Raw genomic sequence first — 56,388 nt, forward strand, 5'->3', positions numbered from 1 at the left:
CAGGGATCTAGAAATAGTACAACTTGACCTGTTTGAAATTGGCAAGGGGGGTGTTTTTCAAAATTCAAAAACACCCCCCTAAATTGTAAAACTAGACCAATTATGAAGAAAATCTTAATTTAGTCGGATGACAGTAATTTTCAATTGATATTTCTCCTTTAAATGTGCTAGGCTCTTCATAAAAAGACCAACGAAAATTCAAAACATTACCATCAGGATCAAAAGACTCAGAAGCATCCAACGTAATGATATCGCCAGCCTTAACTGTTGTGTACAATACACTCTTACTTTTATCTCCATTTAAAATTGCTATTGGATGATGATTAGCGTCAGAATAATTTGAAGTTATGCTCCATTGCATCCTCGCTGCAAAATCATTGTTGTAACCTTGACTCCATTTCGTAATCGCTTTATTCCCATCATCAGAATTACCAAACATGAAATAAGGATCATACCTGGACTCCGCATCTTCCTGAATTTTATAAACCTCTGACATACTTCTGATTCCCTCCAACTTCTTTAAACCAAATCGTCCTCCCCAACCTCCTTGATCTATTTGTTCAGGATCATTCAAACCATTAGGGTAAACATGCATAAATGATGGACTGTCCCCTTCAGGAGCGTATTTTGTATCAGGATACATTTCACCCAATGGCCCGATTTGAATTTGTCTACGATAGTAATCAGTATTTTTTGGAGGTAACCAGCCATAAACCTGAGTGGCCCTGATGTAAAATAACTCTGGAAAATTTTTTGCAATCCAAGCACCAGCATCATCTTGCCCAAGTATATCAAAAAGCCGAAGTCTACCTAAAAATTCATTTAACTCATCTTCTGATCTTGTTGCTTTAACTTTCCAGATAGCTTGAGCAACAGTATTCATCCCTCCCCATCCCATTACCCAAACTGGGCGTGGATCATCTTTATCGACAGCTTGGATTATCAATTCTGAACCAGGACTATCCCTGCCTTCCCCTACATCATTCATTCCGTAACCAGTCTGACCCACAACAGATATTGATTTTAAGTACTCATGCGTAGGATAACCTTCTGCATGAACAGATAAATTTGGATAAACTTCCCCGTAAGCATCCACAATTCTATTGAGCATATCAGTGCTACTCTGATTTTTTTTCCAACAGCCCGTGGAAACAATTAAACCCTCAATGTCAAATTCATTCGCTATCACTAATTGCCTAACGAGTGATTGTTCATCATCAGGATCAGCACCAAGATCGGTGGTATTGATTACTCTAGGCTTCAAATAATCAACCTTTCCTTCATCGGTAGTCTTACTAAACCCAAACTGAATTAGGGCAAAAAAAGTAATTAAATAATTTTTTAAATTATAATTCATCCAGATTTCTTTATAGTCATATCAAGGGTAGTTTTTTTAACTACCCTTGAATCAATTATTAAATTACCTTCTCAACAACCTCTGAACCTCTAAATAGGCAGGTTTAGGTTGTAATTGCTCATCCAACAAGAATGGGAAATGTTTTCTTCCCGGAGTATCCAACCAAGAAGCATCGTCACCAATACCCCAAAATGTAACACCCGTGATGACATCGCTATAATCTAATAAAACCCGGAATATTTCAGGATAGGCAATTCGCTGCCTCATGTTAAATTGCTCCGTGTAGATTGTAGACCCTGGCTCATTTGCTGATAAATAAACAGATAAATCCAACTCAGTAATCTGAATTTCCACTCCTAATCCTCTAAAAAGCTCTAAGGTTGTCCGAAGGTCTTCAACCGATGTACCCACATTCCAATGTCCCTGCAAACCAACCCCATGGATAGGGATATTATTATCCTTCAAGCGCTTCACTAAATCAAATATTTTATTGCGCTTCCAGCTAAAGATCGAATTGTAATCATTGTAAAACAATTTCGCATCTGGATCAGCTCTATGGGCATATACGAAAGCTGAATCAATGTAAGCAGGTCCCATGATTTTGTACCAAGGAGAATCTTCCCGATAGATAATCTGACCATTGGGATCCCAGTCAAACATTGCTTCATTCACAACATCCCAAGAATCAATCATTCCTTTGTAACGAGTCATTACTGTGGTAATATGCTCTTCCAGCTGCTTCATAGCTACCTCCGGTGTATGAAGTTCTCCGTTTTCATCATAAAAAAACCAATCCGGTGTCTGAGAATGCCAAGTCAAGGTATGCCCTCTGAGTTTCATGTTATTTTCTTTAGCAAACTCAACAATTCGGTCTGCCTGAGTCCAGGTATAGGTTCCTTTCACTCGTTGTATAGCATCCGGCTTCATGACATTTTCAGCTGTCAGGCTATTAAAGTGTTCTGCAAGTGTTCTTCCATGCGGTGTACGTACATCCGTATGCGCAGGTGTAATGGCCGCCCCAATAAAGAAATGGTCCTTAAACAGTTCTTTTAAAGGAATAGGTTGATTAGGATTATCATTCAGCTCAGGATTGACATCATCAGGAGATGAACAACTGATGATTAGCAGCATAAAAGCTACTAACATAGAAAAGTGATGTGCGTAATTTTTCATTTGTGGTCAAAGTTTAATGGTACTCTTTATTAATTTTTCACTCTTTTGAGATTTACCTGACTTGTCTTTCCAGGCTAGTTTTTTGTAAATCTCCAATAATCAAAATACAGGATGTTACTCGCTGCCTTGCCTTTGAATACAAAATATAAATCATGTACTCCGCTCACATCTGCAACATCCCCGCTCACGATCGTCCATCGATCGTCCCCTCCTGTCAATGGAACAGACACCTCTGTTAACAGTTGACCATCTTTGCTTCCTACTCTAACTTCCATACTTACGCCACCATTATGTGTCGTTCCTACCCTTGCATAAAACTTGCTCGGGCCTTGATCTCTAAAATCAACTCCTGCTACTTTAATATAAGACTCGTTCGTGGTCGCTACTACAAAATTCCCAACCACCGAGTTACTTCCTGCTTTCACTCCCTCAGACCAAGCAATGGTCTCGGCTTCATTTTTCACATAGGGATTGATTGAACCAAGACTCTTAGTAATTCCTGCCGTCATTTTCATGGGTTTAATTGTCCCATCAGCATTGAATTCTACTTCCTCTACTGCCACAGATCTCGTAAACCCACTACCACCGGGAAGTGCCCCATTATGATAAAAAAGATAGGTCTTACCCTTGTAATCGATAATTCCGGGGTGATTGGTAAAGCTTCTTCCCTCAGCAGGCATTAATACTCCTTGATATGTCCATGGCCCTAGCGGACTTGGACCGGTTGAATAGCCGATATGTTCAGGTAGCTCCCCACCCGCAAACAGCAGGTAATACACATCATTTCGCTTATACATCCAAGGGCCTTCTTCGTAGGTAGTGGGCCTTTTAGGATCTTCCGCCTTTCGTTTTCCGAAAGCCTCAATCGTATTGGGAAATTGTCCGATTTCTCCACTGAGGGAAATCATATCCTCGTTGAGTTTGGCATAGTGACAAACCGGATTACCCCAATAAATGTATGCCTGACCATCATCATCAATGAATACCGCGGGATCAATATCAGCCATACTATTACTGATCAATGGCTTACCTAATGGGTCGATAAATGGCCCATAAGGACTATCTGAGACCGCTACACCAATTCCATTTCTATTATTCAAATCTGTAACTGGCACATACAAGTAAAACTTCCCATTCCGCTCTATGGCATGTGGGGCCCAAGCATTGATTTTCCCCCAACTGAAATCCTTGTAGGACAACACCGACCCATGATCAGTCCAATTGACCATATCCTCGGTCGTGTAAAGTCTCCAATCATTCATGGTAAACCAAGTAGAACCTGGTTCATCGTGCGAGGTATAGAGATATACCTTGCCATTGTACACTAAGGGAGCCGGGTCGGCAGTGTAGGACGTTTGGATAATCGGGTTTTGCGCCCAGGCACTCCTTATTAGGAAGAAAATCAGCCCTATCGCTACACTTGCTATATATTTTTGATATACCATCTTTGATTTACTTTTGATTCGTTAGTACAAAGCCACCATTTGGCTGAATGGTGACCGTATATTCTCCATTCGCTCCGATCTTCACAGACTGAACTGTCGATTGCTTTTTGCTATCATCGTTGTACAACAAAAGGTCTTTCCCTTCCAACATCGGGAGCTTAAGCTTAACCGTTTTTGCTTGTTTTTCTGCATTTACACCTGCGATGTACCAATGTGCCCCTTCCCTTCTGCCTATCACACTGTACTTTCCAGGATATCCAGCTAGGTAGCGTGTTTCATCCCAAGTAGTGGGCAACTTTCTTAAAAAATCTAAGACAAATGGTTCTACTTCCTCCAAATTGTTGGGGGTCAAGCCAAACATTTGAACAGGGTTTTGAAAGAGAACTCCTGTTGCTAATTGGAAAATATCAGTCGTTAAGCGCTCTTGTCCTCGACGGTTGCCTTTGTTTAGAAACTTATTGAGCAATACTCCTCCATACTCCATCCCTGCCACTGAATTTCTTATAAACGGATGAAGAGTGGCATAGAAAGCCTCTTTCTCTCTGGTATCCTGAACGAAAATCAACATCTCCGAAGCAATTACCGCTTCGCTTCCAACAAAATTGGGATACATGCGCTCCCAACCTCTTGGTAAAGTAGCTCCATGGAAAATGATCATCAAACCATGTTCATTGGCCTCCACCAAGATATCTTCATAAAGGCGCATGGTCTCTTGCTTATCCCCACCAAAAAAATCCACTTTTAAGCCTTTCACACCTGCTTCTTTTAGCCACTTCATCTCTTTTTTGCGAGCTATTGAAGTATTCATTTTATGCAGGGGAGTTTGAAAAGCATCGTTTACAGTTCCATTTGAATTATACCACAGAAATACATCAACGCCTTTGCTATTGGCATAGCGAATTAACTCCTCCATTCGATCATAGCCGATTCTTTCATCCCACCAAGCATCAATCAAGATATATTCAAAATCCATTGCGGCTGCCAAGTCGATGTAGGCAACTTGGTCTTCATAATTCATGCTATTGTCCTGCCATACAATCCAACTCCATGTTCCTTTTCCAAACTTATAATTTTGACTTGGTTCATAAAGTGGTTCGACAAGATCGTAAGGAATGGTAGTCTCTACAATCGGTTGAAGAGTTTCTCCAATGGTCAACGTTCTCCATGCAGTATACCCAGGAAGTCCAATTTGAGCACCAGTACTTCCGAAACCGTCATTTTGTTCCTGCTGAGGATAAGCCACCGTATATATTCCATCCTTGATGGGGCTGAGATGAGCACCTACATAATTGCTGCCAACACCTGTTTCAGAAAGTAGCACCCATGCATCTGAATCTATTTTAAACAAGCCTGGAAAAACATATCCATAGCTGGCAATTGTTTTTTCTAAAGGTTCATCCACTACATAACCGCTTTCATAACTTGGAGCTGTACGCGCAAAGCCTGTCATCGGTCTCATCATATTGGATAAAAATGCCGTGGTCTGTTCAGGAAATTTGAATCCAGAAATCTCTTTCAACACTACTGCGGCCCTTATCTCTCCCCATTTAGGCAGCTCATATCGAAAACCAATATCATTATCGCTAACTTGAAAATGAACTGAAGCTTCCTGATCCTTACTGTTTTTGAAGGTGTACAGGAGTGTATTTGCATGGTATTGGTTATGGGATTGTTTGATTCTTCCTTGTGTGTAAGACTTCCTTACTTCCGAAGTACTTGACTTTACGAATGTCAATTGCTCCTGAAATGCTTCTGCGTTAGTTTCCAAACCCAGTGGAGAATTTTCAAGCACTTTCTTTTGATTGAGAGCAACATTATACATCAGTTGACCATTTTCTATGAAAACTTGAAGCTTTAACTGACCATTGGGGCTAGCTACTTCTTGGATTTCTTGGGCATGCAAAAAAGAAGAAAGCAAAAAGAACAGCGCCAAAAAGCCTCCCCTCATACTTTTAGTGAAGGATTTTGCATTGACGTAATCGTTTGAATACCAAATAAAATATTTATCTAATTGCATTGACTCCCTCCTTTGTTTGAATTATCGGTTGGATAGTTCCATCCTCGTTGTAGTACATATAGTCAATACAAATTGATCTTCTATAACTTCCTCCGGTAGGTAAAGCTCCATTATGATAGAAAAAATAATCCTTCATTTCATAATTGGTAGATGTAACGGATGCTGTATCGTGACTTGTGTAAAGATAAACAGTCCCATTATGTACAATGGGTGCAGGATCAGCAGTAAAAAAATCCCGGATGATAGGATTCTGCGAAAAACCTGAATGAAAGTAAAGGCTAAACGTAAGTATTAAAAGAATTTTAAATTTAGTTTTCATGTGGTTTAGGTTTGAGGTTTGGAGGAAAACTTTCCCAAAGTTCAGAACTTTGGGAAAGTATAGCGTTCATTCATCTTTCGTTTGTCTAGTTGTCGAAAATCGAATAAAAGCCTATTTAAATTTCACTTGGTAGGTTTTAATTACACCTCTATAATCACAGGTCACCACAGCTACTCCATTTTTATCTTTAGCTTGCTCAATTGAGATTTTCACCCCAGAATTATCAGCTTTTGCGGTTACTTTTGGACTTCCTTGAGCATCTGCCGCTATGTCAGCATTCACTTCATACAGACCATACCCGACAATTCCATTTTCATTGGTAGATCTTACAGGAGTTTCTAGAACTTCAACCGATTGACCATTGACAGCAATGCTAATCTTAGGAGAAGTAGGTCTATTCAGTTTTTTACCTTTCGCACTGAAACCCAATCCGAGCAATTCAAACAACCCTTCATCAGAACCCGCCTCAGCAACCAAGAAGATCGCGTGCTTTTTATCCAATTGATCTAGGAATTGTGCAACATCGATTGTAAACTGAGTAGGTTTTTGCTCAGAGTTGGCTGGCACCTCGATTACACCAATTTTGGTTCCTTTCCAAGTATCATTGGCATACGGACCATCCAGCCACACATTGACTTTGAACGCTTTATCTGTCTGAGGAGTCAAGAATAGATTGAAGGCTGTCTGATTTCCTTCTTTGGAGCCTTCGAATGCTTTCAAACCCAACTTATCTTCATTCAAACCACCAAAACCAAAATATTTATAGCCTATGATGTGTCCATTTTTCACAGGGGATATGGACATGTGGTTATCCCAAATATCCCAAGAGTCTTGCTGAATACTGATATCAGACAAATACGCTGCATATCCTGCCGAATAGTAGCGATAAGGATCTAAGCCAAAGACATGAAAACCTTCTGAGGTTACTTCGGCTCCCGTGTATTCTCTCCCTTCCTTGTCTTTTGCTGTCCATTGTTGGTTTGGCGCATATGGGTCAAAAGCACGGATTTTAGCCCCTCCACCTTCAGCCACTGGTGTATTATCTACTTCAATTGTGATAGGTGCTACTACAGGTTGGCGAGCAAACCCAAAGCCTCTAGGTGGCTTGTGATAAAACACATACCATTGTCCATTGATCTCTTCAATACTTCCATGCGTATTGTGTCCTCCATTGGTCAGGATAATTGCAGAACCATCTTCATTCAAAACAGGGCCTCTGGAATCCACCAATACTCCTCCACTTTTCCATGGGCCAAGCGGAGAATCTCCTACTGCATATCGCAAAGTTGAGTTGGTACTGCTTACGCCATATTCAGGACCTGAGTAGCCACTAAATACAGTGATGTATTTGTTCCCTACTTTTCTGATGGAAGAAGCTTCAAAGAAATTGAAAGCTCCTAAATCCTCTTCATCATAAATTGCTGGATAGGCCGTACCCTCAGGATCTCTTAATGCTCCATAACGACTACTTGCAGGTAAAAAGTAAGGAATTACTTCCGTGCCTGGTCTCAAAGAATACATGGTGTTTTGATCCAACTCCGCCGCTAGAGACCTTTGAAAGCCCCAAAAGCCATAGGCTCTAAAGCCAATCTCAAAATCTGGATCATTCGGATCCGTGATATAATCGATATAAACCGCCGGATCAAAACCTAAAATACTCCCTGGAACTGTTCTTCTTCCATCTTCGGTCATATTGATCGGCGTAAATGGCCCGTCAGGTCTTGAACCCTTTGCTACCATGGCTTCTCTACCAGGTCCTCTACTGTGAGGATATAAGTAGTACTTTTTTGTCCCATCTTTACGCTTGACTTCTACCAAATCCGGAGCATACATCACATCCCACTGATCATCTATTTCATAGGTAAATATGGCTCCTTCATCTCTCCATTGGGTCAAATCCTCCACGGGAGCAGACCACATCCGGATATCAGGCCCACAATAGCTTGTAAACCTTACATCGTGTGAACCAATGATATAAGCTCGATACTTTCCAGGATTATCTGGGTCTTCAAATACTCTCGGTTCTCCATCCGGCACATGCTCCCATAAGGGTAAATAAGGATTCCCTGGTATCGTGTGCACATATTTACCATCAACCACTAAAGGGGTTTGACTTGGCGCCTGCTGACCACAGGAAATCAGAATCCATAATGCATTTAAGAATGCGATTGGAAAGCTCTTTATTTTTATCGATAAGCTGGTCATTTTCATGTTTAGTTAATAGGTTGAGTTTGGATTGGCTTTCAAATTCAAAAGACAGTGGCTTATTTAGTGGGATTCACTTAAGGAAACCCTGAGTTAGTTATGGCTTAATATCGTTGCTAGTTGTCGCATAGAGACCGATCATATTTCCCGTGAATCCTCCCGCCACATTGGTAGAAAGAATATCACCTGACACCACCCCACCGAGAGTTGTAAACTCTATCCCGTTCAGTGAGTAACCGAATTCAAAATCATCGCCCGTAGCCTTTACTTGAAGGGAAATCGGTTTGGACAAATCAACTTTGGTGCTTGCCAAAACTTGGGACTTTACTCTTCTATTTCTACCGTTTCCTTCTGCTTCTGTCCTTTCCAAAAGCAAGACAAAGTCATTTCCAATTTTGGTCACGCCAAATACATAATGAAAGGCCTCACTTTGCACGCATGTAATTCCTGCTAGGTCTTTATTGGAACTTGGCTTATAATCCAGTTCAGTCGTAAACGAAAAATTCTTGTGTTGCTGTCTGTAAAAGAGTGTAGAAGTAGGCTTCATTTCTTTCATATTGACGGCGAAAGGAGCGATTTCAGCCCCATTTTTAGTCATTTTCAAAAAATCTTCTCTAGGGCCTCGCAAGCCAATCCAACGGAAATCCAACTTGTTCCCGTCAAATTTCTCTGTGTAAGTGAAATTACCATTCGGAAAAAACCCATCCTGACCTGTTTTATTTTCAGTCACCCCCGCAGGCATTTTTAATTTTGGCTGGATTGGCACCAATCCATTTTCAAATACCGGCCACTCTCCCGACCAATCTACTGGAAGAATAAACGTTTCTCTTCCGGTATTAACTCTGTTTTTTTCATTGGGACGAATACCTAAAAATACGCCATAATATTTGTCGTCAGGTCCTAAGACCAAGTCTGCATGCCCTGCCCAATCCACTCGATTATTTCTATTACCAAAATATCGTTGTGTTAAAATAGGGTTGGACGGAGCCGGAATATATGGACCCATAGGATGCTCACTTTTGAAAATCACCTCACTGTGATTACCACCCGTACCACCTTCAGCACACATCAGATAGTATGCATCATTCTTTTTGTAAATATGTGGTGCCTCAATCCAAATTGGATTCTTCGAAGGATCTACTCCACCATCAACAATGATTTTATCTGTGCCAGCAATGACTTGATCATTTTCCAAATCATATTCCCAGATTTTAATGACACGATGTCCACTGTATCGTTCTTTCCCTGGATCTGGAGCATCATTGTGGACGACATAGGCTTTTCCATTGTCATCAAAAAACATCCCCGGATCAATACCGTCGAATTTCAATTTGATCGGATCACTCCAGCCTTGAAATGGATCTTTGGTTTTGACTACAATGTTTCCAAAATCTCCTGCAAACTGTGTGGTGATCATGTAAAACGTATCATTGTAAGGATTATACTTGATGTCTGGTGCAAAAATTCCCAAAGCAATAGGTGCATCAGAAACTTTCAATTGAGATTTTCGGTCCAATACATGCCCAATCTGTGTCCAATTGACCAAATCTTTGGAATGAAAAATCGGAACCCCTGGAAACATCACAAAAGATGATACGACCATAAAATAATCATCTCCTTTTCGGGTGATTGCTGGATCAGGATAACAACCCTGCAAAATTGGATTGTAAAACTCATCTGGTCCAAGTGGGTTATCTATATACACTTGATCTTTACCCTCGTAGGTCGCATATTTAAATAGCGGATTTTTCGATGCATTTCTTTGAGCAAAACTCTGCCCAAAAGAGATGAATAAGCAGGTAATCAGTAACCAGCAAATACGGTAGTTCTTCATTCGTTTATAGGTTTGATACATTATAATTCGGTTAAAATTGACAGCATTTTTTCCCCATAGCGCGTCCCGAGTTCTCGGTATCCTTGGGTTGAAAAGTGTAAACTATCACTGAAAGCCTCACATCCTTTCGAGGAAATCACATGCGCTTGAGAGATATAGTCAGGCAAGGTTTGGATGATTGGATTCATACTGGCACATCTCCCCCCTTGATCTTCACCCACTACTTCACCTGCCAGTAATGGCACTGATTCAGGAGAAAGGTTTAGGTCCTTCAACATACGGTCATACACCTTTTTCACTTTCAATGGCCACTCTTTTTCACCTGTATTCGATTCCCCCTGATGCAATAGAATTCCTTTGATGACTCCTTGTTTTTGGGCTTCCTTGGCTAAGGAAATCAAAGCACCATACGGATCACCTTCATAGTGGCTCGTCGTATTTTTCAACCAATCAGGAGAAGAATTGAGATATTCCAGCCTAGCTTCTTCATCAAAGAGCTCTATCCTCGTCCCTCCAACAGCCACATTGATAACACCTACCTTGATGTCCTGTGGAAGATTCTTTACCAGCGTTCTTCCAAAGTAATCTAGGGGAGTGATACCGGTATTGCATCGGGCAATGGGGGCGGTAGCAGGGTACCAATTTCCACGCTTACGCCCTAAATCAGGACAATCCACAGCTGCCATCATCAAAAAACGTTCGGATGTCTCTTGATCTTGGGGCTCATAGGGAGAAAAACCCTCCATATTCGATTGTCCGAATGCTAAAAACACATAGAAATTGGGGTCAACCTCATCCTGTATGACTGTTCCTGACTCAGTCATATGTACCAGAAAAGGGGATTTGGTATCTGCGATCAAATAGTATCCCGTCACAGTAACTAAACCAAAAACAAATGCCCAAACCATTAAACTTTTTCCCATAACGATTTACTTCTGTGTTAACTGAATAATTTCACCTGCTTTGGTATTTATTTCATATTCGTAGACCTTTTTCAATTCAGGCAAGTTGGATTTGTTCATATCATCTACAAATGCCTTGATTTCAGGAACTGAATAAAAAGGATTTGAATTTTCTCCAGAAAATGATTGTAACCCTTTTCCTTTTAAAGGATGATACGATCTAATGATGCAAGTACCTCCCAAATTGGATTGGATACGGATAGCTTTTGCTTGAGAATTTTCCCAATCAATCGCTACTTCAAATCCCCCTCTAGCTCTTAGCCCGAAAACTTTTCCATTTTTCCAGGCATCAGGTAGGGCAGGTAAAATATGAATGGCACCATCATGGCTTTGCAGGAGCATTTCAGCGATCCCTGCGGTACATCCAAAATTCCCGTCAATCTGAAATGGCGGATGAGAATCAAACAAGTTTGGATAGGTCCCCCCTTTTTGTTTGCCATCTGGAAGTATTGCCGGACTTAACTGGTCCTTAAGTAATTTCAGTGAATGATTGCCATCTAGAAACCGAGCCCATAAATTGACTTTCCAGCCCATAGACCAACCAGTAGACACATCTCCCCGCGCTTGAAGAGACACTTTGGCTGCTTCAAATAATTCTGGTGTACGATAAGGAGAAATCTGATTGGATGGATACAGCCCATACAAGTGAGAAACATGCCTATGATCATCCTCTGGGTTGTCCCAATCAAAGAACCACTCTTGCAATTGCCCCCATTTTCCTATCTTCATCGGAGGGAGGGCTGCCATCCGCTCTTTCATTAGCTCCAGCTCAGGATCATTATCGTTGAGGATAGCGGCGGCTGCTAGAGTTTTTCGGAATAAATCCAGCAAAAGCTGATTATCCATGGTATTGCCCATGGCTACAGCAGCTCTATGATGCTGGTATGGAACATTTTCAGGGGATACCGAAGGGGAAACTACCCAATACCCTGTAACCGGATCCTCAATCATAAAGTCTACAAAAAATAAAGCTGCTGATTTTAAGGCAGGATAAACTTGTAATAAGAATGCCTCATTACCTGAAAACTCATATTTCTCCCACAGATGTTGTGCTAACCAAGCTCCTCCTAATGGCCACATACCTGCCTCTGCAAAATCAATTGGGCCGGTAACTCTCCATATATCTGTATTGTGATGCAAAACCCATCCTCTCGCCCCATACATATTTTTGGCTGTAGACTGACCTGACACCGACAACTCCTGCACCATCTGTATGAAGGGTTCATGTAGTTCAGACAAATTGGTGATTTCGGCTGGCCAATAATTCATTTCCGCATTGATATTGACCGTGTATTTACTATCCCAGGCCGGATGCAGTTGGTAATTCCATATTCCCTGCAAATTGGCTGGCTGCCCTCCCGGTCTGGAAGAGGCAATTAACAAATACCTGCCAAACTGAAAATACAATGCTGCCAAATGTGGATCTTCACCTGAAGCAAAGTTTTCAATCCGCTTATCTGTGGGAAGATCAGCCGCAGGAGTTACACCCAAATCCAAACTTACCCTATTGTATAAATTTTGGTAATCAGCAACATGATCTTGAAGAAGGATAGCATAATCCTTTGAAGTCGACTTGGCTAAAACCTCGTTAACTTTAAATGATGGATCGCCACTGATATCCTGATAATTAATAAAATTGGTTGCAATCGTGATGAAAATAAGCACCTCTTCTGCATCAATCACCTGGATATGATCATCTAAAACCTGAAGTTGGCCTGTCTTGGGAAGTAAGAACTTTGCTCGTCCTTCAAAAACCACCTCCCCTTTAATGCCTTCATGATCGGAGGACTTGCCTGTAAATACCAATTCATTTCCTTCCGTGTACACCATTGAATTTCCAGGTCTATCAAAGGAAGCTTTAAAATTTAATGCTGGCAGCTCTTCCGACCTTAGTCTATACACCAACACCTGATCAGGAAAAGAGGCAAATGCTTCAGATGAAAACTTTACACCAGATTTTTGATAGTCTGATCGAATGATTCCTGTTTCTAAATCCAACTCTCTGTAATATTCGGAAACCTGACTGCTATCCTGATGGGTAAGTCTTAAATTCCCAATAGTTTGATAGGGCATCCCATGCACACCACTGAAAAAATTCTCATCGATCAACTGCTGCGCTTTCACATATTCTCCCTCAAAAATCAATTCTTGTACCTGGCTCAATACAGGAAGGGCATTTGGATTATCATTTGTATGGGGCTGTCCTGCATAAAAGGTATTTTCATTTAATTGAATCAATTCATGAGTAGGATCTCCAAAAATCATGGCACCTAGTCGTCCATTGCCAATTGGTAAAGCCTCCACCCATTGGCTAGCAGGTTGCTCATACCATAACTTCCATTCTTGATCTACAACTCCTTCCTTAACAGCACAGGCACTTAAACTGAAAATCAGTAGGCAAATCCAACTATATGTACGAATGTCAATCCTCATGATTCATGTAGTCCTGATTTAAATTAAAGAAAGGTGACCCAATCCAACTCTAGATTTCCATTGCCTTTATACACAAAAACCAAGTCATGTAGACCTTGTACCTTGGCTGACTTAGACTCTTGTATTTCTACCCAGCCATTGGTCGGCTTTACGGGGATTTCTGCAATAATTTTCCCATTTTCCAAAGCTGACCGAACTTGTAGTGTACCCTCGTCATCAGCATTGAATCTTAATTTAATCGCAGCCAATTCATTCGATCCGAAATCAACTTTATTATACCTGACCCAAGAATTATTCTGAGTGAAAACAGACTTCCATCCGTCAAATGGAACTTCCTTATTCAAAAATTCGATTGCATATCCTTGTTGACTTTTAGAACTATATCGGTCAGGATGAATGGGACGTTTCGCATCTGAAATACCGATTCCCCGGTGAGTTGGTGTAACTTTTTTAATGAGTCCTTCAGCTGTAAAAAACAAGCTATCTGCTCGTATGGAGCGATTTTTATCAAAATCAGGGGAAAAATCATTGTGATGATAAAAGAAATACCACTGATCCTTGAATTGGGCTACTGACTGATGATTGGTCCAGCATCCAGTGGGTGATTCATCCATGATTACACCCTTGAATTCAAATGGTCCTTGCGGATGATCTGCGATGGCATATTCAATACGCTCGGTTTGATTTTCTACTCTAGGATAAGTTAGATAATAAATTCCGTTTCTTTCAAACAAGAATGGGCCTTCCTTCAAACCTTTAGACGGAATATTTTCAATCACCCGGGGCTCTTCGGCTAATTCCAGCATATTGTCTTTCAACTTTGCTACAAAAAAATCATGCTGTGACCAATACAGGTATGCTTGTCCATCCTTATCAATAAATACATTCGGATCTATCCCATATACTTGAGGTATAGGGTTTGGTTCAGGAATGAATGGGCCGCCAGGATTATCTCCGATAGCTACCCCAATATTAAATGCAGACCCATTTACAGATGGGTCATTTTGTCTTTCTAAGTGTCCTTTTGCTTTGGAAGGAAAATAAAAGTAGTATTTGCCATTTTTTTCTGCCCCATCGGGTGCCCACATGCTGAAGGATTCCTGATCTGCCCAAGGCACGTGCGATTGATGCAAAGCCATCCCATGGTCCTCCCAATCAATCAAATTATCAGAAGAAAACACATGGTAATCTTCCATACAAAACCAATCCGGTCTACCTTGAGTATGTTCACATCGGATATCATGAGAAGCATAAATGTAAATTCTATCCCCAAAAACTTTGGCACTGGGATCTGCAGAAAACTGATGTCTTACCAAGGGGTTTTGAGCAAAAACAAGTGTTTGCACTATCCATGCAGACAATAACATCATTAATTTCCTGTAAAAGACTCGTTTATTTATCATCGGTATATCTGGGTTTAATAGGTTATAGGTTACTGGGAAATTCTAAAATCACTGAAATCAACCTGCCCGCCCGGGTCACTTGTGGCATAATAGAATAACGCAAAACGATATCCCATAAAATGCGGGAGGGTATAATCCATCTTTAATTGAGGCCCAAGTTGTGACCAAGTGTTGCCATCATCTTCGCTGTAAAAGAAACTTGCTAAGTCTTTTCGGTCTTGAAAATCACAGGAAGCTTTCAATCGTATACGGTCACTGGCGATTATTTTCCCTGGATAAATGACGGGCTGTTCATTTTCTATCAATTCCAACTGTAAGACTTTTTGGCCATCCTTTACTTTTATGCCAATCCAACCATAATGCTTCTGCAAGAGTCCAAGGCCGGTAACATCCCCTTCTTTCAGTTGATCTAAGTGAAGAGTTACTTCTGCCTCACTCGTCGGGCCAAAGGTTCGTTGGGTAAGGGTGTTTCTTGCGGACAACCAGGATTCATCTATTCGATCTGTATGAAAAGAAATCAGTCCTTCTTCTCTATCTATAGACCAAAGCTTATCTACAGGATTATGATTCCATTGCCAGACCAATGGCAGATCAGGCTCATTTGCAGCACGTTTAAAATTATCAGATGCCACAATAGGGGGAATGCTAGTTTGTTGAGCAGGTAATTGATTCAATTCCATAGGAACTTTACCGTTGACACCTAATACAGGCCAGTCTTGTTCCCAAGTAACAGGTACTAAGTATGGTATCCTTCCCACAGCCCCAAAATCTCTGAATAAATAGGCATACCAATCACCATCGGCAGTATCTATTAATCCACCTTGTGCAACACCTTTATCTTCCAAGGCCACTCTCCCCTCATAAGGTCCAAAAAGGTTTTCAGATTTGTGTATGAGGACTGTTCGCATCCCTCCACGTGGCCAAGCGATATTGAAGAGGTAATAGTTACCATCGATTTTAAAAATTTGAGAACCCTCCGCATGAAGCATAATTTCTTTTTCAATGGGAGCATGCGCTTTGGCTACTAAGACCCGTTCTGTTTCCTTCTTGATTCCCGTTAAATCTTTCTTCAGTTCGACAATTTTAATCTCACCGCCTCCCCAAATCATATAGACCTTATCATGCTCAAAAAATAAGGAATGGTCATGAAGGGAAGGACTGAAAGAAGTCGCTTTCCAATTTCCTGACTCAATATCATCAGTCTTAAAGATATAGGTTTTGTTGGTATTTCCCGAAAAAGTGCTGACGTAGAACGTTCCATCATGATAACGAAGGCTACTTGCCCAAGAGCCTTTACCATACATAGATTTCCCATTGTCTAAAGCCAAGTCATCTCCATTATCCAATACATCGTATGCATAATTGAGCAGTTCCCAATTGACCAAATCAGTTGATTTCATAATCGGTAGTCCGGGACTCATATGCATGGTAGTGCTACTCATATAGTAGTTGTTCCCAACCCTAATAATGGAAGGGTCGGGAACGTCTGCATGGATGATTGGATTTTTTGCTTGTTGAGCAAAAACATCACAACTAACTATGAAGAGAAGAAAACTAAGTATGACTGTAAACCTTCGCATATCTACCACGTAGGGATTCACTGATGATAGAATAATTACTGTTGCGCTCGTGCCATGGTAATGATGTCACTCACTACACGCTTTGGTGTATAGTCTCTGTTGAATAATAAAGGGTAATCTGTACGTCCTCTAACAGGCCATCCGTTTTTCCAAGAGTCTCCATCCTGTATTCCCCAGAGAGTCACTCGGGAAATTTTATCATGATGCTTTAAAAACAACCCAAAGAATTCTCTGTAACGTTGATCAAATTTTTGCTGAATGTCATATGGAAGACCTTCCGTATATGGATTTAGTTGTTGCTGATATTCTACATTGGTGGCTATATCAGCACCCATATCTCTTCTTGGGGACGGCAAAACACTTAGATCTAATTCTGTGATCATAACTGTAACGCCAAGATCAGAAAAAGCCAAAATACTTTTTTCAAATTCATCTACCGTAGGATAATCCAATCCAATATGACCCTGCATTCCAATACCATCAATGCGCACCCCTTGCTCTTGTAGATTCTTTACCATACGTACAACGCCTTCTCTTTTTCCGGGATTAGCCATAGAATAGTCATTGTAATACAACTCTGCATCAGGATCAGCTTCATGTGCAAACTGAAAAGCCAATTTCACAAAGTCTTCTCCAAGAATCTGGAAAAACTTACTATTCCTCCAAGAACCATCGTCTAAAATAGTTTCATTGACCACATCCCAACCTTTAACTTTACCTTTATATCTACCTACTACGGTATGAATATGGTCTCTCATTCGCTGAGTCAATACCTCTGGACTAACATCCTTACCATCACTATCTGTAAAGAACCATCTGGGAGCCTGTGAATGCCAGATCAATGTATGCCCCACCATGTGATAATTTCCCTCTAGTCCAAGTTCAATAAAACGGTCTGCCATCGTGAAATTAAACTCTCCCTCTCTAGGTTGTAGCATGCCACTTTTCATTACATTTTCAGCTACAATGGAATTAAAGTGCTCCCGAAGGATTTTTAAACCTTTTTCATCTGTTTTATTGATATGCGCATTATTTAATGCCGCTCCTAGAAGAAACTTGCCTTCAAAAGCAGATTGAAGGAATAATTCTTCATCATTTACCGGGTAATCTTGCGTAGAAAATGATGTTAACAAGATCATCGAAAATAGAAAGGCGATTTTTTTCAAATGTGTCGTTTTCATAGTTTTTTCTTCTAGTGGTTATCGGGTCAATCAAGAACCGCAGATTGTTTTTTTGTTGGCATATTCTCTAAACCAGTTGTAAACAGGGTAAGCGCATGCCTCCGGGTTTCTATTGTAGGCAATGTCACCTTGGGGGTCTCCATTATGAATGAGATTTTCAGGCATCAATAAATTCCAGCTCACATTCCCTGATTCATCTGCCAAAACCTTAAAATTGGAACCAAACCCCCACGTACCTGGTGTGCCTGTCACACCTCCTTTACCCCAAACCAAATATTCTTCAGGCCCCCAATCGATTTCTGTGATTGCTATGGGCGCTATATCAGCAACTGGCTTGATATGGGTATTCCAATTCCTTCTAAAAGTCACTGGATCATTGTTATCCTGTCCCCAGTAACCTGGATAAATGTGGACAGCGTAGCCATAATTCTCATCTTCAATGGGATTATTGGGAAATCCTCTGTAATGCGATTGATACCCAGACCCTGGAATCCAGAGTACATTTTCTGCCCCATTTGCTCTAATCATATCCACCATAGGTTGGAAAAAGAGTTTCAGTGCATCAAAATGTGGTTGCGTATCGCTTCCATATACGCCGTTAGTACCTAAAATTTCAATAGGCTCATTGGCAAGCTCAAACATGACATGTTTGCGGTTTTTCAATTGGGGTAATTTTGAAATATGATCCCAAATCCTCATCAGGTAATCAAAGTATTCATCCCCAACCGCTATTCTTTGCGGACAAACTCCAGGCGGTCTCAAAATCACATACATCCCTCTACTTTCTGCATGATCTATCAAGGGTAATACAACTTCCTCTATTGAGCTCACAAAACGTGCAAAGCTGAATCTGGAAATATCATGTTCCGGTATTGGAGGACCCGGCTCATTGCTCCAATAAGGATCCATATGTAACCTAATCATATTTAAATACCACTCACCATTCCCATCGGATAAGGTGTTCATCACTGCCCGGTTATAATTGAGGCATCCTCCTACATCATAATCATTCCATCGCCAGATACCCACGTGACCACCATTAAACCATGGACTTGTAGTAATGGCAACTCCATGAAGCAGTACCTTATTTCCACAAGGGTCCACCAAATGCCTTCCTTCCACTTTTAATTCCGGTGTAGGGATAGGCCAAGAAGCATTAGCAAACTCTTCATCTCTAGAGTCATCGGGATTTTCCTGTACCACCTCCGGCAAATCATCAGATTCGATGGTATTACATGAGAAAAAGAGTATCAGGAAACCTATGAAAATAGGTTTTAAGCGTGACATGATTATGGAGTTAAATAGTGGTTAAACGAGTGGATAGGTAAGATTTTTTTTGCTTACTGAACTGAATCAAAGGACAGGAAAGTCATCAAATACTTTCCTGTCCTTGGATTCAATTATTTTTGAATTCCTTCTGCAAATCCAGCATAGGCATGCTTACGAGTCAATGCAGAATTCCAAAGTCCCGATCTAGCAGAATCAGTACCATCTATAGGTGCAGCAAGTGAAATTCCATATTGCTGATTCATAGGAATCAATGCTAAATAAAGATCTACTACTTGCTTATACATATCACCTTGTGTGATCAAAGCGACCAAGGATGGCTGGGAATCATTCAAACGGATTTCCAAATCAGAAATTTTGATCTTCTTACCTGTTGCAGCCAACATTCTAAATAACTCGGACACGTTTTGCATGTTGGAGTTCAGGTTTAATACCATCTTGGCTGCAATCCCATCCACTTTCCCACCATTCTCTTCTATGTAAGAAACATAATCCATTAGTGCTTCTGCTTTGCTCAGATTGGATTCCATACCACTCTCACTGATAAACAAAACATCATCGGGATTCCCATGCTGTCTTGCCAATTTGAAAGCATCTACAGCATAATCTTTCCCAATGAAATCCTGCCAATAGAACTCACCATCACCTAGCGTAAGCCCTTGCCCTGTCCGGATGAGTCCATTATTGGATGGATGAATCGGTTCAGAGACAACCTCTCTTACCTTAATATCATTCTTTGTTTGAGAAACAAATTCACTGATCCATCGCTGCATTTGCGTACCAACAATAGAGGTTTTTTCAGATGGTGTTTTTTCCACAATAGTAGTAGATCCTCCTGTAAATGATTCACTCGCTAACACTACTTGATCTATGTAAACAGTCCCTGCAAACTCTCCATAACTGATAATAAATCTGTTTCTATCAGACGCTGTTGCAGTGGTAGTAATGGATACAAATCTCCAATCACGGGTAACAAATACTTGCCCAAAACCATTGGAAGAGAAATTAGGGCTTTGCAATTCAGGTCGAATCACACCTTCAGCATCACCTCTCACCCAAAAGCTCAGACGGTAGGTATCACCTTCTGTAACAGGGGCAGCTAATTGATAAAGCGTTTGCACTTCCCAAAATCCCCCAGTCAGTGATGGATTTGTTACAAAAAAAGCGCGGCCTGTATTTCCTACACCCATTCCTTCTTCTGTAACTCCACGAACAGAATTGTTACCCCATCCACCCCAAGCAATACCGGAGTCGAAATCACCACCAGAAATAAGATTATTAATCACTGGATCACCTTCCAAATCATACACGTACAAATTGTTGATATCCAAGAAATATGTAACACCAGGCTGGAAACCTAACTCAAGATTGAAGCGGAAACTATCTCCTGTAAAGTCACTCACTCTAAAACGAATTTCCTTCCAAGAAATACTAGTTGTGAAAGTTTCTGTGACAGGGCCAGAGCCACCCCAAGCTAATTCAGGCTCATTATTGCTCAATCCTTCAAAAGTAAATCTACCTTCACCCGGTTGATCGGATTTGATATAGGCAATAACTTCATAGGTTCTTCCTGGAATAATATCAATCATAGGAGAAGAAAACCTTAAGTCAGATGGGTTGCTACTTACACCAGCCTGTAATTGTATGGCAGGTGTACCCGATCCCATTCCTTCATTAGGCACAAAAGAAACTCCTTGAGAGAAAGACCAATCATCCAAATTACCAGAACCTAAAGCACTTACATTCAACTCATTCATGAATGCCGGAGAATTCACAATAAGAGGAGCTAAGAGACCATTGAGAAATCCTGAATTTTGGTTACGGTGCCAAATCAAGGGATTACCAAAAACATTGATTTCCCTTGTATCTGCTAATTCTAGTAGAGACTGCACTTGGGTCAGATTCAGGTTCCCATTATTCTGTACAACAGAACGGTGGTCCATTCCTGAGGTAGGTGAAAACTCATTAAAGTTTCGATTGATCAATCGAAAGCGGACTCCCTGATTGGTATAATCACTCATCGGCAATGAAACACCCAATCTAAAATTAGGACTACCTAATTCCTCTACATAATTCAACAAATCTCCAAAGCTATTGATCTGTTCTTGCATCTCAACGCTCAAGGGTTTTTCTACCTGGAAATCATCCAAGGCACCAAAATCCGCACAGGATGCTAAGCTGAACAATCCTACAACACCAACAGAATAGATAATTTTTTTCATATACTATGATTTTTTCAGGTTATTGAACAACAGGATTAAAAAACTCTAAACCAACACCACGATTTCTCATAACGAGCGTATCTGTTGTTGCCATTCTCATGGTAGGTAAATCAAGTTCATATTGTAGATACAATGCATCTCTGTCTTGATTTCCCCAGCTTCTTTTTTCTCCTCGCTTGACAAATTGCCCGGATCCAGTAGCTGTTACTCCATCAGTGATGGAAGAAATGGTACAATTACCCTGATTATTGAAATCTAGTCTAAGATTTACTGTCTGATTAACACCGTCGGCACCCTGAATAGTCAATGGAAAATCAATAGAAGTCAACGAACGAGTATTCAAGTCTTTTAACTCATCATGCTCTACAAAACGCTCTCTTCTAACTACTTGACCTGTAAGATCTTCATGACCCGGCTTTCCAGTGATTACATCCAACCCTCTTCTCAAGTAGATCCCGTGCCATTCGTTCACATACTTTACTGCATACAGAACAAAATCTTTTGGCAGAACTTCCCAATCACCAGTCACGTGTCGATTGGGATTCGGAAGAGGAGATACTCCTCTTAAAACCGTATCCACATTGGCCGCATTTACTATTCTCAATGGAATCACATAGGTATTGTGAATCGCATCCGGATCATTGAAAAACGCCCCTGTCAATTCAAACTCGATACCCCCAATAAGTGACCCTCTTGGGATGGTAAGAACTGGTTCAGGCATTTGAAAATATTCAGACGGCATTACTTTTACTTCCCTGCCTCCTTGAGAAAACAATAAATTTTCTGCTATAGAAGGATCAAAAGCAAGATCCAATTGAATATTGTTTCGGTTTTGGTAGACACCACCTGTAGTAGCCATCACCCTAAATCTCCACTCATTATCTAAGGTGGTATCAAAGAAATCCTCACCCAGTGTAATTGTCCTTACAGGATATTGATGTGCAAAGTATACACTCTGAAAATCAAAGTCTGGAAACTGCCAGTCTTGATTCACACAGGAACTGATGCCTATAATTGCGATAAATAGAATTATAAATTTTTTCATGTTTTTTTCTTTTGGCTTCAAGAATTACCAGTAGATGATTTTTACCAGCCTGTATTTTGTCTAAGTGCACTGTATTTCAACAGCTCACTCAACGGCACAGGACCATATTTCATATGCTCTCCAAATACCCTGTTCTGAACATTAATGACCTGAAAACTATTATTTTGAATTCTCATGCCCCTTGCTGGTTCAGTTAAGTTTAAGTTCCATCTTCTCAAATCCCAGAAGCGGAATCCCTCGAAGCAAAGCTCCAACCTTCTCTCATTTCGGATCATTTCACGCATAGCATTTTGATCATTTCTGATAGATTCTAAATAAGCATCGCCATTATTCAAACCTATGCCTGCACGCTGACGAAGTGCTTTGATGACATCGTAAGCTGAAAACCCATAAGGGCCGGTGGCCAAAGGACCCCATGCTTCATTAGCCGCTTCTGCATAAATGAGGTATAATTCGGTATATCGGATTCTCGGCATAACATGCAGCTGTCCGCTTACAGAGACAGGGTTCAAATTCACATCCTGTCTCAACAGCTTTCGCATGTAATAACCTGTTCTAGTAGAAACCTCCACCCTATTAATCCCATCATTAGTACCCCCATCAGCTGTAGTGTTAATTACCTGGTTGTTTGGACCTGCGGTATTTCCATTTCTGATAATGTAATGATTGAATCTAGGATCTCTATTGGCATAAGGATTGGCCGGATCATAGGAGCTATTTGGATGTGTGATTGGATATCCATCAACTGTTGGGAATGCATCTACCAAGTTTTGAGTTGGATTCAACAACCCATTTCCAAATTGAGTAGGAGGAAAATGAGCTGCCTCTAAGTTACTGGAAGGTCCACCAAGGGAAGCTCTCCACAGAATCTCCTGCTGATTGATTCCACCACCTAAGTTATTGATTTCATTTACGTTTGTATACCAAGTCAGTCCCGTCGGAGCAATACCTGATACCCCACCATTGAGTTGTAACAACTCTCCTGCATACCTTGCAGCATCTTCCCAAGTAGTACTGTTGCCTTGACTAAATGCTGGACTTGCAGCCATCAAAGCCGCCTGAGCTCTGATTGCCATCGCAATTCTTCCACTCAATAATTGTCTCGCATCCTCACCAAAGACTCTATTATAGTCATTTCTGTTAGCACCCAATGCTCGATACTTGAGAGGCACATCATCTTCACTTGCGATGTTTTCAAAATCCAAAGGCAATAGTTCCATTGCTGTCTCAACATCCGCATACAACTGCTGCATACATTCCTCGAATGTATTTCTTGGAAGGTTGAATTGTGAATTCAGATTTTTGGATTCAGTAAAAATCTGAACACCCAACATCTGACCATCTGCCATACCCCCATGTGCCTGAAGCAAATGGAACATAAACAAGGCTCGTAATCCTAAGGCTTCGCCTTTAATACGGTCAGCAAACATCCTATCGAGCATAGAATTGTTAACCGTAAAAGTCACACTATCCGCAGTTTCAATCATTAGGTTCAAATACTGAATAGCAGCCTTGGAATTTGTCCACTGCATGACTGGGTTATTATCAGAAGCCCACTGACCACTTGCCATATTGAAGAAGGCATTGTTTTCATTGTTGGCAACTGCATCATCCGTGGCCATATCATTGAATGACCAGCCATTTCTTGGAATCCGTGCGTATCCATTGATAATCAAACCCTGAGCAAATCTTGGTTCATTAAAGCTACTTTCCAAGTCTCTGTTATTCTGAATAGCCGGTTCAAAAAGGTCCACACAAGCAGTACTTAATAGAGTAATCATTGCCAGCGTACCCAATATGTTTCTTAAATTCTTCATGTTGTTTCGATTTTAAAACTGTGCCGCTAAACCTAGATTAAAGAAATGTGTCTGTGGAGCAGACCCAATACTCGTAGTCAGGATTTTTCTGTTTGGACCCAAAGTCAACAGATTGGCTCCATTCATATACACATCCATCCCTTTGATAAATGCGCCTCCGAAAAATCTGTCAGCAGGTACGCGATAAGTCACCTGCACCCTAGCTAAATCGAATCTATCCGTGCTGTACAACCAGAAATCAGAATTTCTGAAGTTATTGGCACCATTGAGTGTAGTCAAACGTGGATAGGTTGCAGTAGCAGCAGTTTCGGGAGTCCAACGATCTCTTACTACTTCCGAATATTTAGCATCACCCGCAATCCAGAAGTAAGAACTGTTTCTCATAGCAAAAGCACCACTTCTCCACATACCTAAAGCGAAGAAGGTAAAGTTTTTCCACTGCGCGGTTACGTTTAGACCCATGGTTAATGGAGCACCAAACCAGCCCCCTCTACCGAGGAACACTTCATCCTGAGGAGTGATTCTGCCATCACCGTTTTGATCGATATAGCGAAGATCCCCTGGAACAACTTCTCCAAAAATTTGAGTTGGAGACAAGCCGATTTGTGCATTGCTTTCAAAGAAGCCAAGATTCTGCAAACCCCAAATAGCATCTATTGGTCTACCTTCTCTGATCTGATAGTCATCCAGCCAGTTCTCACCTCGTTGTAAAGCCTTCGTAGCATAATAAGTACCAACCAGTCCTACATTCAGGTTAACTGCTCCCACTTTTTCTTTTACATTCAAATTGAAATCAAAACCTGTTCGCTGATCGCTATTGTAGTTTTCAAATGGAATAAATGAAGACGCTGGGAATCCTGTGGTGAAGAAGCTTGGATAGATATCACTTCTTTGTACCAATAAACCTGTCATGTTACTGATGAAGGCAGAACCTGCGAAGAACACTTTATTGTTGAAAAAGGAACCTTCTACTCCTATATTGATTTCCTCTCTTCTTGGGAATCTCATCTCGGGATTTGCACCTCTTCTGGAAATAGTTGTGATATTATTCAAACCATCTTTCCAAGTATAGAAAACAGTACCGTCACCTTGCTGCGTGAACACCTGCTCATACAGGTAAAAATCCATAATATCCAAATCTGTGTGAACGATACCACCAGAAACAGACAATAATAGATTATTGACCACAGAAGAGTTTTTCAGAAAACCTTCATTGCTCAATCTCCAACCAAAAGAGGCAGTAGGAGAAAAAGCCTGTCTATTTTTTTCAGGAAGTCTGGCGGAATGAATAATCGCTCCATTAAACTCTGCTAGGAACCGATTTTGGTAATTGTATCCTAGGTGAATTCCAAGATTTGCATTACTTACTCTATGGTACATTTCAGAAACTCCTGTTTGGAATCCACCTGCAATCAACATGGCAGAAAGCTCGTGTTTATTATCAATTACCGTATTGTAATTTAATTGAGCTGACATAGCCATGGTTTGCTGGAATCGGCTACCACTGATATTCTGAGTACGTGTACTGGCATCCTGTCCAAATCTGGTCAAGCTTGTAATTAAATCCTGTCCAGCGTAGTTATTCCACTGTGGTTGAAATACTGCATACTGATTATTGAAAGCAAGCACATAGGAGGTTTGATAATCCAGCCCAAATCTGTAATTAAAAGTCAAGCCTTGTGCTATATTTCTCAAGTCTGCATTCACACCCGTATTGAACTGATATTGTCTGCTTGTAAAGACATTAGATCCACCAGCATAAATATCAGCTATCGGGTTGGTCTGTTCCAATTGAGTTCCTCCTAGTAGGTACTGACCTCCGATTAAGTGGCTACTGTTTTGAATGAAATTCTGGGAAACCAAATCGTCCTCTTCAATCATGCTGATTGGAACTAATGGAGAAAACCTGTTCGGTCTGATAGTTGCGGCACCTTGCCAGAAATTGGTGTTAACACCTCTTCCATTGAATAAAATTACCGCAGCATCTGCAAAACCTGAGATATACTCAGTCAGATTCATATCCACATTTCCGCGCACATTGAAACGCTCATTTCTATTTTGCGCGGCTTGCCCAAAATTGAGAAGTGACCCTTCAGACATCATACCTAAATTGGTATAATATCTAGCACGATCATTACCGCCAGCAATTTCCATAGTAGCATCATGTCTGCTATATGCTGGCTGTAAATAGTCCGTTGAGTAGAAATCCAAATTAGGATAGCGATAAGGATTAGAGCCGGATCCATGATTAAAGATTTCTTCCTGGGAAAATAATGGCTGCAATCCATCATTCACGCGGGCTTCATTAAACAAGGTCATGTATTCGGCAGAACCCAAGTACTTAGGGATTTCTCTTGCAACATGTACACCAGTATTCGCTCTTACATTGATAGTCTGCCTACCAACACTCCCACGCTTGGTTGTTACCATGATTACACCTTTAGCAGCTCGGCTACCATAAAGCGCAACAGCAGAAACCCCTTTCAAAAATGTAATCTGCTCAATTTCAATTGGCATTACACTTCCCGGATCTCTAGGAACTCCATCCACTAATAATAGATACTCATTATTACCCCAGATATTCCCATGAAAACCAGGAGCAAATCCTTCCATATTATCGAGTGTCCAAGTGAAATAGTTTTTCTCAAAGATTTCAGGAACATTTACGTAAGAGATTCCTCCGATCAGATTGGCCTTATCTTTGGCTTGAAAGGCTGTATTCACTTGTCTTGACTCCCATTCAGGTGTCAGGATGATATCTTCAACTTGACTTGACAATCTCAACACCTTAGTTTCATAACCTTCTGCTCTGAAAATTATCAGAGCATTTGGGATAATCTGTATGTCAAATTGTCCCTGCGCGTTAGTCGTACTTAATACTTCTTCATCATCATTTAAAATTAATGCAGAAGCAATCGGTACGCCTTTAGTATCTGTAATTCGTGATTGTATCCGAATAGTTTGTTGTTCTTGAGCATAGACAAATACAGGACTCATCATCAGCATCAAAACCAACATCCAAATTATATTTTTATATTTCATGAGTGCTTTTTCAAAATGTTGAAATTGATTAATTACCAGCCTGGATTTTGTCTAAATTCAGGGTAAAGCGTCACATCAGAAACCTTCAATGGTAACCAATAATGCCTATCTGCTAACGGTCTCTCTACTAGTACTTGCTCTCTCAAGTTCAATACTCTCATCTGTGTAGGGTCACCACCTACTTCAGATTCAGGAGCTCTAGTAAATTCAATGGAGGTTTTCAAATTGTATGGGCGATCAATAAATTGCATCCATCTTCTTTGATCATTGAATCGATGTCTTTCAAATGCCAACTCCACAGCACGCTCTCGTTTGATTTCCTCTAAAAACAAGTCAACAGAGGCAGTAAACCTTGGTAAGACATCAGGCATTCCTGCTCTTTGTCTGATCACATTTACAGCGTCAACAGCTGTTTTACTGAAATTGGTTGATTTACCCATCACAGAATTGTGGCCCATCAATGCGGCCTCTGCATACATCAAATACACATCAGCTAATCTTAAATAAGGAACATTTAAGTGAAGTGCCGCACCAAAAGCGAATGCATTATCATAGGCATTGGCAGTCAATGGGACAAACTTCCTATTCACAAAACCTGTAGGACTTCCCGAAACGGCGCCTCTATAACTACCGCCTGTAAATAGGTTAGCAAATCGGTTGTCTTCCTGATTAGGAGGCATGGAGCCTTGCACCACCTGCATCCCGTCAAACATGATACTCTTATAAAAGCGAGGATCTCTTCCTCTAAATGGAAACTCGGGATCATAACCTGATTCAGGATCTGCTTGAGTAATGTCAGTAGGAAGAGGTAAACCATTAGCCATGCCAAAATATTTGTTCACAAAGTTGGCTGTTGGCACAAACTTCGTCGCATCGCCATCTACGATGATAGATGGAAAATACTGCTTGGTGATACCCCAGTTGGACTGATCACCCGACCAGTACAAAGAGCGAAAAATAGTTTCAGTACCCCCTGAGAGCGCCCAGTTTTGACCCATTGTATAAAATAATCCATGCCAACGATCAAAAGGCATCAAGGCATATTGTGTCTGACCACTTTCTACCAAATCAAGTAATTCACCAAAAGCTTCAGCAGAGCGACGGGCAAAATCTGTATTATAAGTTCTACTACCAGTAGATTCAAGATTCATCAAAGGGCTAGCAGCATACAAAAGATTTTTACCCAAGTAACCTAAAGCCATGATTTTGTTGATTCTTAGTTCATTTCTCCCCAAGGTACGTCGACCAGCTACGGTGTTATCCCAGTTGATTGGTAGGAGATCTGCTGCTCTTCTAAAGTCAGCAGCTGCTTTTTCAGCACTCTGATGATAGTTTAATCTTCCTTCTCTCAGTTGCTCATCACCAGGCAATACTCTATCGATATAAGGTAAACCACCCACATGCTGAAATAACATGAAATGGAACCATCCTCTGAAGAATAGTAATTGACCTTCAATCAACGCACGCTCTTCATCTGTAGCATCTGTCATACGGTGAAGATTTTCCAAACCTTGATTGGCTTTACGAATGCCATACCATGCCAGTGGCCATAATCCTTTCGTATGTGGGTTGTCATTAGTATTAGCAGTCCATCGGTCCATCCAACTTGCCTGACCTCCATGACCAGAGTGTTCCACTTGCCAAGCCCAGAAATTCCCTCTGTCGAAGGCGAAAGTTACATGGAAACTTCCTGCCGCTGATACCATTTCATCATCTCCCCAATTCCAAGAAGCCGTCCAGTAATTAGTGGTGAAGTTTGGAATACAGTGGTACAATTCCTCTGTAAATCCTTGGAAATTCTGAAAATTCAAGAAAGCAATTTCTTCTGAAATAACAGACTCCGGAGTTCTCTCCAAATAATCCAAACAAGAAGTTGAGCTTACTACTACAAGCACTGCAACAGTAAGTATATTGATTTTAGTTTTTATGTAATTTAAAGCTTTCATAGCAAATCAATTGTTAGAATGACATCATTAAACCAAGGTTTACCCTTCTCATCATAGGGTAAGCACCCTCCCAAGCAGCACCTGTTCCAAAATTTGATTCTCTATCATCAGGCATTTGACTCCATACCCAAAGATTATTACCATTCATGAAGATTCTTAAGCCTCCCATGCCGAGCTTTTTCGCACGAGCAGCAGGTAAATTATAAGCTATCTCAGCATTTTGTAATCTCAAGAATGAGCCATCGTACAAGTATCTTGCTCCATAGTAGTAAGATACTGGGGTTAACCATACAGGAAGAGGACTATCTGCATTTGGATTGTCCCTAGACCAGTAAGTACCTTCATCATACACCAAGTTTCGCTGACCATCCAAATTGGTGAACGGAATACTTCTCGTCACATTCGTTACACCATAAAACTGCATAAAGAAGGATAGACCTTTGTATTCGAAGCCAATATTGGTATTGTAGGTATTTTGTGGAATATTGGAAAATCCATAAGGAGCCACATCAAATGCATCAATTACACCGTCTCCATTGAAATCCAAGATTTGAAATCCACCTGGAAGCTTTCCTCCATTATTTGTATCATGTGGCGTAGTTGCAAAAACTTCATCCCAAGTATTTACAAAGCCACTATGGATATGAGACCTAGCTTGACCTAACTGGAAGCCTGCTTGCTTTTGATAGGCAGGTAAAAACATCGGATCATCTCTGTTGATCACTACATCCACTGCTCTTGTGATAGCAAAATCAGCCCACAATCGCACACCGTTATTCAAGATTTTGTTGAGTCTCAATTCAATCTCATAACCGGTAGTCTCCACTCTACCCAAGTTAGCTGCAGGAGGCTGAGCTCCAAAGTAACTTGGTACCGAACGATCGCCAGCCATCAAGATATCCACTCGATTGTCTCTAAAAACATCAACACTACCATCGATAAGTCCTTGAAAGAGACTAAACTCAGTTTTGAGGTTATACTTATAAACAGTCTCCCAACGCACATTAGGGTTACCCAATACTGTCTCTCTATACCAAGTGAACGGACTTAAGTCACCTCTCCAACCAAAACTTGTCATTCTGGATTGACCTCCAAAGGCCCACTGATTCATGAATAGGAATCTACCTCCGATGTTATCATCTCCTACTTCGCCATAGGAAGCCGTGACTTTCAAAAAGTCAATAGCGGAGATTTGCTTCATGAAGTTTTCCTCAGAAATCACCCATCCAAGACCTCCCGACGAGAAGAAAGCGAATCGATAGTTTACACCAAACTTTTCAGATCCGTTGTAAGCACCATTATATTCTGCTAGGTATTTGTTTTTGTAGTTATAGACAGTTCTAAACACCCAGTCTTCTCGATAACTTGGAATAACACTACCAATAGCGTCTTCCTGTCTCATTACCAATCCCATCGCATTGACATTATGATTGTCCGCAATGGTGGTATTATAATTCAACTGTGCTTGGTAGAATAATCTTCTTTGAGGACCTCTAATGGTACCTCCATCAATAGCTCCACCTTGAGTAGTCCAAGCTATTGGTTGAAAAAAGTCGAAGTTACTATTATCAAAGTTGTTTCTAAGATTGACACGACCTGTAACAGGGTCTATCCACATTTCCTCCGTATTGTTGAATAAATCATTGACACCTCTTCCTATTTCGGTAAAAGTATTATCCAATGCAACAGTACCTCTAAAATTTAATCCCTTAATGATACTACCCAAGTCCTGCTCCAATACTAGATTGGTAGACAAACTCGTAGTGGTTGTATTTTCAATACCACCAATGGCCAATACTCTTGCTGAGTTGATGGCTCCAAAGTCATCCAATGGAAAATATCCCCAAAGTCCATTTGAATATCTTGGCATAAAAGCATCCGGCGGATTTCTAAAGGCTGCTCTCCAGAAGTTTGCACTGTTTGCTCCATTCCATGGTGTTTTTCTTACCCCATAAATACCACCCAAGTTGACTTTTAATAGAGTGGAAGATGTCAACTGAAAGTCTAGATTGTTTCGGAAATTTAGACGATTGAAATTGTAACCAGGCTGATAGCCTCTTCCATTATCAAATTCACGGAATAAGTCCCCTTCATTTTGAAAATCGAAGGCCGCAAAATACTTCGTTAATTTTGTACCCCCAGTTATGGATAAATTGGCATTATAAGCCATTGCGTAATCCTTGAACAAGTAATTTTGCCAATCTACATTAGGATAGCGCTCAGCTTCTTCTAAACTACCGGGAGTTCTGTACAATTGTCTGATATCTTGAGGAATAATCTGCGACCAGGCTTGCGGACTCACAGAAAGCTCTCTTTCGATAGCCAAATTTCTGATTCCAATCGCATCATAAGCATCCATCTTACCTGGAAGCTTCGAAGGAGACTTAACTGTTGTATTGACTCTTGCAACAATCTCTGCTTTTCCTTCTTTACCTCTTTTGGTAGTCACGATGATTACACCATTAGCACCACGGGAACCAAATACAGCGGTAGCCGAAGCATCTTTCAATACAGAGATAGATTCCACCGAACCGATATCCATATTGTTAAAAAATTCAGGTCTTTCAACCCCATCCACCAAAATCAAAGGTCCATTTCCATTCCATGTATTATTGCCTCGAATGACAATTTGAGGTTGCTCATCACCTGGAGCACCGCCGCTTTGTACAGCAATCAATCCGGGTAAATTTCCCTGAAGCGCCTGACCCAAATTAGAAACTCCACCAGTACGCTGAAGTACTTCTCCACTAGTCTGTGATACGGCCCCAATTAAGGTTTCTCTTCTTTGTTCACCATAACCAATGACTACAAACTCTTCTAAAGATGTTTCCGCCTCAGAAATAGCAATGTTGTAAACAGATTTACCTGCTTCCACCAATACCTCCACAGACTTGAAACCAATAAAACTGATGACTAAAATTTCTCCAGGTTGTGCATCTAGTCTAAAATCACCATTAACTCCAGTTGCTACCCCTCTTGAGGTTCCTTTGATGAGTACAGTTACTCCCGGGATTGGCATCCCATCATTCGCGTCAGTAACAACACCTCTGATTTCCTGAAATTTTTCATCAGATACAGCACTTGTTGCATTTTTAGCAACCCCACTTTTTTGCTTCTTTTCTTTTCTTTCGATGGTTTTGGAAGAAGCATCGTCTTTTTCTTTAGACTCTTCATTGTTTTTGTTGATTTTGGAAGCTCCTAGATTGTCTGGGACTCCATGATTAATCAACGCCTCCAAGTACTTTTCATCTGTAATTGATGCTATGGAAGCATTCATTTGCGAAATCGCAAGAAAGAATACTGACCAAAGCAACAACAAAGACGTTTTCCATTGGAAGTTAAAACATAGCCTTAGTAATTTTTTAATCATAAAATTGTTAAGGTTAAATTAGGTTTGAATGAATTAATTGAATCGCTGGAGTATCTCCAGCAGTAAGTTTAAAACCTTCCTTTTTTAAGGAGATTTGCTGAGTATATTCATAATAAATTGCGTTTGTTGTATTAGATTTATTGATTGATTCCTTTTGTCAGTTGTAATTAAAAAGTGTGTGGAACATAGTAACCTATAACCCATGAAAAAACTTTCTAACCTATTCCAAGCTTTGATGCTCATTCCAAAAAGTCTTCCACAACTGATATCTAAAACCCCATACGTTAGATGCGGCTCGAAATCGATTGCATTAAAAGATACTTTTGACTCAAACAGGTTACTCATTTTAATCTTGGGTTTATGCTAATCCACTGTTTAAATATAGAATTTCATATTTAAAAAATAAAAATGTAAAAAAATCATAATAACTTGATTTTCAATAAGTTAAATTAATCATTGCGTTTACAAAAATTGAAAAAAAAAGAGAAAAAACCTTAATTCTGCGAAATTGGAGGCATTTTAACTCTTTTTTAAAAAAAACCAATGTTACGCTTAGATAAAGTATTTGATTATCAATTACTTACAATCATTTTTACTTCATTTTTTTTTTGAATAAAAAAGTGACAAATATTTGTTTTTCAAAAACATACACTCAAAATAATCTTAAGATTCACGAAAATCCCGAAAAGAATATGGAATAAGCCTTAAAATGCAAATGTTTACAACAATTATTGGTTCATCCCAGCTATGATACGCCTCATATTAATAACTCCGAAATAATTGTTTTTTTGGTTACTAATTACCAAGACAGGCCAAGGATCGGACCATAAACTGCAACATATTCAAAAAAGAAGAAGAGGCCTTCATAAGCCATTACCAGTGTAAAATTTCACCAAGCAATTGGTAGAATTGGAATTTTAAGATTAAAAAGCAACTTGAAAAGGACTCGCTGGTATTCCCAAATGATTGATTAGATTGGCTTTATCAGGATTATTTGCCCAAGCATAACATAATTTAATGGGCGAACTGATAAATGAGGGAACAGATACTTCTACTATATTCGATGCTACAATACGCGCTTCGCACCAGTGAAACTCACTGTCTGACCCAGCAATAGCAAATCCAAAAACTTTTTCTCCACCCTGAAGTCTAAGTCCTTTCCCTACTTCCGAAAAAGTCACTCGGATTTTATGATTCTCAAGACTGAAATGCTCCAGCAGAGGACCTGAAAATGGTCCATTTTCACTTCTATAAACTATTTTTTTTGCTTGAAGAGCAAGTCTATCTGCTACGGATTTTTTATCCAAGGGATGAATATCATTAGCTTCCCCTACATCGATAGTGATGGCCATACCTGTATTCGGGATGGCGAGTGCTTTTCGTTGGATTTCACGCATTTCAGCCCAATTACTCTCCTGAGGATTTTCCGATGGGGCCATATAATTGGGGAGTTGAACATAAATGAAAGGTAAATCTGGTTTATATAAAAATTTACGCCAACCATAAATCAATTCATGAAATTGCTGTTCATAGACTTCCACAGCAGCAGTATTCGATTCTCCTTGATACCAAAGGATACCTGTCAATGAAATCGATTTCATAGGAATAATCATTCCCTGAAAAAGCCCCAAAGGTTTTAAACGAACACTTGTTTGGCTTGGAGCAGGATTGACAAGTGCTCCTATTGCAAACTTCCACTCTTTTTCCAATCCAATCACCTCATCCTTGACGGCTAAAGAATACGGTTTTTGTTCAATAAATTGAGGTTTTCCCCGTTCACTTACCAATCTGACTGTAATCACATTTTTCCCCGACTTCAATACACCTTTTGGAATGGTATATCTTCTGGGCGGATATTGATACCCGGTACTCCCTACCAATACTCCATTGACGAATGTCTGATCGCTATCAACCATAGTTCCCATCAACAAAGCAGTTTCTTGATTTGGTAATTGGTCCTCCCTCAGAAAAACCTCCTTTCGAAACCAAAAAACCCCATTTTTTAAATCACCATCCAATTCAGGGACAGTAAATAGGTCAGGAATTGATTTCCAGGTAGCATCGTCCAATAAGGGATCAAACCAAGGAACACTTTCTCCAGAAAGTCCAAGATCTGAACCATTCAATTGATTAGTCCAAGCTTCTTTTTTTTCTTTTTCTGATTTCTCAAGTACTTCGATCACTCCATCTTGTGCAAAGTACATCGCCTCTTCATAATCTTGAGGGAATTTTTGCAAGGCTTCTTTGGGTAACCAAGCCTGAATAGGTGAACCACCAACACTGGCATTGATGATTCCTATGGGAATTTGGTAGGAATCGGCTAGGTTTTTGGCAAAAAAATATCCAATAGCTGAAAATTTAGCTAAGCTCTCCTGGCTAGGCTTCAACCAAGTTCCTGAAGGAAAATCCTGATTCCCCTCCACGAAATTATACGTATCCGGAACATCAAAATATCGAATAGTTGGATAATTCGTTAATTGGAATTCTTCTGGGAAAAGCGGAGATACTCTCTCCATGGTCGTTTCCATATTGGATTGGCCAGAAGTCAACCAAACATCACCAAACCAAATATCCTGAATATGAATGTTTTCCTTTTGCGAAGAGATGATCATTTTGTAGGGACCACCCGCTTGTTTTGGTTCTAGTACGACTTCCCATGAACCATCAACACCTGCGGTCGTAGTGAGTTCCTCTCCTAAAATTTGGATAGTAATGTCTTGTCCACTTTCTGCCCATCCCCAAATTTTTACCGATTGTTCGCGCTGTAAAACCATGCCGTCACTGATGAGTTTAGGCAATCGCAAATCAGCATACAAATCATCCCAAACTAGGAAACAGATCCCTATCAAGATAAGAATACTTTTGATCAAAAAAGTATTGCCATGGGATGAATTCATAAAATTTGAATTGGTCTTTTGGGGTTTGCTTACTTGAACTGTGGGTAAATCTGTAAAATATTTTCGAATTATGCAACCGATTTCATTGATTGGTTATGAATTGAGATAATTGTAAAAAAATAAGGATGAACGAAATGCCCATCCTTATTCTAGTTTAGCTTTTGACATCTTGGTCAAGCCTCATGCAGCATTTCTCATTTTACAGAAAAATGATATTGGATTTTGTGCGAATATACCTCCCCTGGGTTTAAGCGTGACGTCGGGAAGCTTGGTTCATTGGGAGCATTTGGAAAGGTTTGAGGTTCCAAACATAAACCCATGTATTGGCTGTAAGTAACTCCGTTTACAGTGACTTTTCCATCCAAAAAATTCCCTGAATAAAACTGTACAGCCGGTGAATCTGCATATACCTCCATCACACGTCCACTACCCTCGTGCTCTAAAGTTGCCATCTTTACCAACTCTGAAGAATGTGCTTCTTTCACTACAAAATTGTGATCATACCCTCCCGGTACTTGTGCTATTCTTTCACCAATCAATCGTGGACTGCTGAAATCAAAAGGAGTTCCTGCGACAGCTTTCAATTCACCTGTTGGGATAAGATTTTCATCAACTGGTGTAAATTTTGAAGCATTTAGCGTCAATTGATGCCCTAAAATATCCTCTTTCATCGCGCTCAAATTAAAATACCCATGATGAGTGAGGTTAACAATTGTTGGCTGATCTGTCTCCGAAGTAAACTCTAACAATAATTTGTTATCAGCTGTCAATTCAAAAGTTAAAGCTGTGGTGAGATTTCCAGGATACCCTTCCTCTCCATCAGGGCTGGTATAGGTCATTTTCACCATCATCGATTCATCTCCTTTTTCATAGGAAGCATCCCATAAAACACGGTTGAAACCTAAAAATCCGCCATGCAGATGATTATCCCCATCATTGCTCGCCAATTGATAGGACTGACCGTCTATTTCAAACTTTCCTCCTGCAATCCTATTTCCAAACCGGCCAATCGCTGCTCCAAAGTAGTAATCATTAGTATCGTAATCTCCGACCGTTTCATAACCTAAAACAATATTTTCACTGTTTCCATCTCTATCTGGAGCAATTAATTTGGTGATTATCCCACCAAAACTGGAGATTTCCACATGCATTCCATTGCCATTGTCTAGGAAAAACAATTTGGCCATTCGATCTCCAACAGGTACTTCTTGTATGTTAACGGTGAAATTGATTTCTTTTTCCATTATATTATTTTCTTCGGTTTTCGGTGCAGAGCAACTCCAACTGATGCAGCTTGCAAGACCAAGTAAACAAGCAGCTCTGAATAGTTTTTTTTGTATCATATTTTTAAATTTTATCAACAACCTTGACCATAATAGGCATCTTTGCCATGTTTACGCTCATAGTGTTTTTTGATTAATGCATCTTTGAGTCTAGCTGCATTTGGATTGATTTGTAAGGTCAGGTAAGCCATTTTGGCTACCTCCTCCAATACTTTGCTATTGTAAACAGCTTTGGCCGCATCTTTTCCCCAAGCAAAGGGTCCATGGCTTCCGACCAAAATCATTTCTACTTCCGCAGGACTGAGATTTTTCTCTGCAAAACAATCTAAAATCTGCTGCCCCGTATTGTATTCATAATCACCTTCGATCAGGCGATCAGCCATTGGAGGAGCACAGGGAATATCAGCAGTCAAGTGATCTGCATGGGTGGTTCCAAAATTCGGGATATCCATCAGTGCCTGTGCCCATGAAACTGCATATGTAGAATGCGTATGGCAAATGCCACCGATATTTTCCCAGTGTTTGTATAAAAAAGCATGGGTTTTGGTATCGGATGAGGGCCGCATCTTACCCTCCACCACCTTGGCGTCGAAATCAACGATGACAATATCTTCTACCCTCAATTCTTCATACGGTACCCCGCTTGGCTTGATAGCAAAGACACCATTCTCCCGATCTACCGCACTCACATTTCCAAACGTATACACCACCAAATCGAGTTGGGGTAGTTGCATGTTGGCTTCGTAGCAGGAAAGTTTTAATTTTTCGAACATCATTTGGGTTTTAGATTTTAGATCTTAGATTTTAGATTTTAGATTTTTTTTGGTCTTATGCTTTTTTTGTTTTTCATTGTAATCAACGTTTTAGCAAAGATTGCAGTCAACTCATTGGCTTCTTTCAATAATGAATCTACTTCAATCCAAGCTTTCTCTTTCACCAACTCTAACCAATAGCCTGACTCATCTGATTCTTCCAAAACAATTTGAAGTTTCGAAATGAACTCATTATCGCTTCTTGCACGACAAGCGGATCTATAGTTTGCCCCAACTGAGGTTGCTGCCTTCACCAGTTGGTAAGATATCACTCTTGAAGCGGTCAAATTTGGAAACTTCTCAACTAAGTCGATTACATCAAGAGCAAACTTCTTGGTTCTATATTTTAGCTGATCTTGCATATGATATATTTTAGTTTCAGATTTTTTGCTCGATAGAAGTTAATGAAATAAGTTCAAATCCTATTATCAAATCTAAAATCTACCCTCTAAAATCTAAAATATGTTACCCTTCACCCTTTCTCAACCATTTTCCCAAAAGAAACATATTCCTGATAGAGTCGATCATAAGTCTCCACATGCTCGGGGATGGGATAGTATATGTTGTCAAAACCTGAACCCATAGACTTGATAGCTTCCTCGGTATTGAGATAAATACCGGCTGCAACGGCTGCATACATGGCCGCGCCCAATGCTGGGGCTTTTTCGGATGTGGCAACTTTGATGGGCATATCCAATACGTCAGCCAGTGTTTGCATCACTAGGGTAGATTTTTTAGCTACACCTCCCAAACCGATCACTGCATCTATTTGTACCCCTTCCTGTCGAAATCTTTCAACAATACTTTTAGAACCAAAGCATATGGATTCTACCAATGATTTGAACACCCTCGTAGCATCGGAACCAATATTCAAGTTTCTAATCGCCCCTTTCAAAGCTTGATTGGCATCGGGTGTTCTTCTTCCGTTAATCCAATCCAGAGCAACAATAGTCGACTCTTGTACAGGAATTTGCAATGCTTCCTCAGAGAGCTTAACCAGTAATTGATTATCCAATTCTGCGATCAACGCAGCTTTTTCACTATCAGAAATGGAGCTGCTATTTTGGATCAACTGAATACTAGGGTCCAAAAGTAACTTTTTAAACCAAGCCAAGACATCCCCAAAAGCAGACTGACCTGCTTCTAATCCAATGGTACCTGGAATTACTGAGCCATCCACTTGACCACAAATCCCAGGAATTAATTTATCACCCAAATTCGACTTATTCGCCACCATAATATCACAGGTAGAGGTACCCATGACTTTCATCAGGGTATTTTCTGAAATCTCAGCTCCTACAGCTCCTGCATGTGCGTCAAAGGTACCTACAGCCACCACCACTGAAGTGGGCAAGCCCAGCACTTCCGCCCAGTCCTCACTAAGATTTCCTGCAACCACATCAGAGGTATATGTCTCTTCGTAGAGACGGTCTCTTAATTCCGCTAAGTATGGATCAAATAGTTGTAAAAATTCTTTGGATGGTAAGCCTCCCCAGGATTCATGCCACATAGCCTTATGTCCGGCTGCACATCTACTTCTTTTCAGCTCTAATGGATTACGACAACCTATCAGTTGCGCCGTGATAAAATCACAATGCTCCATCCAAGAAAACGCCGCTTCTTTGACAGAATCATCCACTCTGATCGTCCGAAGGATTTTTGCCCAAAACCATTCTGAAGAATAGATTCCTCCCTCGAATTGGGTATAATCAATTCCCCCCCAAGTTCTTGCAACTTCATTGATCTCTTCTGCCTCCCCGATACCTGTATGATCTTTCCACAGAATCATCATGGCGTGAGGATTTTCTGCAAATTCCGGTGTCATAGCCAAAGATTGTCCCATTTCATCGACAGCCATAGGCGAAGAACCCGTAGTGTCTACACAAATCGCCTTCACTGAATGTGGATCTATTGCTGACTCTTTCAAAACAGTGGTAATGGTCGCTTGTAGGCCTTCCAAATGATCTAATGGATGCTGCCTAAACTGGTTTTTCACTGGATCACAGTACAATCCTTGCTTCCATCGTGGATACCAAAAAACATTACTGGCTACCGTAAGTCCAGTTTCGGCATTCACCAATACTGCTCTTACCGAGTCAGAACCATAATCTAATCCTATAACAAATTGATTGCTCATATCTTGAATTACTTTACACGAATCATTAAAACAGCATTCGCAGGAACAGATAGATTCAACTGATTTCTATTGAGTTTAAAATCTTTGAAACTACTTTTCTTTACCACTTCTTTGCTAGTGAAAGAATTATATGAATCTATGGAGGGAGCAGTAACTATTTCTGCTGTAGCTCCATTGGCCTGCATACCTCTCAAATCAATTTCAAGTGGTAATTTTTTATCTGGATGAATATTTGCAATACTGATATTAATAGTCCCATCTTCGGACTTGGAAGAAGATACATGCAACGCTTCCAATTGCTCATTTCCAAAAGCTACTTTCTCAGTCACCAAATGATGAGGAACCAAAGTTGCATCCTTGTGAGGCTTGTATAGGTCAAAAACATGGTAGGTGGGTGTCAAAATCATATCATCTTCTGAGGTCAAAATGATGGCTTGTAACACATTGACTGTTTGAGCTAAATTAGCCATGTGTACCCGCTCTGCATGTTTGTTGAAAATATTCAGAGAAATGGCTGCCACATGGGCATCTCGCATGGTATTTTGTTGATACAAAAATCCCGGATTTGTACCAGGCTCCACCTGAAACCAAGTCCCCCACTCGTCTAGGATGATTCCAACTTTTTTCTCTGGATCATACATATCCATGATGGTGCTGTGTTTGGTAATCAATTCATCCACTCGAGCAGCCTTTCGCAAGGTCTCCAAATACTCTTCCTTGGTAAATTCAGTTGCTTTTCCCTTATTTTCCCAGGTGCCTGTTACAGTATAATAATGAAGGGAAAGCCCATCCATCATATTCAAGGGAATATTCTTCATCAACACCTCTGTCCAATTCAAATCCCAATCGTTGGCACCACCGGCAATTTTGTACAGTTTATTGCCTGGATAGTCTCTGGCAAAAGTGGCATACCTGCGATATTCATTGGCATAATACTCTGGAGTCATGTGTCCTCCACAGCCCCAACTTTCGTTACCCACTCCCCAATATTTGATATTCCAAGGTTCTTCTTGCCCATTTCTTCTGCGCAAGTCAGCCATTGGACTAATTCCATCAAAATTGATGTATTCTATCCATTTGGACATCTCCTCCACAGAACCAGAACCTACATTTCCTGTAATATAAGGTTCTGTACCAATACGCTTAGCGAAATTCAAGAACTCATGCGTCCCAAATGAATTGTCTTCTGTCACTCCTCCCCAATGGGTGTTGACCATTTTTGGGCGCTGAGCGGGATCACCGATACCATCTGTCCAATGGTATTCATCCGCAAAGCAACCTCCAGGCCATCGGAGATTGGGGATTTCCAAGTCAATCAATGCTTGCATCACATCCAATCGGTAGCCATCCTCGTTGGGAATGGAGGAGTCCGGACCTACCCAGATACCACCATAAATATTCCTTCCCAAATGCTCTGCAAAATGACCGTAAATGTGTCTATTGATAGTTATATGTCCTTGATCAGCATTTACAATCAATTTATTTTGTCCTAAAAGAACTAGAGGAGACAGCGATAAAAACAGCAGAACAGCTAAAAGCTTACTTTTGATGGTGACATGCATACTTCATGGGTTTATTTTCTTAATTCAATTATTTCATTAATCGGATATGATGGAATTTAGGAGTTTCTTCTCTGTCGATACTTTGAATTTTAATCTCTACTAATTTCTCTTGAGGCTCTAATAGATCATATTCATGGACGATCATCTGTCCTGCTTCTAGTTGTCTTGGATAAGCGTTTATTAATTCCCCATTGAGGAAAAGCTGATATTTCTCATCACTTAGAGGTTTGAAGAGCATAATTCTCAAAACTTTTCCCTCTAACTCTGTATTTTTCAACTCATATTGGATAAATGAGCGAGTACTTCTCCAAAAGTTTCCATCTTGCTGTCCTGTTTTGGTCTCTTCACCTGAAAAGGCATGCTCAGATTCCGGCTGTTGTTCACCTAAAGAAATTTTATCGACTGTAATTGCTTCTAGTTTTCGAATCAATTCATCCTTGGATTGGAGTCCCTTTCTGAATTCTTGGTATTGGTCAGAGTCAATTTCTGGCCAGTAGACTTGATACCTGCTATCATGAATAGAAAAAAATGGAACCAATTCAATAGATGTAGATGAAGCCAATAAGTCCTCCGAATTTATTTTAAATTGTAAATTCTGGGATATTTTTTTTGGTAGTACCTGTTGTTCTCGTATCAAAACAGGGGTAAGTTCAAGCGGTGTCATAGGACCTGCCGCCACATGCCCCATCCTACTTCCATCGGCAATTAACCCTTGGAGCCCTTCCCGGCCGGTCTTAGCTCCCAAAACGATTGGTCCATAAAGGAAAGAAACCCATGGAGAACCATCCGGAAGATTTTCTTTGCTTACCTGCATTGGGAGTTCAATATCAATACGATCTTTTTTGGACCAAGACCCTTGAATTAGCACATACCCTTCTCTGTCCCTTAAAATCTCTATTTCTTTCTTATTGACAAAAACCTTTAACTTACCAGCCGTCACCCAACTTGGGTATCTCAGGCGAAGATTAGCCTCCACAGCTCCTTCATGTGCAAAGCTGATAGATGTGCCTTCTTGATAAGGAAAACTAGTTTGCTGGATTAATTTGATCCCCTTTTCCTTCCAATCAAGTTCAGAAGCAATAAACAGATTGATGTATAAATCATTTTTGCTAGCTGCATAGATAGCTTGTCCATATTTGGCATGGTTTTCCAAACCCGAACCTACACAACACCAGAAATTTTCATGGGGCTGCGAATACACTCGATAATGGTTGGGACGCATGGAGGTAAAGTAAACGAAGCCTCCTTTTTCTGGATGTTGACTGGAAAGAATATGATTGAAAAGTGTACGCTCGTAGTAATCAAAATAGCTGCTTTTAGGAGACTTTTGAAATAATTTTTCAGATAATCTCAGCATATTATATGAATTGCAAGTCTCGGGACCTTCTTCCGAAGACATCATGGAAGAAAAATCATCTGTAGGATGAAAATGCTCCCGAACGCTATTCCCTCCGATGGATACGGAACGTTGATTGACCACTATATCCCAAAAAAACTTGGATGCTTGACTCATTTTTTCCTCATCAGCAAGGGCTGCTATTTGCTGAAATCCGATGACTTTAGGGATTTGGGTATTGGCATGCATGCCTGTCAGATGATCTTCTCCTGCCCTCAGTGGTGCGAGAAGTGTTTGATGAGACATTTGTTTGGCCAAGGTCAAATACCGTGGATCAGAAGTCAATTCATACACATCAGCAAAAACCTCATTCAACCCTCCATGCTCGCTGATTAGTATTTCTTGAAATTGTTCTTCTGTATAACTTGAAGTTAGCTCTAGAAACCAATCCGTAAGCGCAATCAACATGGATTTGGCTTGTTCTTTACCTGCGATTTGATATGCATCCCTTAACCCTGCAAAGATTTTGTGAATATTATACAGAGGCACCCAACGCTCGTTCAATGAAAAACTTGCTGCCTTAATTTGTCCATTTCTTAATTCCTCCCAGAATTTCTTCCCTCCAGGCACGCCACTTAAATAACCCGACCCATTGGCTTCTTGAGCAATTTGTAATTGCTCTAACATATAATCCAACCGACTTTCAATATCTGGATCACCTGTGGATGCAAACATCATCGCTAAAGCTGACAGGTAATGCCCACCGATATGACCATCCAATCCTCCACTTTCCCAGTTTCCATAATTTTCAGCTGACCAAGGGATTCCGGCCTCTTTCATGAAGGGGGCCAAAAGTCTATCAACTTCCATTGCAAGCATATACTGCTTATTGACTTCCATTGCTTGCTTGAAAGGGCTTTCCAATAAGGTGATTCGATTCAAAGGAAAAAATTCCACAGCGGAAGACTGGGCTTGAACACTCAGTGCCGACATCAAAAAGAATCCGATTATATGTAGACAAGCTTTGAAACTCATGAATACTTTTCAAAATTCAAGTAAGGCAGTACAGCCTTACTTGAATTGGTTTATAGGTTTGTGAGAAAATATTCCATTTAAAAAGAAAGTAAAGCAAGTCAGGTGTCTTTCAACCCGCCTGCTTTAATTTCCAATAACAACTAACCCAAAATACATTTCTTTCACTCAATCGTTTAAATCCTATGAGCATTTTACTTTTTCGAATTTGATGCAAAAAAAATAGAATAGCAAATTTTTAAATGTTTTTTTTACACTAATAATAGTTAAATAAAAAATCGACCTATCAAAAGGCATTCAAAAAAATGTTAATAATTGATTTTCAGCGCTTAAAATCAATTGATTATCATGTGTGTTTTTTACACATTGGCTTCCAATAAAGTACCGTTCCTATAAGGAATCCTAACTATCCAGGCTTAATAGTCCATATCCACCTCCTTATTAAGTGTATAAATTGGATTTAAAATGAATTTCACTTATTTTTCCAAAAAAATACCTGCATGAAATACTCGAATCAAACAAGAATGCTCGTTGCGGTAGATTGTATCATCTTTGGATTCGATGGAACAGATTATAAAATTTTGCTCATTCAAAGAGGATTTGCGCCCGAAAAGGAAAAATGGAGCTTGATGGGAGGATTTGTTCAGATGGATGAAACCTTAGATGAAGCTGCCAAACGAATTTTAAAGCAATTAACGGGACTACATGATGTCTACATGGATCAAATGACGGCATTTAGCCAACCTCAACGAGACCCCATAGAGCGTGTGATAGCAGTGCCCTATTTTTCCCTAATTGATATTGAAAAATATAGCAAGCAGATTAATAATGATTTTCACGCCAAATGGTTTTCAATTAGAGAGATCCCAAAACTAATTTTTGATCATGGAGATATGGTGGAGCTTGCTTTACAACAACTGCGCTATAAAGCAGCCCTTCATCCTATTTTATTTGAATTATTGCCGGAAAAATTCACCCTCCCTCAGCTACAAACCATGTATGAAGGGTTATATGATATCAAACTGGATAAGCGAAATTTTACCCGTAAGCTCCTTTCTTCCAATCTCCTTTATAAAGAAAACGATAAAGACAAGTCAAGTTCAAAAAAAGGCGCTTACTACTATTCTTTGAATGAGGACTTCTATACCCGAAACTTAAGCAATATCCTCACCATCGTTTCCAAAAGTGAGATTTCACTAGCAGCTGAATAAATTCAAACAAACATAAACCTCCAAACCTATTTTCATGAACGATTTCAACCAATTCGAACTTTGGTTTCTAACAGGAAGCCAACACTTATATGGGGAACAAACACTTCTTCAGGTAGCTGAACATTCACAATTGATTGCCCAAGAACTTAATAACTCTAAGGATATAGCTGTAAAAGTGGTTTTCAAACCTACCGTTAAAACCACTGAAGAGATTTATCAAATTTGTCAAGAAGCCAATCAGTCTGCCGCTTGCATCGGGGTGATTACTTGGATGCACACCTTTTCCCCTGCCAAAATGTGGATCAATGGACTAAAAATCCTACAAAAACCCATGCTGCATTTGCATACGCAGTTTAACAGAGATATCCCTTGGGACACCATTGACATGGACTTTATGAATCTCAATCAAAGTGCCCATGGAGATCGTGAATTTGGCTTCATTGTTTCCAGGATGAAGATCGAGCGAAAAGTTGTTGTAGGACATTGGCAATCAGCAGAAGTGCAGCGCCAAATTGATACCTGGGCGAGGGCAGCGGCCGCATGGACCGATTGGCAAGGTGCAAAATTTGCTCGCTTTGGGGATAATATGCGAAATGTGGCAGTTACAGAAGGCGACAAAGTAGAAGCTGAGTTACAGTTTGGATTTGCTGTCAACACCTTCCCGGTAGGTGATTTGGTTGCATATATTCAAGCTGCCAGCGATCAGGAAGTTCAGGCTTTGATTGATGAATATGAGGCATCCTACACACTAACAGATGAGCTTAAATCCACAGGCAATCGTAGGTCTTCCTTAATTGATGCTGCACAAATCGAGGTCGGTTTGCGTAACTTTTTGAAAGAAGGCGGATTCAAAGGGTTTACCAATACATTTGAAGATCTTCATGGCATGAAGCAACTCCCTGGCATTGCAACCCAACGACTAATGGCCGAAGGGTATGGCTATGCAGGGGAAGGAGATTGGAAAACAACTGCATTAGTTCGCGCTATGAAAGTCATGGGTACTGGACTTCCAGGCGGGAATGCATTTATGGAAGATTACACGTATCATTTCAACCCTGAAAATCCACTTGTATTGGGAGCGCACATGCTTGAAGTTGACCCTGTGCTCAGCAACGAACGCCCTCGATGTGAAGTACATCCTTTAGGAATCGGCGGTAAAGAAGATCCTGTACGGTTGGTATTCAATGGCAGTGCCGGCAGAGCGTTGAATGCATCCCTGGTAGACATGGGTAATCGATTTAGATTGGTAGTCAATGAAGTAGAGGCAGTACCTGTAACCGAAGCATTACCTAAACTTCCTGTAGCACGCGTACTTTGGAAACCACTACCCGACATGCAGACAGGATGTGCGGGTTGGATTTATGCAGGCGGCGCCCATCATACTTGCTTTAGCCAAAATCTGACTACAGAACATCTGGATGATTTTGCGAAAATTGCCAGAATTGAAAACATCACCATTGATGCCAACAGCAATCTCAAGCAAATTCAACAAGAGATCAAATGGAGTGATGCATTCTATAAACTTACCAATTAGCGTAAACCTTGCCTCATAAACGCAAAAAGGAGAACAGATTTTTTGTTCTCCTTTTTTTGCTTGTTACTTCTTGATGATTTTGAATTTTGAGATAACAAAAGCGCTTCCCTAAAAAAGCTCCTATGATATTTTTTAACCAAAAAAAACCAACTGCTCATCGGTATAATCTTGGATGAAAAAGAGAACATTGTCCAAATAGGCAAAGTCCTCCTGAGGATGCATGGTAGTCAATACTACTGCCTGCATTCCTGCGTTTTTGGCAGCCTCCACTCCTTTTGGGGAATCCTCAAATACCACACATTTTGAAGGGGAAACTCCTAGCAAATCTGCGCATTTCAGGAATACTTCCGGATGTGGCTTACTCAACGCTACATCATCTGCATGTACTATGGCATGAAAGTCTGCACCAATGTTTAAGTGCTTCAACGTAAAGTCCACATTGAATGGAATGGCAGCGGTCCCCAAAGCAAGTTTAAAGTGATTATTTTTCAATTGTTGAAAGAAATCATAAAAACCATCAATGGGCTGTATTTTGTCCACATACACCTGCTGGTATCGCTTTTCCTTTTCAATAGACCAATAATCCAATTCTTCCCGCGTCAAAGCATCCTTTCCTAATACCCGTGCAAATAGCTCATCATTTTTACCATACATTTCTTTCCATACCCGTTCGATGGAAATATCGACTTTCAGGTCCTGCACCAATAGCTGATGCCAAGCATCCGCATGATAGGCCATATCATCGATAATGGTACCGTTCAAATCAAATAAAATTGCTTCGAATCTTCTATTCATAATTTTTACGCTGCATGACTTTTTTCACCTTTTCAACGATAGTCAGGGCATCCAATCCATATTTTTTCATTAAATCCTCAGGCCTTCCACTTTCTCCAAAGCTGTCATTCACCGCTACATATTCCTGAGGCACCAAATGCCGGGATACAATCACCTGAGCAATGCTATCACCCAAGCCACCTAAGCGGTTATGCTCTTCTGCGGTCACCACACAGCCTGTTTTCTGGATAGATGCAAGCACAGCCTCCTCGTCGAGTGGTTTGATGGTGTGAATATTGATAATTTCTGCATCAATTCCTTGAGCAGAAAGGATTTCTTCTGCCAAAATCGCCTCCCAGACCAAATGTCCTGTCGCAACAATAGTCACATCTTTACCATCCTTAATTTTCCAGGCTTTGCCAATTTCAAAAACCTGATCAGCTGGGGTAAATACAGGAATCACAGGCCTTCCAAACCTCAGATAAACAGGCCCATAATGTTCTGCAATGGCCAATGTGGCAGCTTTGGTTTGATTGTAATCGCAAGGATTGATCACAGTCATGCCAGGAAGCATCTTCATCATGCCTATATCTTCCAGAATCTGATGCGTAGCGCCGTCCTCACCCAATGTTAAGCCGGCATGAGAAGCGCATATTTTTACATTTTTGTGAGAATAAGCAATAGACTGACGGATTTGGTCATATACCCGACCCGTACTAAAATTGGCAAAGGTACCAGTATAGGGTATTTTGCCGCTTATCGTCAACCCAGCTGCAATGCCCATCATATTGGCTTCGGCAATTCCTACCTGGAAAAAGCGTTCAGGATGATTCTTTTGAAAATCTCCCATTTTCAGAGAACCAATCAAATCTGCACATAGGGCTACAACATTGGGATGCGTTTCGCCTAATTGCGTTAAACCAGCTCCAAAACCGGAACGGGTATCTTTTTTTTCTGTGTATGTTAAAATCATCGAAAGTCAGTTTTAATAATCTTGAAGAGAAGAAGGTAATTGAGCGAGCGCACTTGCCAGCTGCTCATCATTCGGAGCAATGCCATGCCATTTATGGGTTCCGACCATAAAGTCCACACCAAAGCCCATTTCCGTGTGAAGTAAAACCATGATGGGCTTCCCTTGTCCCGAAGCCGCAAAAGCAGCATCTAGTCCCTCACAAACCTTGACCATATCATTCCCTTCTACTTCCAACACATCCCATCCAAATGCAACAAACTTGGCCTTCAAATCCCCGTTATCCATCACTTTTTGGGTGGGACCATCAATCTGTTGCCCATTAAAATCAACAAAAGCTATCAGATTATCTACGTTGTGATGCGCTGCAAACATAGCAGCTTCCCAGTTTTGCCCTTCTTGCAACTCCCCATCACCAGTCAATACAATTACTTTTTGAGGATCTTGATCCAAGCGCTTTCCTAGTGCGGCTCCAATGGCTACTGAAATTCCTTGCCCTAAGGACCCCGAGGCTATCCGTACACCTGGCAAGCCTTCATGGGTAGTGGGGTGTCCCTGAAGGCGTGAATTCAGCTTTCTGAAAGTTGCTAATTCCTCCAATTCAAAATACCCAGCCCTCGCTAATACGCTGTACCAAACGGGAGAAATATGGCCGTTGGATAAAAAGAACAAATCCTCCCCCTTTCCTTCCATGGAAAATTGGGGATCATGCTTCAATTTCCAGAAATACAGTGCCACAAAAAAATCAGCACAACCCAAGGATGCACCTGGATGTCCTGATTGGCACTGATGCACCATTCGCAAAATATCGCGCCTCACCTGAGTAGCGATCTCTTCTAATTGATTTACATTCATACAATATGTTAAATAGGTTTATGAGCTAAAATTAGGCACAAAGTGTGAGAAATACACTTATTATTTAAAGTTTTTGCAACCGATTTCATTTTTGCTCAACAAAAGACTAATATAGCATGTCAATGAAAGGTTACAGCTAATCACACTATTGATCGGCATAAAAAAATAAATCCGTTCCCCAGCCAGAAGAACGGATTTAAAGCTTAAAAAAGAGTTGTCGTCACCAAAAAATATAATCTTACAAAGCTTATTCCCTGAATACCTTACAAACATACTGCCTCAAGAATTCTTTTTTGAGGCAACTTCATGAAACCAGCCATTTTCTTCATGAATGCTGGGTTTGACTTCATAAAGGGTTTGAAAATGAAGTGAACTAGCTTGTAAATGAATGGCCTTTAAAGAGATTTTCATCACCTCTCTCAATTATTGAAACAGCTGAGGGACAAACTGGCTCAAATAAATTCTCCAGTTTCTCCAGATATGACCTCCATCAGACTCTACATACGTGTATGGCAATTGGATGCTGTCAAGTTTTTGTAAGTATTCCTGATTGGCTTTGTAAAGGAAGTCCGTTTCTCCAATAGCTATCCAATACAATTGATAGGCATTATCCCGTTGCTGCTGTAATGTTTCATCCAAGTCTTTATAGACTTTACCGGTAGCATCTTCTCGAGGCATGATCGCAGCAGAAAACAGCCCCACATAATCAAATGTATTTGGGTAAAAACGGGAAATATGCAGGGTATGAAATCCGCCCATAGAGAGTCCTGCAATAGCCCGATGGGATTTCTCTGATTTGACCCGATAATTTTGCTTCATAAACTCAATGATCTCGTGGAAATGGAGTTCGTATGTTCCATCCATGGTTTTGGGAATCATAAACTGAGGTTTATAAAAACCAAGACTCCCTTCCCCAGGTGCTGCGTCTTGAATAACATTACCATTAGGCATGACCACTATCATGGATTTGGCTTTTCCTTGAGCCATAAGATTGTCCATGATTTGAGCAGTCCTTCCCAAGGAAATCCAAGCCTCTTCGTCTCCCCCTGCCCCATGAAGCAAGTACAAAACTGGATAGCTGTCCGCAGAATTTTCATACCCTGCTGGAGTATAGACAGTCAAGCGTCTGTCCATCCCAAGACCTTCCGATCTGTACCATCTACGGGCAACTGTCCCATGCGGAACCTTTTGTACTTTATACAACTCTGCCTGTTCACCTTCGATAATAAAGATATTGGTGACATTGGCTACATCTCGGATAAGGAAAGGATTACTTGGGTCAATTACAGTTAATCCGTCCAAAATAAAGGAGTAGCTATACAACTCGGGAGCTAGCCCTTCTGCTTTGTATTCCCACACTCCATTTTCCCCTTTGGATAAGGAGGCTTTGCCTGGTGCATCCACTGTACCCATGGGTGAATCCATTTGGATGGCAGGTAAAAAATCCCCTGTAATTTCTACTTGCTGAGCTTGAGGAGCAAAAAAGCGAAACGTCACGGAATTTCCTTTAATTTCAGGAGAGATCAAATCCTGGGAACGGAAAATTGCTTCTTGGGCCAATAAATTACCCAAACACAAAAGGCACAGCAACTGAATAATACCAAAATTTCTCACACATAATAGTTTAAAGGTGTCACAAATTGAATACAGGGTCCTACAAATAAAAGATGATTTATATCACCTAATCCACTGATTTTGATTACTGAAACCTCAATCAAAAATCAGTTAACTTGTGTAAAAATAATCAAAATAGTGAAAAACCTACTTTCCATAAAAAGCACCTTCCTGCATGAGGTTGGGGACATGAGCCGATTTACCGCAAGGTTTTTCCGTGAGGTCCTGAAGCCCAAGCAAGAATGGGAAGAGTTTATCAATCAATGTTTTTGGATAGGTTACAAAACATTGACCTTGGTTGGCATTACAGCCTTTATCATGGGCTTGGTTTTGACCATTCAATCAAGGCCAACGTTGGTTGAATTTGGCGCTGAAGCCATGCTGCCTGCCATGGTGGCTGTTTCCTTGGTGCGGGAAATCGCCCCTGTCATCACGGCATTGATCTGTGCCGGAAAAATCGGTTCTGGTATGGGGGCTGAACTTGGTTCCATGCGCGTCACAGAGCAAATAGATGCCATGGAAGTATCTGGCACCAATCCTTTCAAATACCTTATTGTGACGAGGGTATTGGCCGCCACGGTGATGGTTCCCTTGCTTTCTAGCGTAGCTAATGCTGTATCCCTGTATGGGGGCTACTTGGGAGCAAATTTAAGGGGAGATGTTAGTTGGAGTTTGTATTGGTTTCAGGTATTCGACTCTTTGAGTTTTGGAGATGTAGTCCCCTCCCTTATCAAGACCATCTTCTTTGGCTTTGCTATCGGGATTGTGGGTTGCTACAAGGGCTATCATTCACAAAAGGGAACAGAAGGTGTGGGCAGGTCAGCCACTACCGCTGTCATCGCAGCATCCTTAATGGTATTTGTTATTGATTTGTTGGTTGTCCAAATTACTGATTTACTTGGCTTAACTTAAGATGAAAACAAAAGACCCCATTGTCCTGGTAGAAAACGTCAATAAGTCATTTGGAACAAATCATGTCTTACGTGATTTTTCCATGGCTGTGCAAACGGGTGAAAACTTGGTCATCTTGGGGAAATCAGGTTCCGGGAAATCTGTGTTGATCAAATGCATCATTAAACTGATCGCATCAGATTCAGGAAAAATAACTGTACTTGGTCAAAACATTGACACCTTGGATGAAGACCAACTCAATACATGGAGGGCAGATATTGGTTTTCTCTTCCAAAGCAACGCCTTGTATGACTCCATGACTATACGGGAGAACTTACTATTTCCCTTACGCAGACATTGGACGAAGGAAAAACGGGATAAAATGGCTGACCAAGCCATTTTGGAAGCATTGGAAGACGTGGGATTGGCACATACACTACATATGATGCCTGCTGAATTATCAGGAGGTATGAGAAAACGAGTAGCTCTCGCGAGAGCCTTGATATTACGTCCAAAAGTAATCTTGTATGACGAGCCTACCACTGGCCTCGACCCGATCACGGGAAGGGAGATTTCACAATTGATGATTGATGTACAGAAGAAATATAACGCCACATCTATCGTGATTTCGCACGATTTGAATTGCATCAAGATGATTGCCAATCGAATCATCATGTTGATCGACGGAAAGAACTACGCTTCGGGGACTTTCCAAGAATTAGAAGCTGCTACTGATCCAAAAATTAAAGCGTTTTTCGAATAGTCATGAAGGCAACAAAAGTAATCGACAATACAAAGCTAGGCCTTTTGGTCATTGCAGGACTGGTATTTCTTGTCTTGACCTTGTACATGATAGGCAAGAATAAAAATCTCTTTGGTACTGCTATACAAATCACGGCAGTGGTAGATAATGTTAGCGGTTTAGTTCCTGGGAATAATGTTCGGTTTAAGGGCTTGAATATCGGAACTGTTCGATCTATCAATATGGAAAATGATTCTTCAATTTACATCACGATGGCAGTTCAGCGAAAGATGACTCAATTTATTCGAAATAATTCCCTCACTGCCATCAATACAGATGGTTTGATGGGAAATAAAATCATTCAGATACTACCACAGGAAGGGTTTTCTCCGATGATTTCGGAAGGAGATACGCTCTTTGCCCGGGCAGGCTTGGATACGGAAGAAATGTTGAGAACATTGGAATCTACCGGTGACTATCTGGAGAAAACATTTTTTCATTTATCCAATGTATCACAAAAGCTAAATGATAGTAAAGCACTTTGGAATTTGCTTTCGGATAGTTTGTTGACCAAAGAAGTCAAAGCAGCTGTGCAGGAAATCCGTACTGCGGGAAACAATGCTTCTGATATGGCTATATCTGGCAAACGTATACTGCACACCCTAGAACAGGGTCAGGGCTTGGTTCAACAAGTATTCACCGATACCATCGTAGCCAACAATTTCTCACAATCTGTCGCCCATTTACTGGAAGTAAGCGAACAAACCCAAGAAATCATGGTACAGGTCAAAAGTATTCTCCATGATATTGAGCAAAGTGACGGAACTGCCAAATTGATTTTGGAGGATCCTGTGCTCAAAGAAGCCATATTAAAGAGTATGCTGAATGTAGAGGAAGGTACAGCATCCTTTGCGGAAAATATGGAGGCCATGAGGAGTAATTTCCTGTTTAGGAGATACTTTAGAAGGTTGGAAAAGGAAAAAGAGGCCGACAATGAATGAGTCAGTTTCTACTTTCCTTGAACAAATATATTACCAACAATAATCAAAACTATTTTGGCCGTTAGCATGCCATAAGAAGGTAGATGTAAACTGGCATTTGCTACTTTGTATCTTGAATATATAAAGCTAAAGTTTCAACCCAATCCCGAAAGTAATCCGCAATCCGTCCCATTGAGAAATGAGATTTTTACCATCAGAGGTCTGAAAAACAAGTTGTTGATTGGAATTTTCTTTCATTTCCCCGTGAAATTGCAGTTCGGCCCCTAGGCCTGCTTGAATAGTAAAAGGATATAAATCACGGGTTATCATAATTCCAGGACGAAGACCGACATTGATGGATTTCAACGAATAATTTTCATATTCTTTGAATGTACCTACTTCAAGAATGGATGTTAATTTTTGGTTTGTACCGGCAATAGAAGTATGCATGGTTGCATAGAGAGGCCAACCCTTCGAATTATTCAGTCGAACCTGTGCATAAGGGCCTATTTGAGCAACTTTTAATTCCTGATCAATTCTTGCAAAACCGGAATAGTCTCCATAAGACAATCTACCACCGGTAGAGGTATATTCTCCCCAAATCCCTAAAGAAACTCTTTTCGAAATAGAAAATCCAAAAGACCCACCAAAGGTATTAAAGGGGGGAAAAGCATGGACTGTTCTGAATGGCACTGGAGACATCCTGTTGAGATCCTGTTGAAACAGTTTTTGTGATTTCATGGAATAGTTTGCCATCCCAAACCTGAAAATAAGCGAAACGCTTTCTTGTGCAGTGACAGAAGACACCAGAAAAAACAAGAGGATGGTAAAATAAACTTTCATGGTGCTTTAATTATAAATCCATCGTGACGAAGCAAATAATAATTGGAGAAAACAAAGCCGTAAGCATCGTATGTCTTTTCGAACTTCATCGTGATGGGGCTAAACAATTGAATAGTTTCAGAATTAGAAAACCATAAATGGTTTGACAGGGGGTCAAATCCCCACCTCCAAAGTCCATTGATATATGGCAAGTGGACTTCTCTGCTGTTACTAAAGAATGCACTGGGACTTTGTGGTGGATGGGACACATCATACACTTTAATGTAGTTTTCTTCCGGATTTTCTCTGTAGTCGGGCACACCATTCACAGACATAACATGTTTGCTGTCCGGTAGGAAGTATATATGATCACCTAAATCTATTTGCCCAATCTGCTGAAATCCCCCCTGCACATGTTGAAAAACTCTCCCTATATAATCCTCATCAGTAAAACTTAAATTCGCTGCAAAATACTTACCATCAGGGGAGATAGTAGGTATGGACCAACTGCCAGCATGAGAGTGCCAAAGTATTTTTTCATTGTTCATGTCTATCACAACCGAACGATTAATTCCACTAAACATTCTGGCAGTTACAAGACCATTTTCTGAGGCATTCCCCAGTTGGAAACGCGGTGGAAAAGAAAGACTATTCGAGATTGAAAGCGGCAGCGAAATCTCATGAAGTTGAATTTTTGAAAAATCTAAAGGATCAAAACTCATGATTCCTCTATCTGGATCAATGAAATAGCCTTTTGATTCATTAGGGGATATAATAATTGAGTTTATTTCATATATCCCAAGATTATTGAATATTAAACTATCTTCCAAAACATATCCATTCAAATCATAACGAAAGATTCCTCGATCATTTTGAATCAGTATTTTATGATTATCTTTCAGCATAATGAATCGCTCGAATTGCTCGAAGGTGGGCTCAGCTCTTAAGTGAAGACTTCCCTCAATCTGTTGTTGGATATACCCTGTCCGATGAAGGGTATATTTCACATCTGCATCTTCCAAATAATCTAATTTACCGATAGAAATCTCACCGGAAGAAGAAAATGGATAGGTCTTTACCCCTTCAAATTCAAATGGTGCGGTTATAGATAGTATTACACCTTCCGGATTGATTGCCGCCTTAGTCCACACCAGTTTTACAATCTCCTCCTCATCTTTGATAAGGGAAAAATCAGGTTCGGGAACATGTAGTTGCTTCGCATTTATCGTCACATCAAATTTAAACCCTGTTGCTCTTAAATTGTGATATTGGTAGCCGCCTACAAATCCTTTGTCAATAAAATGGTTGACATTGGTATCGTAGATGATCGTGTCCTTAAAATAAGGGTGACCAGAAGTGTTACGACGGAATCTATAGACAAAATTTTTCCGATCCTGAGGCCCCTTCCATCGATAAACCAGGTATCCATCTTCAAGTTCACTCGTAAATGAATGGAATTCAGGAACGGTCGGATCAATGATCACCCTAAATGTCTTGTTAATGACATAGTATTCACCACCGAGGAGGTTGGCCAAACTTCTGGATCGTGTATCAGCATAAAAAACCATCTCCAATAAATGTTCCTTCGGTTCAAGAAAATCGGGGTTCATCGAAAACGTCACTGCGCCATCCACTATGTCTGCTTTTATTAGATTACCATTGAGACGCACTTCAGTCTCAAAAATAGCATTGTTCAATTCCTGAAGGGTAAACCGAAAATTAGTACGCTCCATAAGATAAAAAGGCTGTGGGAGCTCGGAGTCGTTTATCAGTAGGGTGACTTCTCTGAGTGAGGGGGGCTTGATGTCCAAATGAAACTCTTCCTCCAGCTCATAGGTACATTGCGAAAAAATGAAAGTAGCTAAACAAATCCATGCAATTGTCAAGCCTTTGTTTACATGTGATTTATTCATTGCTGGGTAAACGACACTCCTGATACCTAAATATACTGGTAATTACAGAACAAAAAAATAGTTGATTCCAAAAAACTAATTTTTTTTAAAAGCTTTGTGACTGCTTGAAAAAACAGGTGAAATTAATTCTCAATATTCACCCCGTCCGCATAGTGAGTCTGGTTCATTGACTATGAATCACCAGAATTCTCTCATTAAATTTGTTCAAGATTGAAAATTTTGAACATTTAGGGTAAAAAACGACGTGCAAAAAATGATGAATTTGACCCCTTGTTGACGATTTAAATTGACCCCTTGCTGGTGATGCAAATCGACCCCCGGCTGGTGATGTAAACTGACCCCCGTCAAAAGTTATTTTTTTGGAATGGAATAGGAGGCTTTTAAG

37 protein-coding genes are annotated in these 56,388 nt (G+C 40.5%); 5 read left to right on the top strand and 32 right to left on the bottom strand.

What is annotated here, in order from left to right:
- Window positions 1–100: 100 nt before the first annotated feature.
- The 26 genes from ACXIUD_RS00005 to ACXIUD_RS00130 all read right to left on the bottom strand — a co-directional run bounded on the left by ACXIUD_RS00005 (window position 101) and on the right by ACXIUD_RS00130 (window position 43,658).
- Complete coding sequence (locus tag ACXIUD_RS00005) at window positions 101–1,357, bottom strand: nucleoside hydrolase-like domain-containing protein (RefSeq protein WP_458050586.1); 1,257 nt, start codon at window positions 1,355–1,357, stop codon at window positions 101–103.
- A 63-nt stretch (window positions 1,358–1,420) separates the two neighbouring features.
- Window positions 1,421–2,530 (bottom strand): endo-1,4-beta-xylanase, encoded by a 1,110-nt coding sequence (locus ACXIUD_RS00010; RefSeq protein ID WP_458050587.1) that lies wholly within the window; start codon window positions 2,528–2,530, stop codon window positions 1,421–1,423.
- A 74-nt stretch (window positions 2,531–2,604) separates the two neighbouring features.
- A complete protein-coding gene (locus ACXIUD_RS00015; protein ID WP_458050588.1) occupies window positions 2,605–3,975 on the bottom strand; it encodes a glycoside hydrolase family 43 protein in 1,371 nt (456 codons plus the stop codon).
- Window positions 3,976–3,982: 7 nt separating this feature from the next.
- Window positions 3,983–5,992, bottom strand: a complete 2,010-nt coding sequence (locus ACXIUD_RS00020) for a glycoside hydrolase family 97 catalytic domain-containing protein (protein ID WP_458050589.1) — start codon at window positions 5,990–5,992, stop codon at window positions 3,983–3,985.
- A complete protein-coding gene (locus ACXIUD_RS00025) occupies window positions 5,979–6,311 on the bottom strand; it encodes a hypothetical protein (protein ID WP_458050590.1) in 333 nt (110 codons plus the stop codon). The genes ACXIUD_RS00020 and ACXIUD_RS00025 overlap by 14 nt, the downstream gene beginning before the upstream one ends.
- Window positions 6,312–6,422: 111 nt before the next feature.
- Window positions 6,423–8,522, bottom strand: coding sequence for a hypothetical protein (locus tag ACXIUD_RS00030; RefSeq protein WP_458050591.1), 2,100 nt, complete (start codon window positions 8,520–8,522; stop codon window positions 6,423–6,425).
- 91 nt (window positions 8,523–8,613) lie between these two features.
- Window positions 8,614–10,350: a glycoside hydrolase family 43 protein gene (locus ACXIUD_RS00035; RefSeq protein ID WP_458050592.1), complete on the bottom strand. Its 1,737-nt coding sequence runs from the start codon at window positions 10,348–10,350 to the stop codon at window positions 8,614–8,616.
- Window positions 10,351–10,370: 20 nt separating this feature from the next.
- Window positions 10,371–11,273 carry a sialate O-acetylesterase gene (locus tag ACXIUD_RS00040; protein WP_458050593.1) on the bottom strand — a complete coding sequence of 301 codons (903 nt, stop codon included), beginning with the start codon at window positions 11,271–11,273 and terminating at the stop codon, window positions 10,371–10,373.
- Between the two features lie 6 nt (window positions 11,274–11,279).
- Window positions 11,280–13,745, bottom strand: a complete 2,466-nt coding sequence (locus ACXIUD_RS00045) for a glycoside hydrolase family 95 protein (protein WP_458050594.1) — start codon at window positions 13,743–13,745, stop codon at window positions 11,280–11,282.
- A 23-nt stretch (window positions 13,746–13,768) separates the two neighbouring features.
- Window positions 13,769–15,148, bottom strand: coding sequence for a family 43 glycosylhydrolase (locus ACXIUD_RS00050; RefSeq protein WP_458050595.1), 1,380 nt, complete (start codon window positions 15,146–15,148; stop codon window positions 13,769–13,771).
- A gap of 29 nt (window positions 15,149–15,177) precedes the next feature.
- Window positions 15,178–16,728, bottom strand: a complete 1,551-nt coding sequence (locus ACXIUD_RS00055) for a glycoside hydrolase family 43 protein (protein WP_458050596.1) — start codon at window positions 16,726–16,728, stop codon at window positions 15,178–15,180.
- 35 nt (window positions 16,729–16,763) lie between these two features.
- A complete protein-coding gene (locus ACXIUD_RS00060) occupies window positions 16,764–17,909 on the bottom strand; it encodes an endo-1,4-beta-xylanase (protein ID WP_458050597.1) in 1,146 nt (381 codons plus the stop codon).
- A 30-nt stretch (window positions 17,910–17,939) separates the two neighbouring features.
- Window positions 17,940–19,196, bottom strand: coding sequence for a cellulase family glycosylhydrolase (locus ACXIUD_RS00065; RefSeq protein WP_458050598.1), 1,257 nt, complete (start codon window positions 19,194–19,196; stop codon window positions 17,940–17,942).
- A gap of 113 nt (window positions 19,197–19,309) precedes the next feature.
- Window positions 19,310–21,418, bottom strand: coding sequence for an endo-1,4-beta-xylanase (locus tag ACXIUD_RS00070; protein WP_458050599.1), 2,109 nt, complete (start codon window positions 21,416–21,418; stop codon window positions 19,310–19,312).
- A 19-nt stretch (window positions 21,419–21,437) separates the two neighbouring features.
- Window positions 21,438–22,463, bottom strand: a complete 1,026-nt coding sequence (locus ACXIUD_RS00075) for a DUF5627 domain-containing protein (RefSeq protein ID WP_458050600.1) — start codon at window positions 22,461–22,463, stop codon at window positions 21,438–21,440.
- A gap of 41 nt (window positions 22,464–22,504) precedes the next feature.
- Complete coding sequence (locus tag ACXIUD_RS00080; protein ID WP_458050601.1) at window positions 22,505–24,280, bottom strand: RagB/SusD family nutrient uptake outer membrane protein; 1,776 nt, start codon at window positions 24,278–24,280, stop codon at window positions 22,505–22,507.
- A gap of 12 nt (window positions 24,281–24,292) precedes the next feature.
- Window positions 24,293–27,322, bottom strand: a complete 3,030-nt coding sequence (locus tag ACXIUD_RS00085; RefSeq protein ID WP_458050602.1) for a SusC/RagA family TonB-linked outer membrane protein — start codon at window positions 27,320–27,322, stop codon at window positions 24,293–24,295.
- A 32-nt stretch (window positions 27,323–27,354) separates the two neighbouring features.
- Window positions 27,355–29,268: a RagB/SusD family nutrient uptake outer membrane protein gene (locus ACXIUD_RS00090; RefSeq protein WP_458050603.1), complete on the bottom strand. Its 1,914-nt coding sequence runs from the start codon at window positions 29,266–29,268 to the stop codon at window positions 27,355–27,357.
- Between the two features lie 13 nt (window positions 29,269–29,281).
- On the bottom strand, window positions 29,282–32,638 hold the full coding sequence (locus tag ACXIUD_RS00095) for a SusC/RagA family TonB-linked outer membrane protein (RefSeq protein ID WP_458050604.1): 3,357 nt from the start codon (window positions 32,636–32,638) through the stop codon (window positions 29,282–29,284).
- 923 nt (window positions 32,639–33,561) lie between these two features.
- A complete protein-coding gene (locus tag ACXIUD_RS00100; RefSeq protein ID WP_458050605.1) occupies window positions 33,562–35,535 on the bottom strand; it encodes a sialate O-acetylesterase in 1,974 nt (657 codons plus the stop codon).
- A gap of 194 nt (window positions 35,536–35,729) precedes the next feature.
- Window positions 35,730–36,878, bottom strand: a complete 1,149-nt coding sequence (locus tag ACXIUD_RS00105; protein ID WP_458050606.1) for an aldose epimerase family protein — start codon at window positions 36,876–36,878, stop codon at window positions 35,730–35,732.
- Window positions 36,879–36,892: 14 nt separating this feature from the next.
- Window positions 36,893–37,591: an L-ribulose-5-phosphate 4-epimerase gene (locus ACXIUD_RS00110; RefSeq protein WP_458050621.1), complete on the bottom strand. Its 699-nt coding sequence runs from the start codon at window positions 37,589–37,591 to the stop codon at window positions 36,893–36,895.
- A 38-nt stretch (window positions 37,592–37,629) separates the two neighbouring features.
- A complete protein-coding gene (locus tag ACXIUD_RS00115; protein WP_458050607.1) occupies window positions 37,630–37,992 on the bottom strand; it encodes a four helix bundle protein in 363 nt (120 codons plus the stop codon).
- A gap of 110 nt (window positions 37,993–38,102) precedes the next feature.
- Window positions 38,103–39,767 (bottom strand): ribulokinase, encoded by a 1,665-nt coding sequence (locus ACXIUD_RS00120; RefSeq protein WP_458050608.1) that lies wholly within the window; start codon window positions 39,765–39,767, stop codon window positions 38,103–38,105.
- A gap of 8 nt (window positions 39,768–39,775) precedes the next feature.
- A complete protein-coding gene (locus ACXIUD_RS00125) occupies window positions 39,776–41,329 on the bottom strand; it encodes an alpha-N-arabinofuranosidase (protein WP_458050609.1) in 1,554 nt (517 codons plus the stop codon).
- A gap of 28 nt (window positions 41,330–41,357) precedes the next feature.
- Window positions 41,358–43,658, bottom strand: a complete 2,301-nt coding sequence (locus ACXIUD_RS00130; protein WP_458050610.1) for a beta-L-arabinofuranosidase domain-containing protein — start codon at window positions 43,656–43,658, stop codon at window positions 41,358–41,360.
- 539 nt (window positions 43,659–44,197) lie between these two features.
- Between ACXIUD_RS00130 and ACXIUD_RS00135 the strand changes: the two genes are divergently transcribed.
- Together ACXIUD_RS00135 and araA are read left to right on the top strand one after the other, a co-directional pair.
- Window positions 44,198–44,908, top strand: a complete 711-nt coding sequence (locus tag ACXIUD_RS00135; protein ID WP_458050611.1) for an NUDIX hydrolase — start codon at window positions 44,198–44,200, stop codon at window positions 44,906–44,908.
- A 34-nt stretch (window positions 44,909–44,942) separates the two neighbouring features.
- The gene (gene araA, locus ACXIUD_RS00140; protein ID WP_458050612.1) at window positions 44,943–46,442 is read left to right on the top strand and encodes an L-arabinose isomerase; all 1,500 of its coding nucleotides are present in this window, start codon (window positions 44,943–44,945) and stop codon (window positions 46,440–46,442) included.
- Window positions 46,443–46,574: 132 nt separating this feature from the next.
- Here the strand turns inward: araA and ACXIUD_RS00145 are convergent, their stop codons facing one another.
- The 4 genes from ACXIUD_RS00145 to ACXIUD_RS00160 form a co-directional block, all read right to left on the bottom strand.
- Window positions 46,575–47,237 (bottom strand): HAD family hydrolase, encoded by a 663-nt coding sequence (locus ACXIUD_RS00145; RefSeq protein ID WP_458050613.1) that lies wholly within the window; start codon window positions 47,235–47,237, stop codon window positions 46,575–46,577.
- Complete coding sequence (locus ACXIUD_RS00150; protein ID WP_458050614.1) at window positions 47,230–48,189, bottom strand: transketolase family protein; 960 nt, start codon at window positions 48,187–48,189, stop codon at window positions 47,230–47,232. Before ACXIUD_RS00150 ends, ACXIUD_RS00145 begins: the two co-directional genes overlap by 8 nt.
- A gap of 12 nt (window positions 48,190–48,201) precedes the next feature.
- Complete coding sequence (locus ACXIUD_RS00155; protein WP_458050615.1) at window positions 48,202–49,041, bottom strand: transketolase; 840 nt, start codon at window positions 49,039–49,041, stop codon at window positions 48,202–48,204.
- 423 nt (window positions 49,042–49,464) lie between these two features.
- On the bottom strand, window positions 49,465–50,655 hold the full coding sequence (locus ACXIUD_RS00160) for an esterase (RefSeq protein ID WP_458050616.1): 1,191 nt from the start codon (window positions 50,653–50,655) through the stop codon (window positions 49,465–49,467).
- A 189-nt stretch (window positions 50,656–50,844) separates the two neighbouring features.
- Here ACXIUD_RS00160 and ACXIUD_RS00165 point away from each other — a divergent pair, with 189 nt between their 5' ends.
- The 3 genes from ACXIUD_RS00165 to ACXIUD_RS00175 are packed head-to-tail and all read left to right on the top strand — an operon-like array spanning window position 50,845 to window position 53,289.
- The gene (locus tag ACXIUD_RS00165; protein ID WP_458050622.1) at window positions 50,845–51,567 is read left to right on the top strand and encodes an MlaE family ABC transporter permease; all 723 of its coding nucleotides are present in this window, start codon (window positions 50,845–50,847) and stop codon (window positions 51,565–51,567) included.
- Between the two features lies 1 nt (window position 51,568).
- Window positions 51,569–52,309, top strand: coding sequence for an ABC transporter ATP-binding protein (locus ACXIUD_RS00170; RefSeq protein ID WP_458050617.1), 741 nt, complete (start codon window positions 51,569–51,571; stop codon window positions 52,307–52,309).
- Window positions 52,310–52,311: 2 nt separating this feature from the next.
- A complete protein-coding gene (locus ACXIUD_RS00175) occupies window positions 52,312–53,289 on the top strand; it encodes an MlaD family protein (protein WP_458050618.1) in 978 nt (325 codons plus the stop codon).
- Between the two features lie 126 nt (window positions 53,290–53,415).
- On the opposite strand, the gene ACXIUD_RS00180 is transcribed toward ACXIUD_RS00175, so the two are convergent.
- Both ACXIUD_RS00180 and ACXIUD_RS00185 read right to left on the bottom strand, forming a co-directional pair.
- Complete coding sequence (locus tag ACXIUD_RS00180) at window positions 53,416–54,111, bottom strand: hypothetical protein (RefSeq protein ID WP_458050619.1); 696 nt, start codon at window positions 54,109–54,111, stop codon at window positions 53,416–53,418.
- The gene (locus tag ACXIUD_RS00185; protein ID WP_458050620.1) at window positions 54,108–56,003 is read right to left on the bottom strand and encodes a hypothetical protein; all 1,896 of its coding nucleotides are present in this window, start codon (window positions 56,001–56,003) and stop codon (window positions 54,108–54,110) included. Before ACXIUD_RS00185 ends, ACXIUD_RS00180 begins: the two co-directional genes overlap by 4 nt.
- Window positions 56,004–56,388: the final 385 nt, after the last annotated feature.

The organism is Mongoliitalea sp., assembly GCF_054166905.1.

Bases quoted from the DNA above. Each gene is read 5' to 3' on its own strand.
- ACXIUD_RS00100 (WP_458050605.1), bottom strand. From the start codon at position 35,535: ATGAATTCATCCCATGGCAATACTTTTTTGATCAAAAGTATTCTTATC.
- ACXIUD_RS00175 (WP_458050618.1), top strand. From the start codon at position 52,312: ATGAAGGCAACAAAAGTAATCGACAATACAAAGCTAGGCCTTTTGGTC.
- ACXIUD_RS00095 (WP_458050604.1), bottom strand. From the start codon at position 32,638: ATGATTAAAAAATTACTAAGGCTATGTTTTAACTTCCAATGGAAAACG.
- ACXIUD_RS00065 (WP_458050598.1), bottom strand. From the start codon at position 19,196: ATGTCACGCTTAAAACCTATTTTCATAGGTTTCCTGATACTCTTTTTC.
- ACXIUD_RS00185 (WP_458050620.1), bottom strand. From the start codon at position 56,003: ATGAATAAATCACATGTAAACAAAGGCTTGACAATTGCATGGATTTGT.
- ACXIUD_RS00035 (WP_458050592.1), bottom strand. From the start codon at position 10,350: ATGAAGAACTACCGTATTTGCTGGTTACTGATTACCTGCTTATTCATC.
- ACXIUD_RS00040 (WP_458050593.1), bottom strand. From the start codon at position 11,273: ATGGGAAAAAGTTTAATGGTTTGGGCATTTGTTTTTGGTTTAGTTACT.
- ACXIUD_RS00110 (WP_458050621.1), bottom strand. From the start codon at position 37,591: ATGTTCGAAAAATTAAAACTTTCCTGCTACGAAGCCAACATGCAACTA.
- ACXIUD_RS00010 (WP_458050587.1), bottom strand. From the start codon at position 2,530: ATGAAAAATTACGCACATCACTTTTCTATGTTAGTAGCTTTTATGCTG.
- ACXIUD_RS00150 (WP_458050614.1), bottom strand. From the start codon at position 48,189: ATGATTTTAACATACACAGAAAAAAAAGATACCCGTTCCGGTTTTGGA.
- ACXIUD_RS00020 (WP_458050589.1), bottom strand. From the start codon at position 5,992: ATGCAATTAGATAAATATTTTATTTGGTATTCAAACGATTACGTCAAT.
- ACXIUD_RS00055 (WP_458050596.1), bottom strand. From the start codon at position 16,728: ATGCGAAGGTTTACAGTCATACTTAGTTTTCTTCTCTTCATAGTTAGT.
- ACXIUD_RS00015 (WP_458050588.1), bottom strand. From the start codon at position 3,975: ATGGTATATCAAAAATATATAGCAAGTGTAGCGATAGGGCTGATTTTC.
- ACXIUD_RS00145 (WP_458050613.1), bottom strand. From the start codon at position 47,237: ATGAATAGAAGATTCGAAGCAATTTTATTTGATTTGAACGGTACCATT.
- ACXIUD_RS00130 (WP_458050610.1), bottom strand. From the start codon at position 43,658: ATGTCGGCACTGAGTGTTCAAGCCCAGTCTTCCGCTGTGGAATTTTTT.
- ACXIUD_RS00070 (WP_458050599.1), bottom strand. From the start codon at position 21,418: ATGAAAAAAATTATCTATTCTGTTGGTGTTGTAGGATTGTTCAGCTTA.
- ACXIUD_RS00120 (WP_458050608.1), bottom strand. From the start codon at position 39,767: ATGAGCAATCAATTTGTTATAGGATTAGATTATGGTTCTGACTCGGTA.
- ACXIUD_RS00115 (WP_458050607.1), bottom strand. From the start codon at position 37,992: ATGCAAGATCAGCTAAAATATAGAACCAAGAAGTTTGCTCTTGATGTA.
- ACXIUD_RS00050 (WP_458050595.1), bottom strand. From the start codon at position 15,148: ATGATAAATAAACGAGTCTTTTACAGGAAATTAATGATGTTATTGTCT.
- araA (WP_458050612.1), top strand. From the start codon at position 44,943: ATGAACGATTTCAACCAATTCGAACTTTGGTTTCTAACAGGAAGCCAA.
- ACXIUD_RS00180 (WP_458050619.1), bottom strand. From the start codon at position 54,111: ATGAAAGTTTATTTTACCATCCTCTTGTTTTTTCTGGTGTCTTCTGTC.
- ACXIUD_RS00060 (WP_458050597.1), bottom strand. From the start codon at position 17,909: ATGAAAACGACACATTTGAAAAAAATCGCCTTTCTATTTTCGATGATC.
- ACXIUD_RS00090 (WP_458050603.1), bottom strand. From the start codon at position 29,268: ATGAAAGCTTTAAATTACATAAAAACTAAAATCAATATACTTACTGTT.
- ACXIUD_RS00170 (WP_458050617.1), top strand. From the start codon at position 51,569: ATGAAAACAAAAGACCCCATTGTCCTGGTAGAAAACGTCAATAAGTCA.
- ACXIUD_RS00125 (WP_458050609.1), bottom strand. From the start codon at position 41,329: ATGCATGTCACCATCAAAAGTAAGCTTTTAGCTGTTCTGCTGTTTTTA.
- ACXIUD_RS00165 (WP_458050622.1), top strand. From the start codon at position 50,845: ATGAGCCGATTTACCGCAAGGTTTTTCCGTGAGGTCCTGAAGCCCAAG.
- ACXIUD_RS00155 (WP_458050615.1), bottom strand. From the start codon at position 49,041: ATGAATGTAAATCAATTAGAAGAGATCGCTACTCAGGTGAGGCGCGAT.
- ACXIUD_RS00005 (WP_458050586.1), bottom strand. From the start codon at position 1,357: ATGAATTATAATTTAAAAAATTATTTAATTACTTTTTTTGCCCTAATT.
- ACXIUD_RS00025 (WP_458050590.1), bottom strand. From the start codon at position 6,311: ATGAAAACTAAATTTAAAATTCTTTTAATACTTACGTTTAGCCTTTAC.
- ACXIUD_RS00080 (WP_458050601.1), bottom strand. From the start codon at position 24,280: ATGAAGAATTTAAGAAACATATTGGGTACGCTGGCAATGATTACTCTA.
- ACXIUD_RS00075 (WP_458050600.1), bottom strand. From the start codon at position 22,463: ATGAAAAAATTTATAATTCTATTTATCGCAATTATAGGCATCAGTTCC.
- ACXIUD_RS00045 (WP_458050594.1), bottom strand. From the start codon at position 13,745: ATGAGGATTGACATTCGTACATATAGTTGGATTTGCCTACTGATTTTC.
- ACXIUD_RS00105 (WP_458050606.1), bottom strand. From the start codon at position 36,878: ATGATACAAAAAAAACTATTCAGAGCTGCTTGTTTACTTGGTCTTGCA.
- ACXIUD_RS00030 (WP_458050591.1), bottom strand. From the start codon at position 8,522: ATGAAAATGACCAGCTTATCGATAAAAATAAAGAGCTTTCCAATCGCA.
- ACXIUD_RS00085 (WP_458050602.1), bottom strand. From the start codon at position 27,322: ATGAAATATAAAAATATAATTTGGATGTTGGTTTTGATGCTGATGATG.
- ACXIUD_RS00135 (WP_458050611.1), top strand. From the start codon at position 44,198: ATGAAATACTCGAATCAAACAAGAATGCTCGTTGCGGTAGATTGTATC.